Here is a 57671-nt window from a genome sequence, read left to right as displayed (position 1 = left end):
AACATCTTTTTCTATTAGCTGAAATCTCTCTTTTGGATAACAACCAAAATGAGCATTTATATTATTAAATCGACTTACATAGTAAAAATTCTGTTTAGCTGGAAAAACGAAGTACTCCTCTCCCTGCTGCAAAACAGGTGAATAATTCGCACCAATACATTTTGCTTTTATTGCGGCTACCATAATTTAAACCCCATCAGGAATATGCTTTTCTTGAAGCTTTTTTAATGCCGTTGATAAATCTTCGAACGCTGTTTCTTTGTTCTTTATCAATACTTCATGTAGATCATCTAAGAAGTGCCGCACTGTTTCATTTGTATAAGACATAATGATTAATTCCTTTAAAACAATCTTTAATTCCTCTAGTATTTCACTACTCGTAACATTGCTTTTGCTTTCTTTCATTGTCTTGCACTCCCCGCCGTAATTGGTATTTTGTAACACGCTTCTCTTAATCGATCTAAAATTCTTCCACCTTGCAAATGACCAAGACGTTCTTGTAATTCTTCATTACTGCAGTTACTTGTAATCACCATCCGTCTCCAAGTACTGTAACGATAATCGATGATTGTATATAAAAACTCGGCTGCGAACTCACTAGGCTTTTCTGCTCCTAGATCATCGAGTATTAATACATCGCATTTCATGAGCATAGCCATAATTTCTTGCTTACTCTCTTTATCGTTATTAAATGTTGAACGGATACGATCCAACAATTGAGTAACGTTATAAACAATCACTTTTATTCCCATGCTTTCTAATGTGTGTTTTAAGGAATAGCACAATCTTGTTTTTCCAGAACCGAATCCACCTTGAAGGAATAAACCTTTTTCTTTCTTGGTCGGAATCTTTTCAATGAAATATATTGCTCCTTTGATAGCCTTCTCTGTACCTTGCCGCATTTCAAAGTTTTCAAGTGCAGCATCGATATATCTCTCAGGTGTAGGCATTAAGTAACGATTTTTTTCACCGTCTTGCAAACGTTTCTGAGCAGCTGCAACAACATCTTGATACCTTATTTCATTTTCTTCAGCAGATGGCTTTCTGAAACATTTCGGACAAACAGGTTGTACTTTACCAGTAGAGCTTATACCAGGTACTTTTTTTAACGTTGTTAACATGTGTATTGGTAGCTGCATCATTGGTATATAGACCTTACACGTCTTACACCAAGCGCCTTCTCCTTCAAGAGACATGGCTTCTACTAATTCATTTACGTTAACCGAGTTTCTGACAGCACGATCACTATTAAATACTTTTTGAAATAACTCCTCTCTATTCATTCAAAGTACCTCTAGAAAGGTAAGTCATCTTGTTCAGCTGCTTCCTGTTCAAAATGTTTTAATCGTTCTTCTGCTGTCATTTCAGAACCTTGTTTCACTTTTGGTTTACTGTTCAAGTAACTTTCAAACTTTGTACCGAATAATGTTTCTGGTCTTAAATATTCATCCCACTTTGGATCTTTAAACCAATGAGATTTCTTTATATCTATTACTTTTTTAAAATCTGAAACTGTATAGTTTTCTGTTAACCGAGCCTTGATTAATGTTCGTGTTTTCTTGGTTGACGTACGATAATTTTTTTCACAGGTAGAATTGAGATAGTTTACTATCTCGACAATATATTTATTTATCTTTTCTATATCTTTATCTATTTCTTTTTCTTCTTCTAGAACGTCTTGTTCCGTCTTATAAGACATCTTAATTTCTTCGCCGCTTTGCTCAAGGAGTTTTTTCTTTTCGTAATATCGTTTATTCCTTGCGGCTCTTAGCTTTTTTGCATGTTCCATACCTTCTATATTCTGATGTTTATCCCAATTTTGAATGTGAATATAATGATCATCATCAATGCTAATCATTTTGTATTTAGCTAATGTATTCAACGCCAAACGCACAGTGTTAACTGGTTTATTAAAAACTGTTGCCAACATTTCATCTGTATAGGGAAATTCAGGTGTTAAATAAATCATTCCTGTATCATTAGTTTTTCCAGCCATAGCTAGTAAACGAATCCAAATAACTAAAATCCCATCTGCTTCAGGCATCGATTCAATAAGTTTTATCTTTTCATCTTCGAACATATTTACATTTAACTTAATCCATTTAATATCGCTCATCCTGTGCACCTCTTTTTGTGGATAAGGGGCTTGATAGCCCCTCTTTTCATGTGCTGGACATGTATGCTATAATTTTGATAACGTTTTTTTCAAATGACATTTTTGTACAGTAACTTGTTGGCGCAAGTTACTTTTTTCTTTCATTACGAATTGATGCATACAAACACGCAATTCGTATTTCTGCTAATAACCGAACTCGTCCACCTCTCTTTTGGGCGTTTAATAAATACAAGTAATCTGCAACTCTAGCATTCTTGTAATCGATATACATCACGTTCACCACCTTTCAATACGCACAAATTTAGTTTTATCTATTTAATGGGATACATCCGTAAAAGTGATTTGTGAATTTACCATATTAATTTCTTCACTTAGTACAATAGGTAGTGAGTATTCATGAATTATCTTTTTAGCTAATTCCAAATGACAACGTTTGATAGCTTTATGACTATTCACTCCAAATTGACGGTATAGTTGGTTATAAATATCTTTATATACCTTTGTTCTAACTCCACGATCTTGATAGGCATTAGAATTTTTACCGCCAAGCAAGATTACGCCACAACGTTTCACAGTATTAGAAATTTCATCACATTCAACTGCAAATAATGGTGCATTATCTCGTAAATCTTTTACCTCTGATTTAATATATTGAATTTCTTGCGCCTGTCCTTCTAACGATTTGAATGTAAGCTTTAAAATACTCATCGGATCCTTTGGAAGTTGTTGCTGATTTAGAATTGCAATTTCTTTCAACTTTTCCTCAACTTTGATGAAATAGTTTCTTGCTTCTTCTCCCTGCTGAGTATGAGATGTCATACAAATTTTTTTAGCGAATGTTGCTGTCAATTTATAATCCTCTCGTTGGATAATTCCACCTGTTGGCGTCTCGACATCAATGTCGACCCGCACATAATCTTCATTTTCTACGGCAAATTTATTCTCTGTAATATTTGTTTTTGCCCATCGAACAAACTGTCCATCTGCCAATCCTAAAAACTTATACACTTTTCTTGCGGATGTTTTACCATCCTCATCAACTGCTAAAAATACCTCGATTGGCGTTTTATCTGTTTGATTCATTAATTCATCCATTTTTCTCTCTCCCTTATTTCAAAGAATGCATAATTCTAATAACTTCATCGCCATTTCCTAAATACTTATCGAATGTTTGTTTCAACCAATTTACAGCTTGGTCTTTATCCATACGATTAACCTCTTTCTTAATACCTGCAGCTGACTTTCCATATCCTCTTGCAGCAAGAGTTCTATAGTATTTATTCATGAATTGAATAGCCTTTGGTAATTGTTCATCAACCATTGAGAGATATGAAAAAATCAAAACTCCTCGTGCACTCAATAAATACTCTCCATTTTGATTAATAAAGTCTGAGTTGTTATCACTTGATACAACTGTTTGTTTTTTCTTTAGACGCCTCATAGTGACATTTGGAGCATTCAATTGTGGTTCCCCTGTCATGAAACGTACTGCTGTTTTATAATCTTTTTTAATTCCTTCTTTTTCGAAGCTGTCTAATATCGTATGTATACCAACCCCTGCCTCTTCTATCGTTACAGCTTCACTAAATACATGAAACTTGTCCCCTGCATATACAACCACCGCGTATAGAGAATGCGGATTTTCTTCTTCAACAGGGAATGCGAAAATCTCTCCTCCAAGTTGTTTTTGATAAAGTCTCGCTTGTTCTTGTATTGCTGTTAATTGATCCATTTGTATTCCTCCTTAAATGTGATAAATACTTGTACGCTTCAACTAAACTATGAATTTGAAATTATACGTGTAGCGTTAGTGTAACGATGAACTAGATGTAGCTCTCCATCCACTTTCTTATAAATCAACCAATTGTCAGGATTTAAGTTATTTAATTTAATCAGCATCTTTTGTTTCTTAGTTGGCTTTTTACCATTCTTCATAATACTTACTCCTTCACTTATTCATATTCATTGCAAACAACTTACGCTTTGCTTCTAATTCCATAGCAAGAAGTAGGACAGGATTGCTGAGAGCTTCAGTACACTTTTGCCTTACTTCTGCAGCTGTCATTAACTTGCTTGCTGATAAAACTCCATTCATGCGGATTTACCTCCTTTCCTTTCAGACTCTTCTTCCTTACGAGCAGCCAACACACGAGGAACCAATGTTTTCATAAAAAATTCAACCATCTTTAACTTTGTTTCCTCGCTTGGTGGATTATCCAATACTGTACGTTTCACTTTCCATCACCGCATCCCCTTCCAAAACTTCATGTTTCATGAAGTTTGTTGGTAAAAAAATTTCTTCAATTCCTTTTCCGAACTTCTGAGCAATTAAGAACATTTCATTTGCCTTAAATTGAGTAACACCATACTCTTTGTTAACATATGTTCTTTTATCAACTCCTATTAAATCAGCCATATCCTGTTGTGTTAGCCTATTGTACATACGCAACGATACTAGTTTGTCTTGCAAAATGATTCACCTCACTTTCAACAACTTCATATTACATGAAGTTACGACATAATTCAACAATTATTTTCATGTTTTATGAAATTTATTATTTATTTTCTTGTTTCATGAAATTTTTAGTTTAAAACTTCATGAAATATGATATAATAGAAAGTGAAAGGAGGTGAAACTTCATGAAACAAGATATCTCTAAATATGTTGGTCAACAAATTAAAAACTTTAGGAAACTAAAGAAAATGACCCAAAAGGAATTAGGTTTACGAATAGGAAAAAAACATAATACAATTTCATCTTATGAAAATGGTACAAATGAACCTGAACAAGATGTGCTATTTGCAATAGCACAAGCATTGGACATATCAATTAATGATTTGTTTCCACCTACAGATGAGGTGTATAAAACTAATGTTCAAACTGCTTCTTTATTAAATGAATCTGAGTATACTTATGTTCCAACTTCAATTTCAGCTGGCTTACCTCTAGAGATTGACGGAATGACAGAAATGGATTTGGAAACTATACGTATTCCTGATTCATTAATGGGGAAATGGGCAGGTAGAGAAGACATTTTTATGACTCGTGTTAATGGTGATTCAATGAATAAAGTTATACCTCACTCTTCTTTGATTGCCGTAAAAGAAGTAACATTAGAAGAACTTTATGATAATGATATAGTTGTTTTTAGTAATGGTTGTGATTATTCTGTGAAGCGTTTCTTTAACGACAAGGAAAATAGACGGCTAATATTCCGACCAGATTCATATGATAATCGTTTCTTTGATTACACGATTTCTTATGAAGATGCTACGAACATAAAAATACACGGTAAAGTAGTAATGTACATAGTAGCATTAGACTAATACCCAGATAAATTAAATCTTTAGCGCTAAATATTTAATGGACAGCCTTGCTAGCTGTCCTCTTTTTAAAAGGAGAGAGAGCATATGACCGTTGGAATATATATTCGTGTTTCTACTGAAGAACAAGCACGAGATGGCTTTTCCATTTCAGCTCAAAAAGAAAAATTAAAAGCGTATTGTATAGCCCAAGATTGGGATAGTTTTAAATTTTATGTAGATGAAGGTATATCAGCAAAAGATACAAATCGTCCTCAATTAAATGCAATGCTGGATCATATTAAGCAAGGACTAATTACAACTGTCCTTGTATATCGATTGGATCGTTTAACACGTTCTGTCATGGATTTGTATCAGCTACTGGATACATTCGATGCATATAACTGTGCATTTAAGTCTGCAACAGAGGTTTATGACACATCAACTGCAATGGGCAGAATGTTTATTACAATTGTTGCTGCGCTTGCTCAGTGGGAGCGTGAGAACTTAGGTGAACGTGTTAGGATGGGACAAATAGAAAAGGCTAGACAAGGTGAATACTCTGCAAAGGCGCCGTTTGGATTTAATAAAGATGAAAATAGTAAATTAGTTATCAATGAACAGGAAAGTAAAGTCGTTTTAAATATGGTAAAGAAAGTAGAAGAAGGTTACTCTATTAGACAGCTTGCTGCACATTTAGATAGCTATGTGAGGCCTATTAGAGGTTACAAATGGCATATACGTACTATTTTAGATATATTGTCAAATCACGCTATTTACGGGGCAATTAGGTGGTCTGATGAGATAATTGAGGGGGCACATAAAGGAATCATTACAAAAGATAGATTCATGAAGATACAAAAACTACTGTCATCAAGGCAGAACTTAAAAAAGCGTAAAACAACATCCATTTTTATTTTTCAAATGAAGTTAATTTGCCCAAACTGTGGTAATCGTTTAACTTGTGAAAGAGTTATGTATCATCGGAAGAAAGATAACATGCATATTGAGCACAACCGTTACCGATGCCAAGTTTGTGCTTTAAATAAAAGAAAAGCCTTTTCTTCCAGTGAAAAGAAAATAGAAAAGGCATTTTTAGATTACATTCAAAATTTACGTTTCGAACAAATCCCACAACCAACAAAAGAAGATGACGAATCAGAAATTATAAAAAAGCAACTTGCAAAAGTGGAACGACAAAGAGAAAAATTCCAAAAAGCTTGGTCTAATGATTTAATGACAGATGAAGAATTTACAGAGCTTATGAAAGAAACAAAAAGTACACTTGAATCATTAAAAGAAAAACTTCACTCTTTAACACCAAACGAAAACAAAGAGATAGATCTGGACGTTATAAAAGATATTATAAATAACATCAAAAATAACTGGTCAGTTCTACCTCCTACTGATAAAAAACAATTTATGAATATGTTTATAGAGAGTATTGAAATTAGTAAAAATGAAAGAGCGACGGAGATATTAAATGTCGCATTTTATTAGTATTTATGTTATGTTTACACATACAAAATGTTCTTGTTGTAAAAAGCGCATCTCCTCCATCATATAACGTGCGCAATCTTCCGGATTACGAATGCTATATCTATTTTGATACTCTAAGCGTACCATTCTTCGTCCGAGTTCAAAAGCAGCAATAAGTTGGGATGCTTTTGCCACCCCAACGCCATGAATGCTTGTCATTTCTTCAATTGTTGCATCTTTTAACATTCGTAATCCGTCAAAATGATGCAAAATTTGATTTGCTAATGTTAAAACTGACTCCTCTTTTGAACCAGTTCGAAGTAATATAGCGAGAAGTTCTGTGTTTGATAAGCTGCTTGCTCCTTCTAGCAATAAACGTTCCCGTGGTTGATCTTCTTTCACAACATCACGAATGCAGCTCATATTCCAGCCTCCTTTACATATTAAATTGTTTCAACTCGCGCACAACACGAGCAATCGGTAAGCCAACAATCGCATAATAATCACCTTGTATATGCTGAACAAAAATAGCACCTTTTCCCTGTATCCCATAACTCCCAGCTTTATCAAGCGGTTCTTTCGTTTGTACATATGCATGAATTTCTTCTTCAGTTAATTCCCAAAACGTTACTTCTGCACGCTCATAGAATGTCACTGTTTTTTCTTTTGAAATAAGAGCAACCCCTGTATACACCTCATGTGTTTTCCCTGATAAGAGCTGCAACATTTCTTTCGCTTCACTCTCATCCTCTGGTTTTCCTAGAATACGCGACTCGTAAGTAACAATTGTATCAGCACCAAGCACAACATAGTCTTCATAATCCTTTGCTACAGCAGATGCTTTTTGCAATGCAAGTGACATCACGATATCATGCGGTGATGAATATGCTCCAATCGTTTCTTCTACATCGCTAACTACAACCTCAAATGGTATATCTACTAGCTCAAGTAATTCTTTACGCCTTGGTGAACCCGACGCTAAAATAAGTTTTTTCATACGTTCTCCTTTCATTTTTAAAATTAGCAGGAAGATACAGCATAACCATACTAAATGTATAGATTCTCCTCAAATTTTAAAAATATCGTTTTTCTTTTTAAAAAAATACAAAAGAAAGGAAAAAGCACAAACTCACTTTCCCTTTCTTCAGTGCTAATAAGCAATAGAAAAAAGCAACTACATAATGATTATGAGTTAAACATTATCTAATTATTATACGTTTTTGTTTTTTTGTGAAACTATTTTTTCATAAGAAAGAAAGCTATCTGCTAACACTTGCTGCAATTTCGTCATCGTTTCCATATCTTGTTTTCCCTCTTGTATTGTTTGCACAGCCACTGATGCATACGTAAACAACTTTTTCATATCATCCCGCTTTAGTGCTGCCTCTTCTTTTTTTACTGATTTCCATTCATTTTCAATCTGTTCTATATCTGTTTTACTTATTTTGTTTCCGGACTGCATCACAGCGGCTTGTTTCAATAATTTCCCATACAATGATTGTAACTTTTCCAAAAACGCTCCATACTCTTGATCCTGTTTTAAAAGCGCTTGATCTGTAATCTCCCATTTCTTTTTCACAACTGATATATCTTTTTGTTTATATTGCGTGATCATCTGCGTGACAGATTGTTCATCATGTGCCATTCCAAGAACAAGTAAATATTTATCTCCTGACTGCATAACTGCTCCAGGGACTCCGTTTTCTTGGAACTCTTTTAATGATGCCTGTCCCTTTTCTTTCGAAGAGAACACCCCGCCCTGTACAAAATAAATCGTCAGCGGTGATAAAGGGGCTGGGGCTGTTTTCTTTTCTTCTGTTTTCTCATTTGTCGGTTTTTTTGTTTCATTTTGCCCTGTAACATTTGCTGCTGGAGCTGTCTTTTCACGAACAGTTTCTTGTCCCGTTAGCAAGTGCAGCATTCCCATTCCAAACCCTGTCCCAATTACAATTGCTGTAGATACCGTGAGAATAAATCTATTACTCCAGCCTTTTTTTCCTTTACGTATTGATGCTGCATGTTTTTGAAACGACACAACATTATTTGTCACCGTATTCTCCGGGAGCACCCACTCAAACTCTTCTTTTTTTGCTTCCTCTTCTTTCTTCTCTATATAATTTGCTTCCGTTCCATTCACTTTAATTGAAATTGGTCGCGATTGTTTGTCCATACCCCCACTCCTTACTTCTTATCATTGCCAGCATCGTATCATACTCGTTTCAAAAAAAAACGAGATACTTGTCAAAGGGATTCGCCAAATTATCCTATATTGTTATCTTATATGTATGCCTGCGTCTTTATTTGTAGAACAAAAAAACTAGACAGCTTATTTCTGTCTAGTTTTTTGAACCACATATTTACGAGCTTCTGATATGAAGTAAAGAGAACCTGTTAGTAAGAAAATATCATCTTCTTGTAAAGAATCCATTGTCCTACTAATCGCTTCCTGCCAGTTTTCAAAAATATGTTTCGATTCTCGTTTTGAATGAGCAGCAAGAGCCTCGGCAGAGATAGCACGATCAAACGTGAACGTTGTAAAAATCATTTCATCTGCAATTGTTTCTAATTGTCCAACCATTTCATCGAGTTGCTTATCCCCAAGTGCTGTAAATAAAATAACAATTCGGTTTTCACTGTAGTGTGCACGAACAGTTTCTACAAGACTATTTATACCTTCTGGATTGTGTGCCCCATCAATAATGACATGAGGATGAGTAGAAAGTTGTTCAAAACGTCCAATCCAATATGCTTCAGCTAATCCTTTGCGGATATGCTCTTCATCAATTAAAAATGCTTGATACACGTTTAAGTATGACATCGCCATAAGCGCCAGCGCCGCATTCTGCACTTGATGCTGGCCTTTCATAGAAATAAAAAGATCTTCATACGTACGGAATGGAGACGAAAATGTAAACCGTTCTCCTTCTTTCTCTGAAGAATGATGTTCTACTTGAATTTGATTTCCTAGTTCATATAAGTTAGAACGTTTTTCAATGGCAGCTGTACGGATGACTTCTAACGCTTCGTTTTGCTGCACACCAGTTATAATAGGAACACCTGATTTTATTATTCCCGCCTTTTCAAATGCAATCGCTTCTAACGTATCTCCTAAAATATGCATATGATCATGGCCAATATTTGTAATAATTGTAAGCGCAGGGTGAATGACATTCGTTGAATCGAAACGTCCTCCAAGTCCTGTCTCAAGTAAAACGATGTCACACATATTCATCTTTGCAAAATAATAAAGCGCCATAACAGTAATAATTTCAAATTCTGTCGCTTCACCTAAATTTGTTTCATCTAACTTTTCCACAACAGGTTTGACCATATTTACAAGATCTGCAATTTCTTGATCTGCAATCGGTACACCATTCACACTAATCCGTTCATTAAATGTTTCAATGTACGGAGAAGTAAATGTCCCTACTTTGTACTCTGCCGCCTGTAACATATAACGCATATATGTGAGCGTAGAACCTTTTCCATTTGTTCCCGCAAGATGAACACATTTTATATGACGCTCCGGATTTCCAAGTTCCTCTAACATCCACTCCATGCGCTCTAACCCTGGTTTTATACCAAATTTTAAACGGCTATGAATCCAGCCGATTGCTTCTTCATATGTATGTATCACGTATACCATTCCCCTTTTCATCAAAAAAACGAACCAAAGCAAAAGATTGCTCTAGCCCTATTATACTCAAATAGAACAATCTTTGCCGTGGTTCGCTATTGAAAATATTTTATCCCGCTATTTGCGGGCGGTAATACTCCAACTGATTAAAGTTTCTCTTTATTTTTGTAGATCCGCTAGACGTTGGCGAACTGCTTCGCGTTTTTCTAGGTAATCTTTCTCTTTCGCGCGTTCTCCTTCAATAACTGCTTCCGGAGCTTTTGCTACGAATCCTTGATTGGAAAGTTTCTTCTGTACACGTTCTACTTCTTTATCGAACTTCTCAAGTTCTTTTTCAAGACGTGCTTTTTCTTCATCAAGGTTGATTAGATCAGCTAACGGTAAGAATAACTCTGCACCTGATACAATTGCTGTCATCGCTTTTTCCGGTGCTTGTAAATCCGTTTGAATTGTTAATTCACTTGGATTACAGAAGCGCTCAATGTAAGAGCTGTTTTTCGTAAGCTGTGCTAGTACTGCTTCGTCTTTCGCTTTAATTTGCAATTGAACTTTTTTGCTCATTGGCGTATTTACTTCCGCACGAATGTTACGAACAGAGCGAATGATGTCAACAAGAAGATGCATTTCTGCCGCTGCTTCTTTATCTTGTAAATCTTCGCGAACTGTTGGCCATGCTGCTACTGTAATAGATTCACCTTCATGAGGTAAATGCTGCCAAATTTTCTCTGTTACGAATGGCATGAACGGATGTAACAGGCGCATTGTTTGATCTAGTACGTATGCTAAAACAGAACGAGTTGTTTTCTTCGCTGCTTCATCTTCACCGTATAATGGAAGCTTCGCCATTTCAATGTACCAGTCACAGAAATCATCCCAAATGAAGTTGTATAATGCGCGACCAGCTTCACCAAATTCATATTTATCCATGTTACGCGTTACACTTTCAATTGTTTCATTTAAACGAGTTAAAATCCACTTATCTGCAACTGATTTTTCACCAGTTAAATCAATATCTTCGTATTGCATGTCTTCCATGTTCATTAATACGAAACGAGATGCATTCCAAATTTTATTGATGAAGTTCCAAGTAGATTCTACTTTCTCCATGCTAAAGCGTAAATCTTGACCTGGTGCACTTCCTGTTGATAAGAAGAAGCGCATTGCATCTGCACCGTACTTCTCAATAACTTCCATTGGATCAATACCGTTACCAAGAGATTTACTCATTTTACGTCCTTGCTCGTCACGAACAAGACCATGAATTAATACGTCTTTAAATGGACGCTCTCCTGTAAACTCTAGACCTTGGAAAATCATACGAGATACCCAGAAGAAGATGATGTCATAACCAGTTACAAGTGCATCTGTTGAATAGTAGCGTTTGAAGTCTTCATCATTTTCATTTGGCCAACCAAGTGTTGAGAATGGCCATAACGCTGAGCTAAACCATGTATCAAGTACGTCGTTATCTTGGTTCCAGTTTTCGATATCAGCTGGAGCTTCTGTACCTACGTATACTTCACCAGTTTCTTTATGATACCAAGCTGGGATGCGGTGTCCCCACCATAATTGACGAGAAATACACCAGTCATGAATGTTTTCCATCCAGCGTAAGTATGTGTTCTCAAAACGATCTGGTACGAACGTTACTTTTTCTTCTTCTTTTTGTTGCAGAGCAACAGCCTTTTCTGCAAGTGGTGCCATTTTTACGAACCATTGTGTTGATAAATACGGCTCAACAACTGCCCCGCTACGCTCACTATGACCTACCGCATGCATATGAGGCTCGATTTCTACCAATACGCCAGCTTCTTGCAAGTCTTTTACTAATTGCTTACGGCATTCAAAGCGATCCATACCGTTATACTTACCAGCTTTTTCGTTCATTGTTCCATCTTCGTTCATTACTAAAATGCGTGGTAAGTCATGACGGTTACCTACTTCAAAGTCATTCGGATCATGAGCTGGTGTGATTTTTACAACACCTGTTCCGAAATCTTTCTCTACATACTCATCAGCAATAATCGGTATTTCACGCTCTACGATTGGAAGTGTAACCGTTTTTCCGATTAAATGCTTGTAACGATCATCTTCTGGGTGAACTGCTACTGCTGTATCACCAAGCATTGTTTCTGGACGAGTTGTCGCAAGACGAATGTGACCAGAACCGTCTGTTAATGGGTAATTCATATGATAGAATGCACCTTGCACATCTTTATGAATTACTTCAATATCAGAAAGGGCAGTGCGTGTCGCAGGGTCCCAGTTAATGATATATTCACCGCGGTAAATTAAACCTTTTTCGTACAATTGAACGAATACTTTATTAACCGCATCAGATAAGCCTTTATCTAATGTGAAACGCTCACGAGTGTAATCTAATCCTAGACCAACTTTTCCCCATTGCTCGCGAATGTGAGAAGCATATTCTTCTTTCCATTCCCATGCTTTTTCAAGGAATTTCTCACGACCAAGATCGTAACGTGAAATACCTTCTTCACGAAGTTTCCCTTCTACTTTCGCTTGCGTTGCGATACCCGCATGGTCCATACCTGGAAGCCATAATACATCGTATCCTTGCATACGCTTTGTACGTGTTAAAATATCTTGAAGTGTTGTATCCCATGCATGACCTAAATGCAGTTTACCTGTTACGTTTGGAGGCGGGATTACAATTGTATACGGCTGTTTTTCCGCATCTCCTTTTGCTTCGAAATATTTGCCTTCAAGCCACCATTTATAACGGCCTTCTTCAACGGACATATGATCATATTTAGTTGGTAAATTTTTTTCCGTGTTTGACATATTTTTCCCTCCTTAAAAATAAAAAATGTCCCTCATCCAAAAAGGACGAGGGACATCGTGGTACCACCTTTATTTACAAACAAATTCAAAATTTGCTTATACTCTTGATTTGATAACGGACAGATCCGTCTTTTCCTAATGAGAATGACTCCGTTCAGAAAAGATGCTCCAGGGCTACCTTCTAACATGACTATCTAGAGAATCTCACAGCTAATAATTCTCCTCTCTGCAGACGTTTAATGTTATACTCTTCCCCTTCAACGCATTTATATAATTGTTATTTATTATATACAATAGTGTAAAAAACGAAACCATATTCGTCAAGATAAAAATATTTTTCGACTTACGTCTATAATTATTACATTCTATTTCCAATAAGCTTAACCAAGTTTTTTATAACATATGCAAAGAAAATGAAAAAAGTGCAGCACAAGCACATTAGGTGCTTATCCTGCATATTGTAGTATCACATTTCCACTTCTCTTATCGTTCCATACTAGAGAAGTTTCTAATACGGAGGACGATTATGCGACGCTATCGACGCACATACAACTTTTCAGCCCCTTCTTGGTTAAGAAATTTACAAACGCTGTTTTCTGATTTTGCAATTCCGCTCACGATTTTCCAAGGCATTCGTACTTTACTACTTCCTACGTTTTTAGATTTTGTCATCCTTGCTATTTTTATAGCAGCAACAATTCGCTTACATTATCAGCCGTAACTTCTTCTTGAAGCTACGGCTAATTTTGTTTTTCCTTTTACTGCGCTTGGTGCTCAGCGGCTTGAAGCTGCGCCACGAAATATTCAATATTACTTATAAGCCAATGTGCTTGTTGAAGCATTTTCACATCCTGTAACTCCTTTGTTTCATTACGGGCATTTCGAGCATTTGTATATGCATGCACTTGCTTAATAAATGTTTTGGGATACGCTAAATACGCAAGCATAAGCAGCTTCTCTTCTTTCGTAAACGTAAAATTCTTTTCGTATATTTGGTACCATTCATATCGATCATTTCTTGCAATTGGATATGTGTTGAAGGAACGCGAGTAAAATTGAACGATATCTTGAACGGGGGTAGCAAACTGCGCATCTTCTAAACTAATAAAATAACCGTTCCGCTGATAATCGAATAAAAAATGATTCATTGAAACATTTCCATGAATAAATGAAATACGTGTTTTTTCTTTTTCTTTCATTGCTTCATGCCATTCTGTAAATTGTTTCTTCGCAAATTCACAAGCACGCATCGCTTGATGAAAGTAAGTACAATATTGCAATTCAAACGGAGACATATACCATTTCGCTTCTGATTCAACTAAAAACTCCTCTAATAACACGCCATCTTGTTCCCATCGATTTGAAATATTATCAAAATGTCCTTGAATTGCTTCTTCTGTCACTTCTTCTTCTCTCACTGTTTTTTTGTGCATCATAGCAAGTGTTTGAAACATTTTATGATACTGATCGTTCTCTTCACCTTGACTTTCTGCGTTTCCGAGCCAAGGCATTAAATAATAACTATGCTCACCATCACTTAAAATGTGCCTTCCATCTTTCGCATGATAAATAGGAGCAAAATTCGTAAATCCTTTTTCTCGTAAAAACTGAACATAATACATAAGATTACTTCGTTCTAATTTTTGAGGTGGCAATTTTTTTAACGCATATGGACCTTGGTTCGTATAAATTTTTATTACATTCCCATATTCCTCAATATGCTCAGGAGCTAATTGATATAGCTGCAAAATAGAAGCATAACGCTCTCGTAATTCCATGTCCATACGAACAACGACCCTTTCTACAGGAGCGTGAAAAAGAAAAGAGGTGAGGAAGATTTCTCTTCACTCACTTTGCTTTCATCTTGGGCACTGGTATATATAAAATTTGTCCTGCTGTTAAATACAAATCATCGGTTTGATTTACACGATGTAAATGTTGTACGGAAGTGTCATAACGCTCTGCAACAGATTCAATCGTATCGCCTTCTTGCACAAAATAAAGTCGCAGCTTTGTAAATTCATCTTCTGGTTGCTTTGAAAACAATTTTGTTAAATATAGCGCATTTTCATCCCGCTGTGAGTATGACATTTCTTCTTTCTCTTTCTCATCGACATCCTGTCCTTTTGTTTCTTTGCGTCCGAAGAACAGCTGAGGTGCGACGACTTCTTCTTGTCTTTGCTCTTCCTCTTGTCTTTGTTCCTCTTCTTCGATTTCTTTCTCTTCTTCTAGTTCAAGCTCCGGTTCTTGACGAGCCTCTAGCTGAAATGGCTCAAAAGCATAATCTTCCCATTCATCAGTCTCTATCACTTCTTTATCTACTATCTCTTCTTCTACTATCTCTTCTTCCACCGTTTCTTCCACTTCACGCTCTTCATCACATAATCCATGAATTGAAACATCCGCTAAAAGCTGCAAACATCCATTTTCTAACAGCGCATAATCGAATTCTTCAATATCTACATATAAATCTTCAACTTGTTTCACGCGGCCGCGTGGAATCGAAATCTCCAGTGGAAACGAATGTACCAATTCATTTATCCCATCATCACGCGTCTCCACATAATCTATCGTACGTACTGGAGATAACTCTCGCAATGAGAACGCCTCTGTTTCTTCCTTTGGGATATACTCCCCTGTTAAATCAAGTTGCCCGCACACAACAATTTCATACTCACGTTCTTCTATAGCAACATCAGGATCTAATGAAATAGAAAGTAATTCATTGACTTCCTGTCCTTTTTGAAACCATACAGACTCTTTTAACGAAAACCGCAATGAAGTTTGTTGATCTGCTGCCACTTCGTATTCCCCCTCTCAAACTATATGTCATTACAGGTTTATGTGAGGAACGGAGACTTTATGAATAAAAAAATTGCTCTCCGATAAGAGCGATTTTTTTATTTTTCAACACATACATTACTGCGGCACAAAACCAAAAGTGATCCTCACTTACTTTCTCTCTTTGTTTTCACACCGAACATGACAGAAAAAGGACCTGACCGCTTCTATGCACGGCCAGGTCCTCTTACCTTCCCTAAAAAAAGGGGGAATGCTAGGATTTCAACTGGTATTTATATATAAATACATTTTGCTTTTCCAACTTACAAATCACTGCCATCCATAATAAAATGTAATCCCCGCTTGCTTCCTCTCTTTGTTTTCACAACGGACGTGGTAGAAAAAGGACCCGACCGCTTCTATGCACGGCCAGGTCCTCTCGCTCCCCCTAAAGAAAAGGATTTTTTACCCTTTTAGTTTAGACATAGCAATTTCTGCAGCAGCAATGGTCGCTTCAATGTCAGCATCACTATGCGCTGTTGATAAGAACAACCCTTCAAATTGAGAAGGCGGTAAGAATACACCTTGTTCTACCATTTCACGATAATACGCTGCAAAATATTCTAAATTGGACGTTTTTGCTGTTTCGTAGTTAATAACCTTTTCATCTGTAAAGAAAATACCAACCATAGAACCAGCGCGGTTAATACAATGCGGAATATCATATTTTACCGCTGCTTCATGTAAACCTTTTTCAAGCATTTCCGCTTTACGTTCAAATTCTTTATAGCTTTCTGGTGTTAACTGAACAAGCGTTTCATATCCTGCTGTCATCGCTAATGGATTACCAGATAGTGTACCAGCCTGATAAATTGGGCCACTTGGTGCTACTTGCTTCATAATTTCAGCTTTACCACCATATGCCCCAACAGGAAGCCCGCCTCCAATTACTTTTCCTAAACATGTTAAATCAGGTGTTACTCCAAAATATCCTTGTCCGCAATTGTAAGCTACGCGGAAGCCCGTCATCACTTCATCAAAAATAAGAAGCGCACCATATTCTGTTGTAACATCACGAAGGCCTTGTAAAAATCCCGGAAGCGGTGGTACAACCCCCATATTTCCAGCTACTGGCTCTACAATGACACACGCAATATCATCACCGAACTGTTCAAACGCATATTTCACGCTTTCTAAATCGTTATACGCAACCGTAATCGTATTTTTCGCAACGCCTTCTGGTACACCAGGGCTATCTGGTAAACCAAGCGTAGCAACACCAGAACCAGCTTTAATTAAAAGAGAATCGCCATGCCCGTGATAGCAGCCCTCAAACTTCAAAATTTTATTACGCCCTGTGTAACCGCGCGCTAAGCGAAGTGCACTCATTGTCGCCTCTGTTCCAGAGTTAACCATACGGACAATTTCAATAGACGGTACACGATCGATTACAAGCTGTGCTAGTTTATTTTCAATTTCTGTCGGCGCACCAAAGCTCGTTCCTTTTTCTACTACCGCTTTTAATGCTTCCACAACCTGGTCGTTGGAATGACCATGAATAAGCGGTCCCCATGACAATACATAATCAATGTATTCATTTCCATCAATATCATAAACTTTAGAGCCTTTTCCTCGCTCCATAAATAGCGGATTCATACCGACAGATTTAAAAGCACGCACTGGACTATTTACACCGCCTGGCATTAAATCTTTTGCTGTTTCAAACGCTTCAATAGATTTATCAAAACTTTTCATTATCGTGCGCTCCCTTCTTGTAACCATCTCGCTGCATCTTTCGCATGATATGTAAGTATTAAATCTGCTCCAGCACGCTTCATGCTTAATAATTTTTCAAGAACAATATCTTTTTCATTAATCCAGCCATTTTGTGCCGCCGCTTTAATCATCGAGTATTCACCACTCACATTATACGCAACAACCGGAAGATTAAAGTTATTTTTCACATCACGAATAATATCTAAATAAGAAAGTGCTGGCTTCACAATCAAGAAGTCCGCTCCTTCCATCACATCTGACTCAGCTTCACGGAATGCTTCTAAACGATTCGCTGGATCCATTTGATATGTTTTACGATCACCAAATTGAGGTGCACCATGTGCAGCATCACGAAACGGTCCATAAAAGGCCGACGCATATTTCACTGCATATGACATAACTGGGACATGCGCAAAGCCATTTTCATCTAACGCATGACGAATAAATGTTACAAATCCATCCATCATATTAGATGGTGCAATAATATCCGCACCTGCTTTTGCTTGACTTACTGCTGTTTTTGCAAGAACCTCTAACGATTCATCATTTAAAATAATTCCGTCTTCAATTACACCACAATGGCCATGACTCGTATACTGACATAAACATGTATCTGCGATTACTACTAATTCTGGAAATCTCTCTTTAATTTGTGTAATTGCTCGCTGTACAATACCGTGCTCACAATATGCAGAAGAACCAACTGCATCTTTTTCAGCAGGTAAACCAAATACGATAACAGAACGAATACCTAAATCGACAACTTCTTGCATTTCTACTTGCAGATGATCTAAAGAAATTTGATATACACCTGGCATAGAAGGAACTTCATTACGCTTATTTTCTCCTTCTAAAACAAAAATTGGATAAATGAAATCTTCTGTATGTAGATGTGTTTCACGTACAAGAGCACGCATATTTGCACTTTGTCGTAAACGACGATGACGGTTAAATTGTAAAGGATTCATAACTTTTCCATCTCCAATTCTTAAAGTTTCACTTTATTATATATAAATACAAGTTGAAAAACAGACATAAAAACCCTTTTCTTTTTAGGGGTGGGCGGCGAGAGGGTCTGGCCATGCATAGAAGCGGTCAGAGCCTTTTCCTGCCACGTGCGTTGATAAAAAAAGAGAGAAAACAAGTGCATGTCACTTTTTGTTTTATATAACAGCAACTTATATGTTGAAAAATCAAAATGGATTTATATATATTCTGAAATGCATTGTAACATAGATTCAATTGTATATTCTTTCGGAACAAGAAGGTTTTGAAAATGTTGACGGGCTTCTCGTTCTGTAATAGGACCTATACAAGCAATTGTACATCCTTTTACCCATTCTCTCCAGTTTTCACTTTCAAGCAATGTAATAAAACTCCGGACAGTAGACGGACTTGTAAAGGTAATCACATCAATTGCTCTTGATCGCAGTGCCTCGATAAGTTGTTCACGCATTTGTAGATGGACGGCCGTTTCATATACAACAAGTTCGCGTACAATCGCACCATGATTTCGCAGCGCTTCTCGTATTACATCTCTTGCTAGATTTCCTTTTGGCAGTAATATACGAGTCCCGCTTCCAATATGATTCACAAATTCTTTCGCAAATGCTTCAGCTACAAATGTAGTTGGTACAAAATGAACATTGTAGCCGCGGTGCTCTAATTCTCGCTTTGTCTTCACGCCGACTGCGGCAATTTTCATAGTATGCGGCAACGGTTGCCCCGCACCATCCAAAAAGAAATTCACACCATTTTTACTTGTGAAAATAATCCAATCATATGTGCTTAATTCCTCACGCACTTGTTGAAATTGCTCACGTGCAGCTGCTGTTATATGTAAAAGCGGAATTTCCATTGGAATTCCGCCCTGTTTTTGCACTGCTGTACTCAGTTGCTTCGCTTGTTGCTGGGCTCTTGTAATTAGCACTGTTTTTCCGCAAAGAGAAGTCATATTGCTAGTTTTGCTCCTGATTTGCTGCGGCAATAAGTTCCTTTGCTCCTTGCCCGATTAACAAGTCTGCTGCTCGCTCTCCAACTTCTTTTGCATGTTCACCAGCAACAACTTCTTTCAATAAGACAGTGCCATCTGTCGATCCAACAAGAGCTGTTAATTCAATTTGGCCATCTTCTTTGAGCGTTGCATGTCCAGCAATCGGAACTTGGCAGCCTCCTTCTAATTTATTTAGAAATACACGCTCTGCTTCTACTGTTCTCGCTGTTACATTATCATTTAAATGACTTAATAATTGTAATAAATCCGCATCATCCTCGCGGCATTCAATCGATAGCGCCCCTTGGCCGACAGCTGGTACACATACCGTTTCTTCTAAATACCCTGTAATCACATCATCTGCCCAGCCCATTCGCTTTAGTCCTGCAGCTGCTAAAATAATCGCATCGTAATCTTCTTCTTTTAACTTACGTAGCCTCGTATCAATATTTCCGCGAATCCATTTCACTTGTAAATCCGGACGCGCAGCTAACAACTGTGCACTGCGGCGTAAACTGCTTGTACCAATCACCGCTCCTTCTGGTAACTCATCAAACGATTCTCCATTTTTAGAAATAAATGCATCACGCGGATCTACACGTTTTGGAATACATCCAATTGTTAGTCCTTCAGGAAGTACTGCTGGCATATCTTTCATACTATGGACAGCCATATCAATTTCTTTTGTAAACAGTGCATGTTCGATCTCTTTTACGAACAACCCTTTTCCGCCTACTTTCGAAAGTGTCACATCTAAAATAACGTCACCTTTCGTTACAATTTCTTTCACTTCAAATTCATATGGCAATCCTAGCGCCTTTAATTGATCGATAAACCAATTTGTTTGCGTTAATGCCAATTTACTTTTTCTTGATCCTACAATAATTTTGCGCATATTTTTCTCTCCTCTTATAAGTACCAAAAATGGAAGTTCGATAAACTACTAAATAAGAAAATATTAATTAACATAATAAGAAATGCTCCAATATTCCAGCTCGCAATTCTCTTTCCCTGTAACGTATCTGATCCGCGTAAATAAATACCTGCACAGTATACAAATAAGACGATGAAAGATCCGATTACCTTCGCGTCATACCAATGAAAATTATCTAACTTTGTATATCCCCATAGACACCCAAGCAAAATGGCTAATAAAAAGAAAGGTACAGAAAATAAATTTAAACCATATGACATAGAGTCCAGCTTCGGTAAATTTCCTAACCGCCTTAACCTTGCATTCCACTTTTTTTGCTTTAATAAACGATATTGAATTAAATACATAATGGAAAAAATAAAAGAAACTGTAAATGTTGCATAGGAAATAATCGCCATACCAATATGTACATAAACAAGCTCCGATACTAATTGATTTGCTAATACCGGCGACATTTTTCCAAGCGGCGTAAAAATAGAAAAAGCGCTTACACCAAACGCAATCATATTTGTGAAAAAGACTAAAAAGTCAATGCGCATGAATCGGTTAATCATTAATGATAATGTAATTAATAGCCATACATAAAAATAAATACCTGATAATAACGTTAAAATTGGATTAATTTCCGCTTCTGTTGCCCGAAGTAACATAAAGATTGAATATAGTACCCATACAACAGAAAGTAACCAAAAGGCAATCCGATTTGCCCTTCGGTTACTTTGAAAATAATCTATGAAATATAAACTAACGCTACAGGCATATAAAATAATGGCAATATGATAAATAATGCTATTGTTTAAAACACCCATCCGTTTATCCTTTCCATTACAAAGATGGAGCGGATACTGTCCACTTCTCTGCCCGTTTCCATTCTACTTCGCTCTCTTCCACTACTTCTTTCGCATTTAAATCGAAAATTTTCGCAAATAGAGCAAGTTTTTCTTTCGCATCTTCTTCAGCCGCTAACTCTTTCGCGATTAAAATTGGATCTTTTAACAATTGATTAATAATACTTTTCGTATGCTTACTAATCACTTTTCGTTCCCGCTCTGTTAACGTTGGAATTTTCCGTTCAATACTTTGCATTGTTTCACTTTGAATCGCTAATGCTTTATCGCGAAGTTCCGAAATTAACGGTACAACACCAAGCGTATTCAGCCATGACTTAAATAGAATCATTTCTTCTTCAATCATAATTTGAATTTTCTCAGCTTCTTTTAATCGCTCAGCACGATTCGCTTCCACAACACCTTGTAAATCATCAATATCATATAAGAAAACACTTTCTAACGCATCAATTGCTGGATCAATGTCACGCGGCACTGCAATATCTACCATAAAGAGCGGACGACCACAACGCATCCTTTCTACTTTGGACATCATTTCTTTCGTAATCACATATTCAGAAGCCCCTGTTGAGCTAATTACAATATCAGCTTCTAACAGTGCACATTGCAACTGATTCAACGGCTTTGCAAGCCCCATATATTTTTCTGCCATCGTTTCTGCTTTCGCAAACGTACGATTCATAACAGTCACTTTATGCGCACCGCTCCCGTACAAGTTCTGCAGTGCTAATTCGCCCATTTTGCCTGCACCAAGAATAAGAACATGGCAATCTTTTAAATCACCAAAAATTTTCTTTCCAAGTTCAACAGCGGCATAACTTACCGACATCGCATTACCGCCAATCGTTGTTTCTGAATGCGCACGTTTTGCTAATGTAACGACTTGTTTAAACAATTCATTAAATATCGTTCCTGTCGTTTTTACCTCTTGTGCAAGTAAGAAGCTACTACGAATTTGACCTAAAATTTGCGTTTCTCCAACTACCATTGAATCTAATCCACATGTTACGCGGAATAAATGATCTGTAGCACCATCTTGTTCATAAAGAGACAAGTATGGTGCAATTTCTTCTATTTCAAACTGAAACCAATCAGCCATAAATTTCTTAATATAATAGCGTCCTGTGTGTAACTGGTCTACTACAGCATAGATTTCCGTTCGATTGCACGTTGATACAATGACATTTTCTAATACACTTTTTTGTTTTTGTAATGTTGTCATTGCTTTCTCTAATTCTGTTGCCTGAAACGTTAGTTTCTCACGAATTTCTACAGGGGCTGTTCGATAGTTAACACCAACAACAAGAATATGCACGCAGCATGTCCCCCTTCAACCGATTTTTCATCTTATCTACTATCATAATACAACTTTCCTCTTATAAATCTGACAATCGTGTGAACATCTTCTCTCCCTTACTTAACTGACAATAAGACATCCACAGTGATAAGTAAAGAATGAAAGAAGAAAGGTGAGGATAACTTTTCATAAAGGACGATTATTTTACCTTCCCTCTCTCAAAGGGACAGTAAAAACCACGCTTCAATTTATAATAATTATAAAATAATAACTCTATCTGTACGTTACCAAAAAAAAATGTCGGAATCAAGTAATGGAAACTATTCCATACATACAGAAAGGCTAACTTTCCTTAGCTTCTTTCAATTGAATGAAAATATGTATGATTATGCCAAACGATAGATTTTCTTTTTGTTTGACATCTCGTTTTTTTTATTTTATATTGATTTTACAAAATTAAATTGTGCACAATTTAAAAAGGAGAGATACTCATGCATGAGAATCCTTTACATCTAGATAATCAACTTTGTTTTTCTATTTATGCTTGTTCTAGAGAAGTTACACGCTTTTACCGTCCTTATTTAGAGGAAATGGGCATTACATATCCGCAGTACATTACTTTGTTAGTATTGTGGGAACAAGACAGAATTACAGTAAAAGAAATTGGTGAGCGATTATTTTTAGATTCCGGAACATTAACACCCATGTTAAAAAGAATGGAAAGTTTACAGCTTGTTAAGCGTGTTCGCTCAAAGAAAGATGAACGAAAAGTATGTATTGAACTAACAGAACAAGGAGCTGCTTTAAAAGAAAAAGCATGTTCATTGCCAGAAACAATGGCATCACATTTAGGAATTACAGCAGAAGATTATACAACTTTATTAATTCAATTAAATAAATTAATTGAAACAATGAAAACAATGAATGATAGAAAAGGGGAATAACAATGGAAACATTATATACTGCTACTGTAACAGCAACAGGTGGACGAAACGGAAAAGTAATCTCCGAGGATGGTGTATTAAACCTTGATGTAAAAATGCCAAAAGCATTAGGCGGTATGGGCGGCGCAGCAACAAATCCTGAACAATTATTTGCAGCAGGTTATGCAGCTTGTTTTGATAGTGCATTGCAGCTTGTCATTCGTACGAAACGCGTAAAAGTAGAAAGTACAGAGGTAACCGCTCACGTATCGATTGGCAAAGATACAGATGGTGGATTTGGATTAGCTGCCACATTAAATGTACGTGTAGCGGGCGCGTATCTCGCGAAGAAGCAAAACAATTAGTCGAAGCTGCACACGGAGTATGCCCATACTCTAAGGCAACAAGAGGAAATATAGAAGTTACATTAAACGTACTATAAAGTGAAACTTCCATCCGAGGGGGTTTTCTTCCTCCCCTCGGATGGAAAGCCCGCCCAATCGGGCTTTTACGGGCAGTTATCCCCCACTTATCTTCTTTAGAAAAGCGGAAGCGGCTCGCTCAGAAACGACCGGAGATTCTAGCCACTGGAACTGGACAATACTCTCTCTGAACCTTGAGTTGGGGGTCTTACTGCCCACGAATAGCGGGATAAAACAAAAAACGTGTGACGGATGTCACACGTTTTTTGTTTTTGTAAACTTATGAATCGCTTTCCACGCTTCTTCTTTCCCAAGACCTGTTTCTGAAGAGAATAATACGACTTCATCTTCTGGATCTACATCAAGCGTTTCTTTGACAACTTTTAAATGCTTTTGCCATTTTCCTTTTGGAATTTTATCAGCTTTTGTTGCAATAATGATTGTAGGAATTTCATAATGTTTTAAGAAATCATACATCATCACATCGTCGTTCGTCGGCTTATGACGTAAATCAATCACAAGAACAGCTGCATCTAACTGCTGTCTTTTTGTGAAATACGTTTCAATCATCTTGCCCCATGCTGCTCGTTCTGTTTTAGATACTTTCGCATAACCATAACCTGGTACATCCACAAAATGCATCATATCATTAATGATGAAAAAGTTTAATGTTTGCGTTTTTCCTGGTTTAGAAGAAATGCGCACTAATTTTTTTCGATTTAAAATTTTATTAATAAAGGATGATTTTCCTACATTTGAACGACCCGCTAATGCAATTTCCGGTAAATCTCCCTCAGGATATTGTTCTGGTTTGACTGCGCTTATAACAATCTCAGCTTTTGTTACTTTCATTTTTTCACTCCTACTAATGCGTGCTCTAATACCTCATCTAAATGAGAGACTGGCACAAACGTAAGGTTTTCCTTTACGCTTTCTGGAATATGTTCTAAATCTCTTTCATTTTCTGCCGGTAAAATAATTTTCTTTAAACCTGCACGATGTGCGCTCAATGTTTTCTCTTTCAATCCACCAATCGGTAACACGCGACCACGAAGTGTAATTTCACCTGTCATTCCCACTTCTTTACTAACAGGAATACCTGTTAATGCTGAAATAAGAGCCGTTGCCATTGTAATCCCCGCTGATGGCCCGTCTTTTGGTACCGCACCTTCAGGAACATGAATATGAATATCATGTTTTTCGTGGAAATCAGGGGCGATATGCAGTTCTTCTGCACGAGAACGAATATAACTAAATGCTGCTTGTGCAGATTCTTTCATCACATCCCCAAGTTTTCCTGTTAAAATCAATTTCCCTTTACCCGGAGATACAGATACCTCAATTGCAAGTGTATCTCCTCCAGCTGCTGTATACGCTAAACCTGTTGCCATACCTACTTGATCTTTCGTTTCTGCTTGACCATAACGGTATATGCGTTTTCCAAGTAATTCTGTAATATTCTTCTCCGTTACAACGACGCGCTTACGTTCTTCTGTTACAATAATCTTCGCTGCTTTCCGGCAAAGCTTCGCAAGCTGACGTTCTAACGTACGAACTCCCGCTTCACGCGTATAGTAACGAATGATTTCAAGAAGCGCTTCATCGCGCACTTGTAAATTTCCTTTTTTCAATCCATGTTCTTTCAATTGTTTCGGCAATAAATGTTCACGGGCAATATGTACTTTTTCAAGTTCTGTATAACCAGCAATAGAAATGATCTCCATACGGTCAAGAAGCGGACCTGGAATGCTTGCAAGCGTATTAGCAGTTGCAATAAACATCACTTTTGATAAATCGTACGGCTCTTCAATATAATGATCACTAAAATTATGATTTTGTTCTGGATCTAATACCTCTAATAATGCCGCTGAAGGATCACCGCGGAAATCATTGGACATTTTATCAATCTCATCTAATAAAAAGACAGGATTGATTGTTTTTGCTTTTTTCATCCCCTGAATAATGCGGCCCGGCATCGCACCGACATAAGTACGACGATGACCACGAATTTCCGATTCATCACGTACACCGCCAAGTGATACACGAACAAAATTACGATTCACTGATGTCGCAATTGAACGAGCTAACGATGTTTTTCCAACCCCAGGAGGACCAACTAAACAAAGAATAGGACCTTTTAACGAATTGGTGAGCTTTTGCACCGCTAAATATTCAAGCACACGTTCTTTTACTTTTTCAAGTCCGTAATGCTCTTCATTTAAAATATTTTCAGCACGTACAATATCTATACGATCTTCTGTTGCCTCCATCCAAGGAAGAGATAATAACCAATCAATATAATTGCGAATGACACCGCTCTCCGCTGAACTTGTCGGCAATTTCTCATAACGATCTAGCTCTTTTAATGCTGCCTTTTTCGTTTCTTCTGGCATTCCTGATTCTTCAATCTTTTCGCGAAGTTCTTCTACTTCGCCGCCTTTTCCTTCTTTATCACCAAGCTCTTTTTGAATAGCTTTCATTTGTTCACGTAAGAAGTACTCCTTTTGTGTACGCTCCATAGAACGTTTCACTTGCTGACCAATTTTCTTTTCTAAGTTTAATAACTCTTTTTCATCTTGAATAAAAGAAATAAGCGTATGTAATCGTTCTTTCACTACAGTAATTTCTAAAATTTGTTGCTTTTGCTTCATTTTGAGCGGCAAATGTGATGATACAAGATCAGCTAATCGACCTGGTTCATCAACATCAACAACTGTCGCAAACGTTTCACCTGAAATTTTCTTGGACAGCTTAATATATTGCTCAAAATACTCAGTTAATGTACGCATAAGCGCCTTTTCTTCTAAATCGCCTTCTTCTTCTTCAATTAACGTATGGACGTTAGCTGTAATTACATCATCTTCTTCAATGAACTCTGTCATTTCTACTCTATGTAAACCTTCAACAAGGATACGCATTGTCCCATTTGGCAATTTGAGCATTTGCTTCACTTTTGCTAACGTACCTACTTTATAAACATCATCTTCTTTCGGATCATCGATATTCACGTCTTTTTGCATCGCTAAAAAAATCACATTTTCATCCATAGCCGCCTGCTCAAGCGCTTTGATCGATTTATCACGTCCTACATCAAGATGCAGAACCATCGTCGGATATACGAGAACGCCTCTTAATGGTAGGAGGGGCACGATTCTTTCGTTCGCATTCATATTAGACATAGCACCTCCATAAATATCTTTGTTTCCCTATTTTATATTACAATAAAGCCTTATGCAATCGCAGAGACTCAATACTCTGTTTCTTGTTCAAGAAAAAGGACTTCCCTTAAGCATATGACGACTTAAGCGAAGCCTAGAATATATCTCAATGATTTAACTTTCTTCTTAGCGAAAACTGTCGCTAAAAGTCCGATTGATCGGCTAACACTTTCTTTCAAATCGATTGTGCATCATCTTCCTCAAAAGAGAGCAACGTATCGCCTGTTCGCTCCATTTTTTCTTGTACACATGCTAATGCAAATACTTCTTTTAATTTTCGGACAGGAACAATTTCAATACCTTTAATTGTATAAAGAAGGGGCTGCATATTTTCTGCGGGGATGAGCACTTTCTTTACCCCGGCCTTTTTCGCTGCTTTTACTTTTGCATAAACACCGCCGACTGGTTTTATTTCCCCGTGAATACTAATCTCTCCGGTCATCGCTACTTCATTATTGACATACATGCGATGAACTGCAGAATATACACCTGTTGCAATTGCAATGCCGGCAGATGGACCATCAATAGGAACACCGCCTGGAAAGTTAATATGTATATCATATCCTTCTGGCAATAAATCCAGTGAACGAAGGACAGTGACAACATTATCAACAGAACCTTTCGCCATACTTTTACGGCGAATCGATTTTGCTTGATTACCGATACTCTCCTCTTCAACAATTCCCGTTACTACAACAGACCCATTTTCTTTTGCCGCAATTGCTGTTACTTCTATTTCAAGTAGTGCCCCTGTATTAGGTCCATACACAGCTAAGCCATTTACAAGGCCGATTCTTGGAATTGGATATATACGTTTTTCGTATTTAGGTGTCAATTGACTGGAATGAATCACCCATTCAATATCTTCATCCCTTATAAAAGATCGTCCTTCGTTAATTGCCATTCCAGCAGAGATTTGCACAAGGTTAATGGCTTCTCTTCCATTTCGCGCGTACATTCCAATCATTTCTACGCCTTGTTTACCCATCTCCATACTTACCTTTTCAGCAGCATTTTCGGCTACCTCTTCAATCTCTTCTGTATCTAATTCACGAAAAAAGACTTCTAAACAACGCGAGCGAATCGCTGGAGGAATTTCCTCTGGGGAACGTGTTGTCGCACCAACAAGACGAAAATCAGCTGGTAATCCCTTTTGGAAAATATCGTGTATATGCGTTGGAATGAGAGAATTTTCCTCACTATAATATGCACTTTCCAAAAACACTTTGCGATCCTCAAGCACTTTTAACATCTTATTCATTTGAATTGGATGAAGCTCTCCAATCTCATCAATAAATAAAATACCTCCATGCGCATCTGTGACCGCTCCTTTTTTCGGTTGCGGAATACCCGCTTGTCCCATCGCACCGGCCCCTTGATAAATCGGGTCATGAACAGAACCGATTAACGGATCAGCAATCCCTCGTTCATCAAACCGCGCTGTTGTGGCATCAAGTTCAATAAATGTTGCATTCATTCGAAATGGAGACTTCATATTTTTCTTCGCTTCTTCTAATACGAGCCGCGCCGCCGCTGTTTTCCCGACCCCTGGTGGTCCGTATATAATGACATGCTGCGGATTTGGTCCGCATAGAGCTGCCTTTAATGATTTAATACCATCTTCTTGCCCCACAATATCGGCAAACGAAGCCGGACGAACCTTTTCAGCAAGTGGTTCTGTTAACGAAATTTCCCGCATTTTCCGAAGCTGCTCTAGCTCTTTCTTTGATTCTCTATCGATTGAAACTTTTTGCGTTCGCTGGTTTCGGAGTAAGTGCCAAAAATATAATCCGACAATTACACCAAAGACAAGTTGAACGATTAAAAAAATATTTGTCCAGCTCATATTCATTTCCTCCCGCTATGTTTTACTCATTAGTATCCCCTGGGAGGAAACACGCTAAACATAAGAAGAAACAGCAATTATATAATTGCTGTTTCTATCGTTTATATTCCATTGCATAAATAATGGGGGCCAAAGCCCCCACTATTTATGCAGATGTTTTTGTATCTTGCTCAAGTACAGTACCATCTTGAAGCACTAATTTTGGCGCAGCATTTTCTGTTACTGTTTCTTTTGAAATTACACATTTTTCAATGTCCTTACGAGATGGAAGTTCAAACATCACATCTAACATAAGACCTTCAATAATAGAACGAAGTCCACGTGCACCTGTTTTACGTTCAATTGCTTTTTTGGCAATTTCAACAAGAGCTTCTTCTTCAAACTCTAATGCAACATCATCAAGCTCCAATAACTTTTGGAACTGCTTCACAAGCGCATTTTTCGGCTTTGTTAAGATGTCAACAAGAGCATCTTCATCAAGTGGCTCTAAATTCGCAATAACCGGAAGACGACCAATAAATTCTGGAATTAATCCAAATTTTAATAAATCTTCTGGCAATACATGCGATAAAACATGCTTTTCTGTTACATCAGCATTTTTCTTCTCAGAACCGAAGCCAATCACTTTTTCACCAAGACGGCGTTTAATGATTGGTTCAATACCATCAAATGCACCGCCACAAATGAATAAAATGTTTGTCGTATCGATTTGAATAAACTCTTGATGTGGATGCTTACGACCACCTTGAGGCGGAACGCTCGCTACAGTTCCTTCTAAAATTTTAAGAAGTGCCTGTTGCACACCCTCACCAGATACGTCACGCGTAATTGACGGATTTTCTGACTTACGAGCCACTTTATCAATTTCGTCAATATAAATGATTCCTTTTTCCGCTTTCTCTACATCATAATCAGCTGCTTGAATAAGTTTTAATAAGATGTTTTCTACATCTTCCCCTACGTATCCAGCTTCCGTTAAAGATGTTGCATCAGCAATTGCAAATGGAACATTTAAAATACGCGCTAATGTTTGAGCTAATAACGTTTTACCGCTACCTGTTGGCCCAATTAAAGAAATATTACTTTTCGCTAATTCTACATCATCAATTTTGCTGCTAGAATTAATGCGCTTGTAATGGTTATATACCGCTACCGCTAATGCTTTCTTCGCTTGATCTTGTCCGATTACATATTCATCCAAAATTTCACGAATTTCTACCGGCTTCGGTACATCTTTGAATTCTACTTCTTCATCTTTTGCAAGCTCCTCTTGCACGATTTCTGTGCAAAGCTCTATACATTCATCACAAATGTAAACCCCAGGACCTGCCACAAGTTTTCGAACTTGCGTTTGTGTTTTACCACAGAAAGAACATTTTAATTGTCCTTTCTCATCATTAAATTTAAACATATTTTCACACCCCTTACAAAGTGCTAAAACCTTGCCTTCGTATGTACACGATAAATGTATCGTATGTAAATACATATTATGTCACTACGTGGCGAGAAATACAAATAATATAGTTAGTTATGTACAAATAAAAATTTTTAAAACTTTTGAAATATGTATATTCGACTTTTGAAGAATCATTTCCTTCTTCATAACAAAATGTTTTACAAATATATTTATATTTATAAAACAAGGCACGAGCAATGTCGCGCCTTGTTATTTTATTATGCAGTCTTGCTGTTATCTACTAAGAAATCTACTGCTTTACGAACTTGAAGATCTTCTTTTACACCTTCAACGTTACCAAGAGCTTGTTTCACAGCGTCTACTGGCATGTTGTACATTTCAGCCATTTTTTCAATTTCTGCATTTACTTCTTCATCTGTTGCTTCAATGTTTTCAGCTTTGATGATTGCTTCAAGAACAAGGTTAGTTGTTACGCGTTTTGCAGCGTCTTCTTTCATTTGTCCTTTTAATTTCTCTTCATCAGTACCTGTGAATTGGTAGTAAAGTTCTAAGTTCATGCCTTGGTAGCTTAAGCGTTGTTCGAATTCGCGAACCATACGATCTAACTCAGTTTCGATCATAGCTTCTGGAATATCGATTTCTGCATTTGCAGAAGCTTTTTCTACTACTTCATCACGAACTTTGTGTTCAGCTTCTTGCTTTTTGCTTACTTCTAAGTTTTCACGAATTTTTGCTTTTAACTCATCAAGAGTTGCAACTTCTTCGTTTGCATCTTTCGCGAACTCATCATCTAAAGCAGGAAGTTCTTTCACTTTAATTTCATGAATTGTTACTTTAAATGTAGCTGGTTTACCAGCTAGTTCAGCTGCATGGTATTCTTCTGGGAATGATACTTCCACGTCTTTTTGTTCGCCAGCTTTTAGACCAACTAATTGCTCTTCAAAGCCTGGAATGAATGTGCCAGAACCGATTGCTAAAGAGTAGTTTTCGCCTTTTCCGCCTTCAAATGCTTCGCCATCAACGAAACCTTCGAAGTCGATTACAGCTGTATCACCGTTTGCTACAGTACCTTCTTCTTTCACTACAAGCTCAGCTTGACGCTCTTGTAAAGATGTTAATTCATTCTCTACATCTTCGTCAGTTACAGTAGCATCCATTTTCTCTACTGTTAAGCCTTTGTATTCGCCTAATTTCACTTCAGGTTTTACAGTAACTTTTGCAGTGAAAATTAAGTTTTGACCTTTTTCGAATTTCTCGATGTCGATTTCAGGATGAGCAACTGGGAAGATACCCGTTTCATCGATTGCTTCTCCGTATGCTTTTGGTAAGATGATATCTAAAGCATCTTGGTATAAAGATTCTACACCGAAGCGTTGTTCGAATAGCGGACGAGGCATTTTCCCTTTACGGAAGCCCGGTACATTAATTGTTTTTACTACTTTTTTGAACGCAGCGTCTAAAGAGTTGTTTACTTCTTTCGCATCAACTTCAATTGTTAAAACGCCAACGTTTCCTTCTAATTTTTCCCATTTTGCAGCCATTTATTCTTTCCCTCCAACTATAATAATGTATGCACATACCTTTAGAGATCGAGGCCTTTATCGTTTCTCAAAAAGAAACAACAAACGCAAACTGATAAATTCAGCCTTCTATCCACTATAAAAAACTTGGGACATATACTTCTCAATCTACTATTTGCCCAAAAGACAAATACGGTATATTTTGTTCGAGAATAATATGAAACATATAAGTAAGAGAATATTTGTTTCTATTCTCTTATAAAAAGGCAGATTTAAGCCTTTTGCAACCCTTACATTATAACATAGAATACTCTCGTTTCAATAACTGAAACATTCTTTTTCATTATACTGGCATAAACCCTTCTTTCTCAATACGTAAAAACCACTGATATGCAATATGGTATTCTTCCAGTGTAATATCATATTCACGAAGAAGCTTCTCTTCATCGATTGGCATTCCAAAGCGCTTCCTTCCAACTCTCTCTAAAACAGCTGCCCATAACTCGTCTTTGTCCGTTAATAGAGGAAACGGGAAGAGACTTGTCTGCATTTCTTTCCAATATGTAATCATTGCCCCATACATCGATGGATTATCATGCTCTAATCGTTCAGATAATATATGTAACACTTCTCCTGTATCATATTGATTATAAGCCAAATTAGCCGGTATAACTGTTATTATCTCACCAAATTTTTCTACATCTATCTTTTCTTGCATTCCAAATTCCATCAATGCGTATAAGATAGAAGTTTTAATATACGGGTGTTTCGTTTCATCTAATAAAAATGTACGCAACGTCGGCAACGCCTTCTCGACATGTTTAGTCGCAAGACGATTCACCGCGCGCAGTTGCTCCCCGTAGTCACCAGTCAGCAAGGCATCCACAAACGCAGGTTCATCAAAAGATAAACCGTCATCTATCTCTACTACTTCTTCACTCTCTAGCATACTCTTTGCAAACAAAGCAAGTTGTGCTAACTTTTCCTTTTGCTCTACTGTTATTTCTTTCGTTTGCAAAACAGACTGAACCGTTTCAATAATACCTTCATAATCATTTATTTGCACTAAAATCGTAATATACGTTTCGAGAATATCTTGAAATAAGAACTCACCTGTTTCAAGCAATTTCTCGCATCGCTCTTTTGCTTCTTTCATTTCCTTTAATTCTAGCAAACAAATAACTGAAGCTAATTCTGATTGCTCTGTCTGCGCACCGTATTGGCGCAACATTTCGAAGTTTTTTAACGCATCTTCAAACCGACGCTCGCGCAATGCAATAAATCCTTCATCGGTAAATCGCGCTGACAATTGCGGAAACAATACGACCGTACTTTCTTTTTTATCCATACGCTCGCCTCTTTTTTTAGATTTTCAATACACTTTAAAGTTAATATAACAAATGACAGTTCGGAACACAATAATTGACATCTGTTCGTTTTTATTGAGAAAATGCCGATTTCTGTTATACAAAAGATTGAACATATCAGCGGGAAATATGAAAGCAGAAATTTCATAAATAAAACAAAAAACTCTCTGCTGCCGATGCGGAGAGTCTAATGGAAAGCTTTTATAATAGTAGGGTATATAAAGAGGGTTATCATTTGAAGAACAATAAACGTCATCACGATGATGCTAAAAAAGACAATAAGCTTACTACGCTTCATTAACAACATAATAATTATGATTGTACCGATGATTAAACAGATGAAAAATATACTTACACTTGAGCTTAATAATCCACTTGGAAACATGAATAATAAGATTACACTACAAACTCCAATCATTCCTAATAGCCATTCCATTCTCTGTCCCCTTAAGTCTGTATTTATGCTATTAACTGTTTTACAACCTCAATCATGTGAGTCAGTTTATCATACGCAATAACTCCAAAAGCAATCGTTAAAGCTGCTACAGCTAATCCTTTCATCATTTTTTCCTCCTCGATTCGTCTTTGTTACCTTTATTATAAAATGTTTAAAAATAGTTACCATCGAACTACCTTACATATACCTTACAGAATTGTAAGATTTCTCAAAAAATACCACCTCAGTTAACATACACTGGGGGAGTTTTATGGTATTTCCCTATATTCATCTGCAAAATTTATATTCTTTTCTTGATAATTTTTAGGAGCTTTAACTCTTAAATTAATTGATTTCCGAAAGACTTTAGGATTGAAATAATAACATAAATCGGTTTGAGGACAATATACACTATAAAGTTTCATTTCACCGTTCGTTTCTTCCTTCTTATATTTAACATTTCTTTCTGCATAAATGATATAATACTATTGCGATTATTCTGAAATTAATAACGAAAGGATGATTCACTATGTTCAAAAAAGTAGCAGCTGATATGCTTGGCTTAAGTGATATTGGAACCGTCATTACCCCTGCTGATTACGATAAAGTAGATGCTGATGATTATGTCATGCATGAAGAAAATGAAAAAATTTATTTTTTAATCAAATCAAAAACAGACGAATATTGCTTTACAAATACAGCTCTTATTCACGTTGACGGAACGAGTGCCGTAAGTAAGAAACGTACACTTCGCCGTTATAAATACAACACTCATAAAATTTCTAACGTCCTGCTCGAAACGGCTGGTACTGTCGATTTAGATATTGAACTTAAATTTACTATGGGCGGGGAGCATTACTCCATTGATATACATAAAAAACATATTGAAGAAGTAAAAGATTTATATAAAGCACTTCTAAAAATCGCTGAAATTACTCACGAAAATGACATCGCAACGCAATACGCACATAAAAGCCTGGAAATGGCATCTTCTACATTAAGTAATGTAAGAAATGCTGAATTAGATCTTGCAGCACAGTTTAAAGAAATTAATCAGATTGCATTCAACTGGCTTGTTGATACGAAGAAACAATACAATGTAAAAGATTTCGGATTTGTATTTGAGAAGTTTATTAACAATTAATGTACATCACGAAAAAGGAAAGCAGTCTTTGCGGCCGCTTTCCTCTTTTTTCTATATTAATCTGTCAGTTCTATAAGACGTATTAAGTATTGTTTTCTTCAAGCACTTCCAAAAGGCCCTCTAGTCTCCTACTGTAGCCAAAAAGCTCTTGCCAACTATCTCTGTTTTTGAATGTACTTTTTTAAATAAATTCCACTTAATCTTTCTTCCATCCAAGAAACTCGATACTAACCCTGCTACAAAATCATCATATTCCACTAACTCGGCATAAATATCACTAAACGTATCATCTTGACAACAACAATTGGAATAATTCAAAAAAGACTATTCACTATGTAGTTTAAATTTTTCTTGAAATTCTGCTTTCAAGGAAGTTTCTTTTGTGTCTTTTTCATTTCAGAAAAATCAATTTAAAACACCAGTCTCTCCTCACAATCTAAATTAAATCGTATACTTCAACTTTTCTATTGTCTTAAGAATCTCATTTCTATTCTTTGAAAGTTTCATCCATTTTGGTAGCCTACTCTCGACGCTTAAATAATATGGTCTAAATGGTCTTAAACGTTTCTGAACATAATCTTCTACACGATGAAGATGTTCGAGATTAAAGAACCAAAGCTTACGACCACAACATTCCCTTTGCAAATATAAAGGTAAACCAAAGTACCAATCAACACCATGTTTTTCATTGAATAATTCATGGTTAAATGCCCACAAATTATCCCATCTTCTTTTAGGATGAATGTCTTTTGTTAATCCACATTTACTACATAATAACCGTTTAGATTCATGACCTATATATCTAGGCTCATCTTTTCCTTTTGCGTTATCTGGAGTAAAAACCCTCGCACAACTATTACATCTAGGACAATGAACTAAGAATAAATCCGTATGCTCTATTAACATTCCACCGTAGTTACCTAGCATATTTTTATTCCACCGCCTCCTTTGACTATTTAGATATAATAACAAAAGTGATTACCTTATAAGCAATCACCACCATGCTCTAAAAATCCCTATTATCATAACCGTTGTTACAACTAAAGATTTTTTCACTTATTTATCTCTTTACAAACTACAAAATCTTCTCATTTAAATATTCTATTCCTTATTCAAATAACCTGCTCTAACTTTTAACATAGTCAAAAGTTAAAGCAGGTTACAGATTATATATTCCTTTATTTCTTTTGAGCAAGACAAAACCCCCTACACCATTTAACTAAACGATGTAAGGGGTATAAAAAAAAGAAGTGCACTCATGCACTTCTCTGTAGCGTCCCAGGAGAGATTCGAACTCCCGAGCCAATCTATAAACTTTGCGTCATAATAGCCGATACAATTCAGATGTTGAAACATTCCAGTTTTCGGTCAAGTGACCTTTTGAGAAAATCTTATCCTATTATATAGATTTCCGTCAAGGAAAAACTTTCTTGTTTCTTCCTGTTATTTCAGTTACCCTCAAAAGTTTTTAGTAGTGAAGAGCCACCTTGAGATGTAACTCTGGTGAACTCTTGACCGTCTTCGTTTATGAAGATTATCTCACGGCTTCCATATCTTCCAAGTACACAGCTTTTAAATTCTCTCTTTTTAAAGAAGTGTAGCAAACCCCGTATGAATTTCATCACGAATGTTTCACCCAAACCTTTTCGAGAGCATCCTTATCAGCTAAATACTCAGCACAGGCGAATAAGATTCCAACAATCTGCAAGTTCGTCATAAAAGTGTTACCTCCTAGTGCCAGCACACGAGGTCGCACCCTCTAGAGCTAGCTTATTTAGTTTTCAAAGCGCTTTTTTACCATAAAAGGGTGATACTCCGTTGCTGTACATCTCGTGATAAGACTTGTATGCATATTTACGGCGAATACCATTCACATCTTTATCTGTCAATTTAGCCCCACATTCAAGAGGTTCAAAACGTTCAGCGATTTGCTTATCCGTTAAATTCATCTCAATATATTTAAGAACTGTATAGAATCCTATGTAGTTGAGCTTTGCATTATCTCTTACAGCCTTAACTCTATTATCTTCTGAAGACATCCAGCTTAAATTGCTATGACGGTTATTCCATCGATTGTTATCAAAGTGATCGCAATCAAGGTTATCGCTGTAATGGTGTGGCTTGAATGTTTCAGCGATAAGCCTTGATACCCTACGTTGAGTACCTTCAATGGTTACTACTAGATACTTATTTTCAAGTTCAGTCAATTTAGCAACCTTTCCTTTAAGCTCCCTACCGTCAGTGCCTTTATATTCTAAGCGGTAGATTCTCCCTAGGTTACTACATAAGATATTATATTTAGGATGCTTAACCCAAAACTCTCCAGCTTTTTCTTCCTCCGTGATGTGTTCAAAGTATTGAGCTTGATTTTCTCTCCAAGGAGTTTCTTCGCTTAGAAGCTCAACCACCTCGTTTAAAACTGATACTGGACTTTCGTCCGCTACAACTAACTCATCATAATTTGATTTCATGTTTCATATTCCCCTTTATATTTAATTTATTTTAGATAACGCCATCTCATTGTTACTACTGTAAGTAACATACTATCCCTCATAGTGAGCTTATGCTCAGTTACGAAGGAGTATTGATATTATCATCTTCATAGTATGCTCACAAATTCACTCAGGTGGGCAGTCAATCGAGCAAACATCTTGCGCCCCCCCTAGAGGTGATCACTTTCTCCGTAGTGGGAATCTTATAGAGCACATCCACAAATAGTTTCCCAAACAAAAAGCCTCCTATCACTTGAGAAGCTGTCTAGCTAATTTCATAGTCATTTGACCTTTTAAGATATCCCTGTCGATGTCCTTAATATGTGCTAGTCCTTCAAGGTTAACACTATTTACGACTGTCTCTTTAAAGTGTTCAGCTCTACACATCCATAGGAAGCGATCATTTTGATCAAGCACCTGAAGAGACTTGTATCCTTTCTTCACGTATTTAGCTAATTCGATTCGGCTAATAAGAACAACGTCTCCGTATCCGCATAAGGATTCGAGAGAATACTTTGTATGTTGAATGCGGTTAAGAATTCGTTTTGCTTCATAGTTAGATACAATAAAGTTGTATCCTGCTGTTGACTTGATATTATGAATTTTATCTTCTTGATTAAAAGTATCTGTCATTTTGGGGAACAGCTCCTTCGAGGTTTATTTTTTTGAGGTAAAATAGAGAAAGCCGCCATCTCAGAAGATGACGACTCGTGAGGAATTAATTACTATTTGATTGCTTCACTAGTTGATAAGCTTGAGCACTCATTAAAGAGTATCTCCTTCCATAGTAGATGCTTCAGAAGGTAATGGGATAATCTCTTGAGCCGCAATAGAGTCAGAAATGTTGCGCTCCAGCTCTAGGATCTGATTGTTGATATCTTGTACATTTTTAGGATTACGAAAAGCATCCATGTATTTCGCTTCTTTAGAGATTGGAACAATTGCGTTTCTATCTTCAGAGTTTTCAAATTGAGTCCAGTCTTCAACGTCTGTATTGCAAATTAGTTCAAATGTCTCGAAAGCTGGTTTAAACTCATCAGCCATAGCAATCATATTGAAGAACTTTTCACTTTCTTGTACTCCTACATTTGAGCCGTACTTCAACTTATTATAGATGATCGCATCAACTTGCTTAATAGCTTGTTGCTCCATGGCACTCATTTGCTTGAATTCAGCTTGAGTAAGCGGCTCAATAGATTTGATATGACTTGTCATATCCGTTTCAACCTTGCAGAGATTTCCTTCAACTTTTAAGTAGCTTGTTGTATTCTGACGTGTACCGAACTGAGCAATTCGCATGTTATCTTTTAAGTTTTGTAACTGTTCTCGCTTTAAAGTGATCTCATTATTGAATGCAGTCTGTTCAGCTTCAGCGATTTTCATTAATCGTCTCCCTACTGAAGTATTTAAAAAGTCATTTAAGTTTGTCATATAAAATCATCCTTTTCTAATTTTTATAGTTGAGTGCTGCCGAAAATTGGCAACTTTTAAATATCAATATAGTCATCATTTGAAGGCGTTATATCTTTACGGGCTAAGCTATTTTCTACAAGTTCCTTGTCAGAATCTGAAATGTCGACAATGATCGTAGTGTTTCCCACTGGATTGTTCTCGTCTTTACCGTTGAACAGAATCTTATGAGTTTTAAGCATGAATTCTAGAGCTTTCAAGCGATCTTTATTGCTTACTCTTAATTGCGATACTTGTCCACTTTTCATATTTAGAACATCTTCAGTAATTGGAGTCCCGTCAGTCTTCATCCCTCTAGCAATCTCTGACGCAAGTGCGAGCGATTCATGTAAGCTAACAACATTGGAGAAGCTCTCTCGCTGCATGATAGCCGTGTAGTAGGCTCTTATGTTTGGATCATTCTTGAGCTTATGTCCGTATTGTTCTGTAATGCCAGCCTCTTTTGAAGCTGCTCTTATATTCATATTGTTCTTTACTAGGGAGTGCACGAACTTTTGTTGCTTGAGGTTTACTTTGGAGACAATCTCAAAGGGTACATCATGGAAGTTTTGTATTGCTCTGTCGATATCTGAGGGGGATAATGCGGAATAGCTTTTTTCATCATCGTAATGGGTGATATCATTCATTCAGCTTCACCGCCAATGATAAATAACCTCTTCTGAAGTTCCTCCACCTTGAGCATGACATCATTGGTTACGCTCATTAGCTCATAATCAATAGAGAACGGAATCACTTCTAAGACCCTATCAATAACGTTTGCGGCTTTGTCGTGGGATGCTTCACCGTTTAGCACTCTGTAAAGTGACCCACGTCTGACTCCAGCTTGCTCGCATATCTTTGTAAGGTTTTGGTGTCCGAATGTGATGCTAAAGATTAAAAAACGTACTTGTGGACGAATCTCAGGAGATAACTTGCTTAATTTAACGGGGATTCTCATTTGTAGAATCATCCTTTCTATGTGGGATTGTGCGTAGTATTCTTGACGATTGTCAAAGATATGTCCTAATAAAACTCCTGAGTTATTCGCTAAGGAGGATGCTACGAGCTTAGGAGTTTTATTAGAAAGGGGAGTTTTCCGTTCTCCCCAATCTTCAAAGGAGAAAATTCTATGACAGTAGAAACCTTATTGAGTAGTTAACTCTGTGTTTGTACTTTTCGGAATACAAACGATAGGAGATAAACAAATTATCTGAGACTTAATACTCTTAAGTATTTTCCGCTACTTAGATATCACCGAAAATAATAATTTGCTTAAAAGTGGTTTTGCCGTAAGGCTAAAAGGAGAAGGAGTTCAATTGAATAATGAGATCACGCAATTGATAACATTACTATTGAGTAGCTCCATTGATGATACGAGGGTCTCTTTTCAAAAAAGGATGAATCTCTTTATAGGGTCATATCACCAATGGAACAACCCCAAGAGAGGAAGCTCCATACGTTTACGGAAGGTTTTGATTGCATGATAGAGAAAGGAGTGTGTGATGAGTGTCTTTCAAAGGGTAAATTACTTTGGAGATAAGAAAACGATGAGTCATACACTTGCTCCAAACTTTTATTGAATGGAGCTAACTGAATACATGCACTTTGTGTTCTCCCAGTAGGTAAACATACACAAAGTTTTATTTGAGGGTATTTCCCCCATATATATATACTTTAGCATGTTAGCGGACAAATGTCAAGTATAACCCTCAATTTTATCACTATTTATACGTATTCGTCAATACTTTTTACGTAGAGATCACCTCTTTAGACGGATATCAGTCAATTCTTTAAAGCGCCTAAACACGTTAGGGGAAATCTATACTTGGAAGCCGAAACACACGATAGGGTATCATACACGTTGACTCCTAGCTGTATATTGCTTGTTTCTTAAAGCCCCCCCCCGTGGACTCAAAGGTCTCGTGAAGCCTTTCGTGAATTCCCTTTGTGCCGAACCTTCAATGAAACGTATCTCTCATTGGTTCTCTTCTTCGCTTCTCTCTTCTTCTTATCCGCCAACCACTCATCAGCAACCCATCAGCGACTCACTCATCAACGTTTGTATCATTCCCTCTGTAGGGTCTCACAGTCCTCTGTGTGGTGTCTGTGTCTTCACAGTCCTCACCATATTCGATGTTATCTCTCATCCGTCTCTGTAGGCGCTGTGACTTATATGGTGTATGATGCGCTGTCTCCTTCTTCGGTGGTGAAGGCTCTTTGCGATTCCCTTATAAGCAGAAGTATAGTAGTAGGTAGTATATCCATACAGTATATATGTACCTGTATGGACTAGCTCTTTAGCCTAGCATATTAGCCTTATACTCTAGGGTATTACTTCAGAGACTAGGCTTCCGGTCTAGCTACAGAGGTGCACACTAGGCGGGCATATGCAAGGTGTTACTCTGATGAGATAAGGTCATGCTTGCACAGTCATAACTTAATAGTATTGACTGTGTTTAGGGATTGTGATAATATCAGTATATGAAGTTCGGTCATAAATTACCGTCATAAGTAAAATACAATTTGCCTATGGCTATAGGGGGAGATATTATGAAGTATGGATATGCCCGTGTAAGTACATTACAACAATGTTTAGAGATACAGATTCAACAATTAAAGGAAGCAGGCTGTGAAGATATTCGAACGGATAAATGTACAGGCACTAGAATGAGTAGACCTTCCTTTACAGTATTGCTTGATGAGTTGCAAGCGGGTGACACTCTCGTAGTTACAAAACTTGATAGGTTTGCACGCTCTACAAAGGAAGCCATAGAGACTATACAAACGCTTTTCTCTAGAGGTGTAGCCGTACATGTATTGAACATTGGAGTAATTGAGGATACTCCCGCAGGGAGGCTTCTCTTCAATGTATTCTCAGCATTCGCAGAGTTTGAACGTGACATGATAGTCGAACGTACTCAAGAGGGTAAAGCTATTGCAAAGCAGAGTCCGGACTATAAAGAAGGTCGTCCTAAAAAGTTTAACAAAGCTCAAATAGATCACGCTCTGACGTTACTGGAGAGCAATTCACTTAAGCAAGTATCTAATATGACTGGCATCTCCGAAAGTACGCTCACGAGAGCTAAACGAAAGCGTAGGAGTGAAGTATGAACGGAAGAGAAGCCGTAAATGTAATTCATGAAATGAAACAGGTATTGACTCAATAGTCGGAGACGTACTCCGTACTAGAGGTCGTGCCTTTTTTGTTTTCTTTACCACATGATTACCCTTCACGAGCGGTGGATATTGTCTAAATAAGAGAGTATCTTTGCTTCGCACAGCGGTAGAGCTTAGGAGTAGGTCTCAGATTAGATTTTCATCCGTCAAGGTAATTTACTTTACAGATTAAACTATCGAAATTAACGATTCCAATATATGTATTATCTATATAGATTCAATTAGCTTTGTAGCCGCAGATTCATTCAATCAATTAAGGACATCTAATAAGATGTATCTATTAAGCTTATACTTGCATGTCATCATGCAGGGATCGTGTATTGCATACACGTAGTCGCTGGCGCTCCCACCGTCAATGTATCTATCTCTATAAGAGTGTATATAAAGAACGGATAAGCTTACCCATAAATAGATAAGAGGTTGACGGTGATGGTGTAGCGTAGCGGAACTGTCACAAGTGTTTACCTTAGATGATTACATTGAGATTTGTATCATTATTAGTGAACGGCTATTCCCTTTAAAGTAAAAACCTATATAGATAATAGAGCATTCCTGAAGAGAAAACAGCTTTCACGCTTACTCTCCGTAAGGCTCAACCCACTTTTACTTTTGGACAAAAACGACACTTGACAGGCTAAAAAGTGGACAAAAACGACACTTGCATTCCTCACCTTTTCTAATTTATAATATTAGTAGATACAAAAAAGCCCCGCCCAATCTGTAGGAGGAGTAAGGCGAGACTTTTCGGTTATATATTTAAAGATATGAATTACTTGTGAGGTTGTCTGCTATAGAGTGGGCAACCTCTTCTATTTGCTCTAAGGTCACCTTTTCAACTTGACGGCTCACAATATATGGACTCAAACAGATAACATCTATTTGTGCTGATATCTCTATTAAGATACGATTCTTTTTAAACTTATTAATTGTGTCATACACAAACTTTCGATTATATCCGAGCTTCTCAATAATATCTTTTCTACGCCAAACTTTAATATCTTGCGTGCTGATTCCTGTTGGATTCTCACATAAGATATGTGTCTTCCAGTGGAAATGAGCAAGCAAATCAGCTAGTAAGCCAAGCTCCTTTAATGTTAACTTTTCGGATACTTCTCTCACTCGTTGCTGATATACTTTAACGTGATTCTTTCTGTCTTCACCTTCTAATGTTCCGCACTTGTAAAGCATATCCGTGAATGTAATGACAATCTCTTTTCCTTCTTTGTGTGTAGTCAATGCTCCAACGTTTGCACATTCCTCTATAATGCGTTTAGCTTGCCGTACTGACTTTCCTGTGAGATCAGCGAGCTTGTTAACTGTAAGTTTACCACCGTTTGAATCTGAAAGGGAGCCGTCACTATTTCTCTTTAGGAAAGTACTCATAAGTAGGAGCGAACCCTTTTGAACGTCATTCAGTGTATACTTCATCGCTAAATGATTGACGGTATCCTGCCATGAAAACCAACGCTTTTCGTCCTTCCCTTCCTCTTGCCGTTTCTTTTTAATGTAGAACTCTCTTTGTTCTCTAGTAGTTACGGAATGTCCTGTTTTACGTAGAAGCTTTCGAGCATTAACTATTTTGATTTTCATATCCGTAGTTGTTTGCATGGTTTAACTCCTTTCAATTTAAAGATTGGTTGTCTTCTAATGTAATAACGTTGTAGCACTATCTCTTCTATAAGGAATTGCGTGTACTCCATATCGCTCTCATCATACTGTCCTCTTAGTTTCACACCTCTCTCAGCTCCCTTTAAATAAGTATCCCAAATTTTAAGCTTGGATACTACATAAGGAACTCTTGTCATTCATATACACTCCTTTTCTATTTAATATATTTCTACCTATAGGAGTATATCGAAAGAATCAGTAATTTCACATTTTATTTATAAAAAGTTTTCTACTTTATTAAGCAATTCCTACTTGCCGTCGGACATGTGTTTTTGATATCATCCGTGGAGGAATTCTAGGAAAACTTTGCATAGAAAACCCCTTGTCTCTAGAGATAAAAAATAATCTAAAGAGATAAGGGGTTAAGCTACATATGGGTACATCCTTAGTTCTCATCTGAGGTTTCCAAAGCACCCTTCCTAGCTTAAGTCATTTCTGACTGCTTAAATGATAGCGTATAGAGTCTCCCATACGTTTAGATGTATTACATCTCATTCAAGCTCCCGTCCTCCGTAGAGGACAGACTCACCACTCCATGCCTTTCGCTTTTGCTGGCAGCATTCACCTAGCCTGTACATGCTCGGAAGGGTTAAGCATTTGAGTGTACAGCGCCTTTCTTTCCGACATCGGCAAGGCTCACCTGTTCAAGTTTTTAGCGTGGCGTTAGGTCATTCCCACGTTTAGAAATCCCGTAACTCAACACCTAAAAAAGGCAATACTTAAGAAGCCTTGCATTCCTCGAATTTTTTCGATAGAATGAAGGTACTGAATATACGGGATTATCCCTTATTTAGTTTTTAACGTTGAATTTTTAGGGTCACGGACTGCGCCAACAGTCTACCCTACAAGGAGCATCCGCCAAGATGCTCTTTTTTTATTTACAAAAAACTTCGTAAACTTTCAGCAACCTCTTCCTTATCTAAATGTAAATAACGTGTAGTAACGGCTAGATCGCTATGTCCTAAAGCTTTAGATATCAGAGCTATATTAGCCCCCTTCTTAAGTAAATTCTTCGCAAATCCCCTTCTCAGTGCATGAGGATTTATATTCTTCAGACCGTAATCCCTAGAATGTTTACTCAGTCTCTTAGTTATATTGTTATTTGTCGGACTCGTAGCAATCCGCCCTCCATTTTTCGTAACGAATAAATAATCGTTCTTTACATTACACTCTTTCCTGATAATATCGTTTTGCTTCATAAGAGCACCTAAGACCCTAGCAAGAATATCATCAAAGGGTAAATGTATAGATTCGTGATTCTTAATAATTCCACCGTCAATACGTAGCACTTTATTTTCTAAGTTCACATGTTTATGCTCCAATTGAGACAACGTTCCAACTCGAATACCCGTCTGATAAATAAGTAATACGGATGCAGCATCCCTCAATTCTATAAAGCGAGTTAGATTTAGCATAGAAAGTAGAAGATTAATTTCTCTATCCGTTGCACCTTCTTTAACAGGGCTATCAACCTTTATTTTGATACTCTTCCAAAAGTTAAACTCAATCCAACCATTATCGAAGCATCTTCCTAGAAACGCTTTGAGACACTTCAAACGTGTTAACTTGGTTTGATTACTAACATTCATGGATGAAAGCCACAAATAGATGTGATCAACGGTTAACTCTTGGAGAAACTCAGCACCAGTCACACTCACAAAATGACCAATATGTAACTCATAGTCGCTAATAGTACGGTCACGTAAGCCTGTCGCTCTCATTTGACGTACAACTGTAGAGAGCGCCTTCTCAATAGTTAAATACACAGTATTACCTGCGGCTAAACCCTTCAGAGTTCTCCTTTCCAGCTTCCTGTCAAAAACATTCGATAAGTCTTCACTAACCGTTAAAGAATCACGTCTTTTAGACATAAAAAAATAAGCCTCCTAACTCGATAGTGACCGCACACTGTACGTTTCAACTTTCGAGTTAAAAGGCTTATTATACGGGGATTCAATGCTTCCCCAACAAGGTTTTTTTAGCGTCCCAGGAGAGATTCGAACTCCCGACCGACGGCTTAGAAGGCCGTTGCTCTATCCTGCTGAGCTACTGGGACATGGAGCGGGTGAAGAGAATCGAACTCTCGACCAGAGCTTGGAAGGCTCTTGTTTTACCACTAAACTACACCCGCATGATATGAAATTTTTTCTAATGCCTCATCGACAATATTCATTATATTATCGATGATAATTAAAGTCAACATTTTTTTCAAATAGAGTGAAAAAATTCTTTTCACCCTATTTGAAACGTTTTTTGTGCTACAGTTACACCTTCTAAAGTAAGGAAACGTATGTCTATTTGACCTTCTTGTATTTCGAGTACAGCAAATGTTTTTTCTCTTCGCGAACGCGGCAAAAGAATACTTCCTGGATTGATAAACAAAATATCGTCTATGATTTCTGCTCCTAATATATGCGAATGACCGAAGCAAACGACATTTACCTCAGCTTCTTTCGCGCGATATAAAAGTGTTTGCAGTGTCATTTTAATATTGTATAAATGTCCATGTGTGACGAGAAAACGTGTATGTTGTACTTCTGTGATGATGTCATTTGGAAAGTCAAAGGCAAAATCACAGTTTCCTTTCACTACATGAAACCCTTCTAGTTCAACGTGCTGCGATGTTAATTCCGAATCACCGCAATGAATCATCACATCTACGTTTCCCTCGTACTGCTCTTTTAATTGCTTTAGCTCTTTCACAGAACCGTGACTGTCGCTCACAATTAACGCCTTCATCAGTTTCGCTCCCTTATTATCCCGCTATTCGTGGGCAATAAGACCCCCACCTCAATATTCAGAGAGAATCAAAAAAGATGGGCGGGGGACAACTGCCCGTAAAATCCCGATTGGTCGGGCTTTCCATCAACGGGGGATGAAGCCCCCACTGATGGAAGTTTCACTTTATTCTTCGCCTAAAAACCAAACTGGAATTTTTTCTTCTAATTTACGAAGCGCGCGTCCGCGATGACTAATTTTATTTTTCTCATCCGACGACAATTCTGCCATTGCGCTTTTGTATTCTTCTACATAGAAAATGGGATCATACCCAAATCCATTTTCCCCGCGCTGCTGTTCTAAAATCTTTCCTTCACACGTTCCATTTACAATCAATGGTTTTTTATCTTCTTGCGGAAATGCAACAGCTAATGCGCAATAAAAACGCGCTGTACGCTTCTCCATTGGAACATCCTTTAATCCGTCTAACACTTTTTGAATGTTAGCTTGATCATTCTTTTCCTCACCTGCATAACGAGCAGAGTGAACACCTGGTTTCCCCTGCAAAGCATCTACAATTAAACCAGAATCATCTGCAATGACAATTTCACCTAGCTGTTTACACAGATGTTCCGCCTTTAAAATCGCGTTTTCTTCAAACGTTTCACCCGTTTCCTCTACTTCTTCAATATGAGGAAAATCATAAAGTGATTTTACTTCTAAATCAAACTTTTCAAATAGCTCGGCAAATTCACGTACTTTCCCGGCATTCTTTGTCGCTACGACAACTTGCTTCATACTTTCCACCTCTATTCCATATGAGTTACAATATCACCTAATGCTTCTTTTTGCATTTCAACAAGCTGTAAAATCCCTTGTTCTGCTACATCAAGCAACTCGTTCAATTCACCGCGGCTAAATGTCGCTTCTTCTCCTGTACCTTGCACTTCAACAAAGTGTCCTTTTCCTGTCATAATGACATTCATATCAACATTCGCCTTAGAATCTTCTGCATAATTTAAATCTAATACAATGCCATGCTCATCAACGATTCCAACAGACGTTGCCGCCAAGAAATCTTTCACTGGAAGTTTCGATACTTTCCCTGCTGCCACAAGCTTCTCAAACGCTAATACCATCGCTACATACGCACCAGTAATAGAAGCTGTTCGCGTTCCGCCGTCAGCTTGAATTACATCACAGTCAATCCAAATTGTTTTTTCACCAAGTGCTTCTAAATCAACAACAGCACGCAATGCTCGTCCAATTAAACGTTGAATTTCCATTGTACGTCCCGTTACTTTCCCCTTACTTGATTCACGAATGGTACGCTGTTCTGTTGCACGAGGAATCATGGAATACTCTGCTGTAACCCACCCTTTTCCTTCACCTCTCATAAACGGAGGAACTCGATCTTCAATTGTTGCTGTACAAATAACCTTTGTATCACCAACTTCAATTAATACCGATCCTTCTGGATGTTTTAAATAATTCGTATGAATATGTATACGGCGCAGCTCTGATGCTTGTCTACCATCTACTCGCATAAAAAATAACCCCCTTGTAACTACTACTTGTTAGTATAGCCCATTAAAAATTTATGTTATGTATCACAATAAAAGAAGGAGAATTAGATGTATTCCCCTTCTCTTCCTACATTAAGTATATCAAATTATTTCTGTTTAAAAACCACCTGTATTCACGTTTTGTGGACGAGCAACCGGTTTTATTAATTTATCGCCTTTTTCTGTAACAAGATTCGCCTTTCCATCCACTTGAATGGACACATTTTCCACACCTTGTTTTTCTGTTACAGATAATACAAGCGACTGTAGTACATAGTTAGAAATCCTACTTTTATCTTTATTCGCATAAATATTTTCATTAAAGTTCAATGTCAATGTCCCTTTTTCAAGTTTTGGTTCATTGATTAACTTCACACCCGGATTAAAATCATATGTTAATGCCGACTTATGTGACGGTCCTTTCACAAGTTCTTTTACAATTGTTGCTACTTCGTTTTCCTTCCCTTCTGCAACGCGGCGTGTTACTGGCACGTAATAAGTTTGCTTATTACTTTGCGCCAAGAAATAGAGCGTAATTGGTTTTGTATTTGCAAGATCAGCAACTTGCTCATCATCAAAGTTAATGCCGTTTGCTCGGCTTAACCCATTACCAATCGGCGTACCAGCAACAGGCATTTTCGCTAAATCTTGCCCATTCATGCTGAACTTCACATTCTTTACTTCTTTAAACTGCGTTAATGTCCAAGTAACTGCTTCTACAATGCGGCGTTCTTCTTCTTTTTTATAGCTTTTTAGTTCTTTTGAAAAATCAACAACTGCAGTCCCGTCTTTTTTCACATCAACTGTCATTTCTGTGCCTGCTGGGAGCACAGCTTGAAATCCATTTGGCAATACATTTGTTACCGGTCCGTCTTTCACTAAATATTGTAATGACTGCTTAATCACCGCGTTATCTTTCGGAGCAGGTAACTGTACCGTTTGCGGCACAACATAACCATTTTTATCTACAAGATATAAATCTAATTTTTTCGTTTGCCCTTGTTTCGCAGTTTCTTTCTTCTCACCATCCGTATATGTTACTTTCTTAGGCGGATCAATTTGCTCTGTCCCTTTTTCCTTACTAAACAAGCCACACCCTGCTAATAAAACTGTACTTAATGTAGCACAAACAAGCCATTTGAAAGTCGATTTAGGCATACGCTTTCCTCCTAAAAAATCTAAGTTTGTACTATATGTATACGAGCCTGGTCCCCACTTTAGAACAAGCAATGACAACTTATCTTTTAAAAAAGACCTATACAAAATTGTATGTTACATACAATTTTAAAAACGGACACACCCCCCTTTCTTTTTAGAGAAGAGAGTATCTGGTCATGCATAGAAGCGGCCAGGGTCTTTTCCTGCTACGTACGACGGTAAAACAAAGAGAGAAAACGAGTGCAGGTCACTTTTTGTTTTACATAACCGCAACTTATAAAGAAAAGCGGAGCCGACTGTTTAAGCCCTCATGTCTAAGAACCTTCTCGTGTGGAAGGTTCTTAGACATGAGGGCTTAGGAGGCAGAGCTAGACAAAGATGTTGAAAAATCAAAATGGATTTATATTTCTTCAAAATCTTGCTTCTATTAATCAAAGCATCCTCTTAAAGCAGAGAAGACTATGAAGATCAAATACTGTACAAATTTGAACAATTTATGAATCCCCCAAAATTGTGATAAATATCACATCTCCTTATTTCCCAAAACTTTTATAATACAAGCATAAAAGTTTGTTAAACATTTCACAAAAAAGAAGGGAAATGAATATGAAAACACGTTTAGTCATGATCGGGAATGGTATGGCTGGAATACGCTGCATCGAAGAAATTTTAAAACAAAACGATACCTTATACGACATTACCATTTTTGGAGACGAACCACATCCAAACTACAATCGCATTATGCTCTCCCACGTCCTACAAGGAAAAACAAATATACAAGATATCATTATGAACGAATACAGTTGGTACGAAGAAAATGATATTACGTTGTATACAAATGAAAAAGTAATGCAAATCGATCGGAAAGAACAAGTCATTGTTACAGAAAAGAATCGTCTTGTTATGTACGACAAACTCATTATCGCAACAGGATCCAGTGCTTTTATTTTACCTGTAGAGGGTGCAAATCTTCCTGGTGTAACAGGTTTTCGCACAATTGAAGATACACAATTTATGATGGATACCGCTAAGCAATATAAAAAAGCTGTTGTTATTGGCGGCGGATTACTTGGTTTAGAAGCCGCACGAGGGCTTATTGACTTAGGAATGGACGTGCATGTTGTTCATTTAATGCCGCACTTAATGGAACAACAACTCGATGCTAAGGCATCTTCACTACTACGTGAAGATTTAGAATCACAAGGTATGAAGTTCCTTATGGAAAAGAAAACAGTAAAAATTCTTGGTACAAACCACGTTGAGGGCATTCAATTTGCAGATGGCGATATTGTAACATGCGATTTAATTGTGATGGCTGTTGGAATACGTCCGAATACACAATTAGCAAAAGATGCTGGTTTAATTGTAAACCGTGGTGTTGTAGTCAATGACTATATGCAAACAAATGATGAAGCAATATATGCAGTTGGAGAATGCGCAGAACATGACGGGATTGCATATGGACTTGTTGCACCACTTTATGAACAAGGTGCTATATTAGCAAAACACATTACAAGTACACAAACAGATGGATATACTGGCAGCATCGTCGGTACACAACTGAAAGTTGCAGGATGCGATTTATTCTCCGCTGGTCAAATTTATGAAGATGATGTCACAAAAGCAATCTCCATTTTCGACGAATGTACGCGTTCCTATAAAAAGGTACTCATCCGGGACAATAAAGTTGTTGGTGTTGTTTTATATGGTGATACAACTGATGGCACACGCCTCTTCAGCATGTTAAAAAAGGAAGAAGATATACAAGAATACACACCTGCTTCTCTTCTTCATAAAGCTGGTGAAGATAACGGACTTGACGTTGCAAGTATGAGTGCTGATGAAACTGTTTGCGGATGTAATGGCGTCACAAAAGGAACGATTGTTCACGCTATTTTAGAACAACACTTAACGACATTTGAAGAAGTAAAAGGGTGTACAAAAGCAGCAGGATCCTGCGGTAAATGTCGCCCAGTTGTTGAACAAATTTTATCTCATACACTTGGAGATAACTTTGATGCTTCTGTCCAAATTACAGGTATGTGCGGGTGCACAACATTATCTCGCGATGAAGTTGTAGCAGCAATTCACGAAAAAGGCTTAAAGTCACCGAAAGAAGTACGAAACGTCCTTAACTTCTCGCACGAAGAAGGTTGTTCAAAATGCCGTCCTGCATTAAATTACTATTTACGTATGATTTGTCCAGAAGAATACGCCGATGATAAAGCATCTCGCTTCGTTAACGAAAGAATGAATGGCAATATTCAACATGATGGAACATTTTCTGTTATTCCACGTATGTACGGCGGCGTTACAACAGCAGATGATTTAATGAAAATCGCAGAAGTTGCGAAGAAATACGACGTCCCGCTCGTAAAAATAACAGGTGCAAGTCGCATCGGTTTATATGGTGTTAAAAAAGAAGATTTACCAAAAGTGTGGGCTGATCTTGATATGAATTCTGGCTACGCCTATTCGAAGTCTCTTCGCAATGTAAAATCATGCGTCGGATCCCGCTTCTGCCGCTTCGGTACAAAAGATTCATTAGGACTTGGTATGTTGCTTGAGCAGTCATTAGAAATGGTAGATACACCACATAAAATGAAAATGGGTGTAACAGGTTGTCCGCGCAACTGCGCAGAAGCATTAACGAAAGACTTTGGCGTCGTTTGTGTTGAAAATGGCTTCCAGCTTTATATCGGAGGTAACGGCGGTACAGAAGTACGTGAAGCTGATTTTGTAATGATTGTCCCTTCGGAAGAAGATGTAATTCGCATCGCCACAGCGTACGTACAATACTATCGTGAAACTGGTATTTACGGCGAACGCACAGCTCCTTGGGTAGAACGAATAGGTTTACATCAAATAAAAGAAGTGCTGCATGATGAAAGTATGATCGCTAAATTAAATGAACGCTTCCAAACAGCACGAAATACCTATGAAGAAGCTTGGGGACAAGCACTAGAAACACAATCACTAAAAACGATGTATGAAGTAGAGATTGTAAAATAAGGAGCGATTCATATGTTACAAACGAAAGAAAAAATAAAAATTATGCCTGCCGCAGATCTTCCTGTACAAATCGGTAAGGAAGTACACATAAAGGACATGTCTATTGCCTTATTTCGCCTTGCAAACGGCGACATCCGCGCTGTAGAAAATCGGTGTCCTCATAAAAATGGCCCATTAGCAGAAGGGATTGTTTCTGGCGAATTTGTCTTTTGTCCGTTGCACGATTGGAAAATTTCATTACTAACAGGTGAAGTACAAAAACCTGATGACGGCTGTATTCAAACATATGAAGTACAAATTATTGATGGCGATATTTATATATACATGTAACTTATATAAGGGAGCCTCTTCTCGGCTTCCTTTCCAGTAAAAACAGATGAGGTGTAGAGATGAACGGATACGTATATTTAGTTGGTGCAGGACCTGGTGATGAAGGGCTTATTACAAAAAAAGCAATAGAGTGCTTACAAAAAGCAGATATTGTTTTATATGACCGCTTATTGAATCAAAATTTACTTCGCTATACAAAGTCAACATGCGAACTTGTCTATTGCGGAAAAATGCCAACAAATCATATTATGCGCCAAGAAATGATTAACGCTCATTTACTTCAATCTGCCAAAGAAGGTAAGACTGTTGTCCGCTTAAAAGGCGGAGATCCCTCTATCTTTGGCCGAGTTGGCGAAGAAGCAGCTGCTTTAGCAGCAGAAAACATTCCATATGAGATTGTACCAGGTATTACATCTAGCATCGCCGCTAGCGCGTATGCCGGCATCCCTCTCACCCATCGCGACTACAGTAATAGCGTGACATTATTAACTGGTCATACAAAGGGACCGATTCAGGATCATGTCAACTACAACTCACTCTTAAATAGTGATACTGTTGCCTTTTACATGGGCATTAAAAACTTACCAACCATTTGCGAAAACTTACTGCAAACCGGAAAGAAAAAAGATACACCAGTAGCAGTCATCGAATGGGGTACAACCGGAAGACAGCGAGTCGTTACAGGTACACTGTCCACAATTGTTGATATCGTCAACAAGGAACACATTTCAAATCCTTCCATGACAATTGTTGGGGATGTCGTATCCTTACGAAAACAAATCGCTTGGAAAGAACGTAAACCATTACACGGAAAAAAAGTTTTACTTGCCTCTTCATCAAATAAAACAAGTAAAGCAGAGAAAAAATTACAAGAAGCTGGAGCAGAAACATATCAAATTCCAACTTTCCAAAAACAAGATTACACTTTAACACAGGAACAACTCCGTGAAATATTTGATGCCAAGCGTCTCGTTTTCTGTTCAGCCGAAAGCGTAGCAATCTTGTTACAATCATGCGCACAGCATCGGAAAGATATCCGTTCCTTACAAGGAGTTCTCCAGCATATGAATCATGCTGCCAAGGAAGCACTTATGCAATATGGACTCTTCAGTGAACAAGCAAGGTTTTCTACAAAACCAACTGTGTATCTAGGACGAAATATTAACCGAATTGCTGTCATTCAAGAAAAAATCGGCCCTGGCTCTTATATAATGACACATGAATATAAAATAGATCATCGTTTTGACGAAATTCATACACGTATGCTCTCTGAATTCACATGGGATGGCATTGTATTTGAAGGGCGCGCCGCAATTGATACATTTATAGCAGAGGTTAAACGCCTTGGTTTCATGCATATTTTCAATTTACCGTTCTCGTATACAGATGAACTAACTTTACAGTACGCAAATAAAATCGGATTCCAGAACATCGATTATGAGTTACAAGCTATTTTTAATGAGAAAGAAGTGGCAGCACAATGAAAGGGATTGTTTATATCGGGCACGGCAGTCGATTACAAGCAGGCAATGAGCAATTCATCCACTTTGTCCAGTCCGTTATAAAGGAGCGGAGTGAAAATATCCAAAAAATCGGCTTTCTTGAACTTACAATACCAACTGTCCAAGATGCGATTATAGAAGCAATTCTAGACGGAGCAACTGAGATTTTACTTGTCCCAGTTTTATTATTTGCAGCAGCTCATTATAAACGTGACGTCCCTTTCGAAATTGAGCAAATGAAAAAGCGCTATCCACATATTACATTTTCAATTGTACCACCCTTTAGTACACACCCGCTCATGGTTGAACTTGTAATCAAAAGAATACGTGAAGCCAGACCTATACAAGATAGTGAAATCCTAATCGTAGGCCGAGGCAGTAGTGATCCTCAGCCTATATATGAATTACAGCAAATCGGATCAGCAATTGAACAAAAACTTTGCATGCCCGTTTCCTGCTCTTTTTTAACAAAGGGAACACCTTCTTTTACTGAAAGACTCGACGGTTTAGCCTCATCAGCTCAACATGTATACGTCATGCCATACCTTCTCTTTACCGGATTATTACTTCGGAAAATTGAGCGCCATGCACACACATACACGAACGTCACAACATGCAACTGCCTTCAATTTGATCCCTACATGAAGTCCGCATTATTAGAACGAATGGAGGAATATGTACATGTGTAACTTATATCCCCTTGTATGTAATCTGCAAGGCAAGCGTGTTGTCATTATCGGAGGCGGCAAAATTGCCTACCGAAAAGCGTGTGGATTACAAGATACAGGAGCTATTGTTACTGTAGTGAGTCCAGATATTTGTGAGGAAATGAGGAAACTCTCCTATATTACATGGAAACAAAAAACATTTACAGATGAAGATATAAAAGATGCTCATCTCATTTATGCCGCAACAAATCATCATGATGTAAATATGATGGTCAAACAAGCAGCGCATGACTTTCAGTGGGTTAATATCGTAAGCGATGGCACACAATCATCTTTTCACACACCTGCCGTTATTCGAAATAATGAGTATATTGTAAGTATATCTACTTCAGGTAAACATCCAGCATTTGCAAAACGAATCAAACAAGAACTAACAGATGTTCTTCCACAACTTATAAAGTAAAACTTCCATCAGAAGTTACAGCTCTTATGAACAGTAAAGCGTTTATCTTGCATGGGCTCATTCACTTTACACTATGATTTTCAGTCAAAAAAGACCATCCTTATGCAAATACCCATTGAATAAGGATGGTCTTTCTATGTATAAATCCACTTTGATTTTTAACACATAAATTGCTGCTATGCAGAATACAACATGCCCGCTACCGGCCTGCTGCTTTTGTTTAAAACCTGGCATGTGGCAAGAAAAGGCCCTGACCGCTACTACGCGCGGCCAGACGCTCTTGTCCTCCCCTAAAAAAGAGGTTTTATGTTAGTTTTTCAATTTGGATATATATTCTTCTTCACTTAATGGCTACTTTATAAAACGATATGCTTCACGTTCTCAATTGGTTGTCCGAACCACTTCGAAGCAATTTCTTTAAACACATCAATTTCTCCTGTTGTTAAGAACAGATGATCACTTTGCTCTTCTATATCATGCAGCATCTTACTATGATACAAAATCGTACTTACTTCACGAGCTGTTTCATCACCTGAACTAATCAATTGTACAGAATCACCCATAACCCGCCCAATAACTGGTCCTAAAATCGGATAATGCGTACACCCTAAAATTAATGTATCAATTTCTGTTTTCTTCAATGGTTGCAATGTTTCGCTTACCACTTCGTATGCCATTTCACTCTCAAAAATTCCGCTTTCTACAAGCTCAACAAACGGCGGGCAAGCTAAACTCTCTACTAATACGCGGTTGTTAATCGATTTTAACGCGTATTCATACGCACCGCTTTTCACTGTTCCAATCGTTCCAATTACACCCACATGGTATGTTTTTGTCACTTTCAGTGCAGTACGTGCACCCGGGTGAATGACACCCACAACCGGAATAGATAATTTCTTTTGCATTTCTTCAAGCACAACTGCCGCTGCAGTATTACAAGCAATTACGAGCATCTTAATATCCTGCGCTAGTAAATGTTCTGTCATTTCCCATGTAAATTGTCTTACTTCTTCACGAGATCGCGGACCATACGGGCAACGTGCTGTATCTCCTAAATATATAATTCGCTCTTTCGGTAATTGCCGAATTAATTCTTTCGCTACTGTTAAACCACCAACACCTGAATCAATTACACCAATCGCTCTATTCAAAACAATCGCCCCGTTTTCTCTTTCATAATCTAACTGTACATTTCAAAACAGCGCACTCATTCATAGAATAATAGAAGGTTCACCTTATGTACATGAATAGACCTTTTTATTTTCCTCCTTTTCCTAGTAATTTGCAAGATACAAAAATAACCGGCTTTTCTTTACATGAAAGCCGGCTTCATTCTTTATAGTTCAAGTTCTCCCATACGAAGGAGCTCGACAACTGCTTGTGAGCGTCCCTTAACTCCTAGCTTTTGCATTGCATTTGAAATGTGGTTACGTACGGTTTTTTCACTAATAAAAAGTTCACTTGCAATTTCTTTTGTTGTTTTATCTTGAACGAGTAACTCAAACACTTCTCTTTCTCTTTTTGTGAGCAACGGTTTAGATTGATATTCTTTTTCCTTCAATTGGTATAACCCTCCTTGCTTAAGCCAGAGCTGTATGTGTGTAAGTTGGGTGTTTATTTAGTCAAGATATTGTATGAATAGAAGCAAGTCGTGGTGAATAAAAATAGGCAGAAATTTAATGTATTTATTTACAAAAAATCGCTTTTATTGATAGTTATCTCCCAGCTATCTTCTTTGACTTCTCAGAACCTTGAGATAGGGGGCTTACTGCCCGCGAATAGCGCGATAAAACTGTAATCTTCTCCCCCAACAGGTAATATAATTCGGTAGTTTCTGTATTTGCTGAAAACATAATGTATTCACTACTACATAAAGAAATGGTGAATCACGAAAAGGAGAGGTGTTCATGACAGAAAAAAGATTGTGTAAATCTTCAACAGATAAAGTGTTTCTCGGCGTATGCGGTGGTTTAGGAGAATATTTCGGTGTAAGCACAAGTATGATTCGCATCCTTTGGCTAATCGCTATCTTATGTTTCGGAACAGGTTTTTTAGCTTATTTCATTCTTATATTGCTCATGCCAAGTTCTTATGAATAAAGGCACTGCTTTCTTGAAGTGAACCCAAAAAGTTAGACACATATTTTAAGCAGCTAATGAGGAATGCGTTCTGTATTGTACAGGGCTCATTCCTTTTAGTTTTGTTTT

The 57671-nt window shown here is 37.5% G+C and carries 57 protein-coding genes, 2 tRNA genes, 2 pseudogenes and 1 other annotated feature (1 of these 62 running past the window's edge); of the genes and pseudogenes, 13 read left to right on the top strand and 48 right to left on the bottom strand.

Annotation, left to right across the window (positions count from 1 at the left end; translation table 11 throughout):
- From ACIGHG_RS22975 to ACIGHG_RS22925, 11 genes are all read right to left on the bottom strand, one after another.
- Positions 1-183: the 5' portion of a hypothetical protein gene (locus ACIGHG_RS22975; RefSeq protein ID WP_396550702.1), read on the bottom strand. Its footprint begins 303 nt before the window's first position; 183 of the gene's 486 nt are visible here — the first part of the coding sequence; the start codon lies at positions 181-183; the stop codon falls past the left edge of the window.
- A 3-nt stretch (positions 184-186) separates the two neighbouring features.
- Positions 187-405 carry a hypothetical protein gene (locus tag ACIGHG_RS22970; protein ID WP_396550700.1) on the bottom strand — a complete coding sequence of 73 codons (219 nt, stop codon included), beginning with the start codon at positions 403-405 and terminating at the stop codon, positions 187-189.
- A complete protein-coding gene (locus tag ACIGHG_RS22965; protein WP_396550698.1) occupies positions 402-1283 on the bottom strand; it encodes an ATP-binding protein in 882 nt (293 codons plus the stop codon). Before ACIGHG_RS22965 ends, ACIGHG_RS22970 begins: the two co-directional genes overlap by 4 nt.
- A gap of 11 nt (positions 1284-1294) precedes the next feature.
- Positions 1295-2116: a phage replisome organizer N-terminal domain-containing protein gene (locus ACIGHG_RS22960; RefSeq protein ID WP_396550696.1), complete on the bottom strand. Its 822-nt coding sequence runs from the start codon at positions 2114-2116 to the stop codon at positions 1295-1297.
- Positions 2117-2243: 127 nt separating this feature from the next.
- Complete coding sequence (locus ACIGHG_RS22955) at positions 2244-2387, bottom strand: hypothetical protein (protein ID WP_396550694.1); 144 nt, start codon at positions 2385-2387, stop codon at positions 2244-2246.
- 44 nt (positions 2388-2431) lie between these two features.
- Positions 2432-3211 (bottom strand): ORF6C domain-containing protein, encoded by a 780-nt coding sequence (locus ACIGHG_RS22950; protein WP_396550692.1) that lies wholly within the window; start codon positions 3209-3211, stop codon positions 2432-2434.
- 13 nt (positions 3212-3224) lie between these two features.
- On the bottom strand, positions 3225-3848 hold the full coding sequence (locus tag ACIGHG_RS22945; RefSeq protein ID WP_396550690.1) for a hypothetical protein: 624 nt from the start codon (positions 3846-3848) through the stop codon (positions 3225-3227).
- A 47-nt stretch (positions 3849-3895) separates the two neighbouring features.
- Entirely contained in the window at positions 3896-4051 is a 156-nt protein-coding gene (locus tag ACIGHG_RS22940) for a DUF6906 family protein (protein ID WP_396550688.1), read from the bottom strand.
- 13 nt (positions 4052-4064) lie between these two features.
- Entirely contained in the window at positions 4065-4211 is a 147-nt protein-coding gene (locus ACIGHG_RS22935) for a hypothetical protein (RefSeq protein ID WP_396550686.1), read from the bottom strand.
- On the bottom strand, positions 4208-4351 hold the full coding sequence (locus ACIGHG_RS22930; RefSeq protein ID WP_396550684.1) for a hypothetical protein: 144 nt from the start codon (positions 4349-4351) through the stop codon (positions 4208-4210). Before ACIGHG_RS22930 ends, ACIGHG_RS22935 begins: the two co-directional genes overlap by 4 nt.
- Positions 4329-4586: a helix-turn-helix transcriptional regulator gene (locus tag ACIGHG_RS22925; protein WP_396550682.1), complete on the bottom strand. Its 258-nt coding sequence runs from the start codon at positions 4584-4586 to the stop codon at positions 4329-4331. Before ACIGHG_RS22925 ends, ACIGHG_RS22930 begins: the two co-directional genes overlap by 23 nt.
- 170 nt (positions 4587-4756) lie before the next feature.
- Between ACIGHG_RS22925 and ACIGHG_RS22920 the strand changes: the two genes are divergently transcribed.
- Positions 4757-5443: a helix-turn-helix domain-containing protein gene (locus ACIGHG_RS22920; protein ID WP_396550680.1), complete on the top strand. Its 687-nt coding sequence runs from the start codon at positions 4757-4759 to the stop codon at positions 5441-5443.
- Positions 5444-5527: 84 nt separating this feature from the next.
- Positions 5528-6919: a recombinase family protein gene (locus ACIGHG_RS22915; RefSeq protein ID WP_396550678.1), complete on the top strand. Its 1392-nt coding sequence runs from the start codon at positions 5528-5530 to the stop codon at positions 6917-6919.
- Between the two features lie 15 nt (positions 6920-6934).
- Here the strand turns inward: ACIGHG_RS22915 and ACIGHG_RS22910 are convergent.
- From ACIGHG_RS22910 to ACIGHG_RS22890, 5 genes and pseudogenes are all read right to left on the bottom strand, one after another.
- Positions 6935-7321 (bottom strand): annotated as a pseudogene (locus ACIGHG_RS22910) (UPF0758 domain-containing protein); the annotation flags it as partial.
- Between the two features lie 13 nt (positions 7322-7334).
- Positions 7335-7895, bottom strand: a complete 561-nt coding sequence (locus ACIGHG_RS22905; protein ID WP_336471114.1) for a Maf family protein — start codon at positions 7893-7895, stop codon at positions 7335-7337.
- A gap of 213 nt (positions 7896-8108) precedes the next feature.
- Positions 8109-9068 carry a stage II sporulation protein B gene (locus ACIGHG_RS22900; RefSeq protein WP_336471113.1) on the bottom strand — a complete coding sequence of 320 codons (960 nt, stop codon included), beginning with the start codon at positions 9066-9068 and terminating at the stop codon, positions 8109-8111.
- A 156-nt stretch (positions 9069-9224) separates the two neighbouring features.
- A complete protein-coding gene (locus ACIGHG_RS22895) occupies positions 9225-10535 on the bottom strand; it encodes a bifunctional folylpolyglutamate synthase/dihydrofolate synthase (protein ID WP_336471112.1) in 1311 nt (436 codons plus the stop codon).
- Positions 10536-10694: 159 nt separating this feature from the next.
- Positions 10695-13340: a valine--tRNA ligase gene (locus ACIGHG_RS22890; RefSeq protein WP_336471111.1), complete on the bottom strand. Its 2646-nt coding sequence runs from the start codon at positions 13338-13340 to the stop codon at positions 10695-10697.
- Positions 13341-13378: 38 nt separating this feature from the next.
- Positions 13379-13610: a binding site (T-box leader), on the bottom strand.
- 256 nt (positions 13611-13866) lie between these two features.
- On the opposite strand from ACIGHG_RS22890, the gene ACIGHG_RS22885 reads away from it, so the two are divergent.
- The gene (locus ACIGHG_RS22885; RefSeq protein WP_336471110.1) at positions 13867-14061 is read left to right on the top strand and encodes a hypothetical protein; all 195 of its coding nucleotides are present in this window, start codon (positions 13867-13869) and stop codon (positions 14059-14061) included.
- A gap of 37 nt (positions 14062-14098) precedes the next feature.
- On the opposite strand, the gene ysxE is transcribed toward ACIGHG_RS22885, so the two are convergent.
- From ysxE to hemA, 8 genes are all read right to left on the bottom strand, one after another.
- Positions 14099-15124 (bottom strand): spore coat protein YsxE, encoded by a 1026-nt coding sequence (ysxE, locus tag ACIGHG_RS22880; protein ID WP_336471109.1) that lies wholly within the window; start codon positions 15122-15124, stop codon positions 14099-14101.
- A gap of 64 nt (positions 15125-15188) precedes the next feature.
- Positions 15189-16142 (bottom strand): stage VI sporulation protein D, encoded by a 954-nt coding sequence (gene spoVID / locus ACIGHG_RS22875; protein ID WP_396550674.1) that lies wholly within the window; start codon positions 16140-16142, stop codon positions 15189-15191.
- 444 nt (positions 16143-16586) lie between these two features.
- Positions 16587-17876 carry a glutamate-1-semialdehyde 2,1-aminomutase gene (gene hemL / locus ACIGHG_RS22870; protein WP_336471107.1) on the bottom strand — a complete coding sequence of 430 codons (1290 nt, stop codon included), beginning with the start codon at positions 17874-17876 and terminating at the stop codon, positions 16587-16589.
- Positions 17876-18865 (bottom strand): porphobilinogen synthase, encoded by a 990-nt coding sequence (gene hemB, locus ACIGHG_RS22865; protein WP_336471106.1) that lies wholly within the window; start codon positions 18863-18865, stop codon positions 17876-17878. Before hemB ends, hemL begins: the two co-directional genes overlap by 1 nt.
- A 236-nt stretch (positions 18866-19101) precedes the next feature.
- On the bottom strand, positions 19102-19851 hold the full coding sequence (locus ACIGHG_RS22860; RefSeq protein ID WP_336471105.1) for a uroporphyrinogen-III synthase: 750 nt from the start codon (positions 19849-19851) through the stop codon (positions 19102-19104).
- 4 nt (positions 19852-19855) lie between these two features.
- On the bottom strand, positions 19856-20785 hold the full coding sequence (gene hemC / locus ACIGHG_RS22855) for a hydroxymethylbilane synthase (protein WP_336471104.1): 930 nt from the start codon (positions 20783-20785) through the stop codon (positions 19856-19858).
- Between the two features lie 14 nt (positions 20786-20799).
- A complete protein-coding gene (locus ACIGHG_RS22850) occupies positions 20800-21633 on the bottom strand; it encodes a cytochrome c biogenesis protein (RefSeq protein ID WP_090918687.1) in 834 nt (277 codons plus the stop codon).
- A gap of 16 nt (positions 21634-21649) precedes the next feature.
- The gene (gene hemA / locus ACIGHG_RS22845; protein WP_336471103.1) at positions 21650-22987 is read right to left on the bottom strand and encodes a glutamyl-tRNA reductase; all 1338 of its coding nucleotides are present in this window, start codon (positions 22985-22987) and stop codon (positions 21650-21652) included.
- Between the two features lie 473 nt (positions 22988-23460).
- Between hemA and ACIGHG_RS22840 the strand changes: the two genes are divergently transcribed.
- Both ACIGHG_RS22840 and ACIGHG_RS22835 read left to right on the top strand, forming a co-directional pair.
- Positions 23461-23913, top strand: a complete 453-nt coding sequence (locus tag ACIGHG_RS22840; protein ID WP_336471102.1) for a MarR family winged helix-turn-helix transcriptional regulator — start codon at positions 23461-23463, stop codon at positions 23911-23913.
- Between the two features lie 2 nt (positions 23914-23915).
- A pseudogene (locus tag ACIGHG_RS22835) lies at positions 23916-24334 on the top strand (organic hydroperoxide resistance protein).
- Between the two features lie 235 nt (positions 24335-24569).
- Here ACIGHG_RS22835 and yihA read toward each other — a convergent pair.
- The 8 genes from yihA to ACIGHG_RS22795 all read right to left on the bottom strand — a co-directional run bounded on the left by yihA (position 24570) and on the right by ACIGHG_RS22795 (position 34597).
- Complete coding sequence (gene yihA, locus ACIGHG_RS22830; protein WP_336471101.1) at positions 24570-25166, bottom strand: ribosome biogenesis GTP-binding protein YihA/YsxC; 597 nt, start codon at positions 25164-25166, stop codon at positions 24570-24572.
- The gene (gene lon, locus ACIGHG_RS22825) at positions 25163-27493 is read right to left on the bottom strand and encodes an endopeptidase La (protein ID WP_396550669.1); all 2331 of its coding nucleotides are present in this window, start codon (positions 27491-27493) and stop codon (positions 25163-25165) included. Before lon ends, yihA begins: the two co-directional genes overlap by 4 nt.
- A 214-nt stretch (positions 27494-27707) precedes the next feature.
- On the bottom strand, positions 27708-29378 hold the full coding sequence (gene lonB / locus ACIGHG_RS22820) for an ATP-dependent protease LonB (protein ID WP_336471099.1): 1671 nt from the start codon (positions 29376-29378) through the stop codon (positions 27708-27710).
- 145 nt (positions 29379-29523) lie between these two features.
- Positions 29524-30789, bottom strand: a complete 1266-nt coding sequence (gene clpX / locus ACIGHG_RS22815; protein ID WP_090920322.1) for an ATP-dependent protease ATP-binding subunit ClpX — start codon at positions 30787-30789, stop codon at positions 29524-29526.
- A gap of 263 nt (positions 30790-31052) precedes the next feature.
- Positions 31053-32336 (bottom strand): trigger factor, encoded by a 1284-nt coding sequence (tig, locus tag ACIGHG_RS22810; protein ID WP_336471098.1) that lies wholly within the window; start codon positions 32334-32336, stop codon positions 31053-31055.
- A gap of 322 nt (positions 32337-32658) precedes the next feature.
- On the bottom strand, positions 32659-33663 hold the full coding sequence (locus tag ACIGHG_RS22805; protein ID WP_336471097.1) for a hypothetical protein: 1005 nt from the start codon (positions 33661-33663) through the stop codon (positions 32659-32661).
- A 206-nt stretch (positions 33664-33869) separates the two neighbouring features.
- The gene (locus ACIGHG_RS22800) at positions 33870-34118 is read right to left on the bottom strand and encodes a hypothetical protein (protein WP_090920311.1); all 249 of its coding nucleotides are present in this window, start codon (positions 34116-34118) and stop codon (positions 33870-33872) included.
- Positions 34119-34387: 269 nt separating this feature from the next.
- On the bottom strand, positions 34388-34597 hold the full coding sequence (locus tag ACIGHG_RS22795) for a group I intron-associated PD-(D/E)XK endonuclease (protein WP_336471411.1): 210 nt from the start codon (positions 34595-34597) through the stop codon (positions 34388-34390).
- 50 nt (positions 34598-34647) lie between these two features.
- Between ACIGHG_RS22795 and ACIGHG_RS22790 the strand changes: the two genes are divergently transcribed.
- Entirely contained in the window at positions 34648-35262 is a 615-nt protein-coding gene (locus tag ACIGHG_RS22790) for a PH domain-containing protein (protein WP_396550666.1), read from the top strand.
- A 441-nt stretch (positions 35263-35703) separates the two neighbouring features.
- Here ACIGHG_RS22790 and ACIGHG_RS22785 read toward each other — a convergent pair whose 3' ends face one another.
- From ACIGHG_RS22785 to ACIGHG_RS22760, 6 genes are all read right to left on the bottom strand, one after another.
- Positions 35704-36189: a hypothetical protein gene (locus ACIGHG_RS22785; RefSeq protein ID WP_336471095.1), complete on the bottom strand. Its 486-nt coding sequence runs from the start codon at positions 36187-36189 to the stop codon at positions 35704-35706.
- 854 nt (positions 36190-37043) lie between these two features.
- Entirely contained in the window at positions 37044-37733 is a 690-nt protein-coding gene (locus tag ACIGHG_RS22780) for an HNH endonuclease (protein ID WP_396550663.1), read from the bottom strand.
- Positions 37734-38003: 270 nt separating this feature from the next.
- Positions 38004-38387, bottom strand: coding sequence for a hypothetical protein (locus tag ACIGHG_RS22775; protein ID WP_396550661.1), 384 nt, complete (start codon positions 38385-38387; stop codon positions 38004-38006).
- Between the two features lie 132 nt (positions 38388-38519).
- Complete coding sequence (locus tag ACIGHG_RS22770; RefSeq protein WP_396550659.1) at positions 38520-39185, bottom strand: hypothetical protein; 666 nt, start codon at positions 39183-39185, stop codon at positions 38520-38522.
- A 56-nt stretch (positions 39186-39241) separates the two neighbouring features.
- On the bottom strand, positions 39242-39850 hold the full coding sequence (locus ACIGHG_RS22765) for a terminase small subunit (protein WP_396550657.1): 609 nt from the start codon (positions 39848-39850) through the stop codon (positions 39242-39244).
- The gene (locus ACIGHG_RS22760; protein WP_396550655.1) at positions 39847-40161 is read right to left on the bottom strand and encodes a hypothetical protein; all 315 of its coding nucleotides are present in this window, start codon (positions 40159-40161) and stop codon (positions 39847-39849) included. Before ACIGHG_RS22760 ends, ACIGHG_RS22765 begins: the two co-directional genes overlap by 4 nt.
- A gap of 1592 nt (positions 40162-41753) precedes the next feature.
- On the opposite strand from ACIGHG_RS22760, the gene ACIGHG_RS22755 reads away from it, so the two are divergent.
- Positions 41754-42314, top strand: a complete 561-nt coding sequence (locus ACIGHG_RS22755; protein WP_396550653.1) for a recombinase family protein — start codon at positions 41754-41756, stop codon at positions 42312-42314.
- 822 nt (positions 42315-43136) lie between these two features.
- Here ACIGHG_RS22755 and ACIGHG_RS22750 read toward each other — a convergent pair.
- From ACIGHG_RS22750 to ACIGHG_RS22715, 8 genes are all read right to left on the bottom strand, one after another.
- Positions 43137-43988 (bottom strand): hypothetical protein, encoded by an 852-nt coding sequence (locus ACIGHG_RS22750; protein ID WP_396550651.1) that lies wholly within the window; start codon positions 43986-43988, stop codon positions 43137-43139.
- A 938-nt stretch (positions 43989-44926) separates the two neighbouring features.
- Positions 44927-45919 (bottom strand): tyrosine-type recombinase/integrase, encoded by a 993-nt coding sequence (locus ACIGHG_RS22745; RefSeq protein ID WP_396550649.1) that lies wholly within the window; start codon positions 45917-45919, stop codon positions 44927-44929.
- A 111-nt stretch (positions 45920-46030) separates the two neighbouring features.
- A tRNA-Arg gene (locus ACIGHG_RS22740) sits at positions 46031-46104 on the bottom strand.
- A 1-nt stretch (position 46105) separates the two neighbouring features.
- A tRNA-Gly gene (locus tag ACIGHG_RS22735) sits at positions 46106-46179 on the bottom strand.
- Positions 46180-46280: 101 nt separating this feature from the next.
- On the bottom strand, positions 46281-46787 hold the full coding sequence (locus ACIGHG_RS22730) for a metallophosphoesterase (protein WP_336471094.1): 507 nt from the start codon (positions 46785-46787) through the stop codon (positions 46281-46283).
- Between the two features lie 165 nt (positions 46788-46952).
- Complete coding sequence (locus ACIGHG_RS22725; protein ID WP_336471093.1) at positions 46953-47564, bottom strand: XTP/dITP diphosphatase; 612 nt, start codon at positions 47562-47564, stop codon at positions 46953-46955.
- Positions 47565-47575: 11 nt separating this feature from the next.
- Positions 47576-48313, bottom strand: a complete 738-nt coding sequence (rph, locus tag ACIGHG_RS22720) for a ribonuclease PH (protein ID WP_336471092.1) — start codon at positions 48311-48313, stop codon at positions 47576-47578.
- Between the two features lie 135 nt (positions 48314-48448).
- A complete protein-coding gene (locus ACIGHG_RS22715) occupies positions 48449-49489 on the bottom strand; it encodes a GerMN domain-containing protein (protein ID WP_336471091.1) in 1041 nt (346 codons plus the stop codon).
- Positions 49490-50095: 606 nt separating this feature from the next.
- On the opposite strand from ACIGHG_RS22715, the gene nirB reads away from it, so the two are divergent.
- From nirB to ACIGHG_RS22690, 5 genes are read left to right on the top strand one after another with little or no spacing between them, the layout of a single operon-like run.
- On the top strand, positions 50096-52501 hold the full coding sequence (gene nirB / locus ACIGHG_RS22710; protein WP_336471090.1) for a nitrite reductase large subunit NirB: 2406 nt from the start codon (positions 50096-50098) through the stop codon (positions 52499-52501).
- A 12-nt stretch (positions 52502-52513) separates the two neighbouring features.
- Positions 52514-52831: a nitrite reductase small subunit NirD gene (gene nirD, locus ACIGHG_RS22705; RefSeq protein ID WP_336471089.1), complete on the top strand. Its 318-nt coding sequence runs from the start codon at positions 52514-52516 to the stop codon at positions 52829-52831.
- 59 nt (positions 52832-52890) lie between these two features.
- Positions 52891-54315 carry a uroporphyrin-III C-methyltransferase gene (locus ACIGHG_RS22700; RefSeq protein ID WP_336471088.1) on the top strand — a complete coding sequence of 475 codons (1425 nt, stop codon included), beginning with the start codon at positions 52891-52893 and terminating at the stop codon, positions 54313-54315.
- Positions 54312-55022, top strand: coding sequence for a sirohydrochlorin chelatase (locus ACIGHG_RS22695; RefSeq protein WP_396550645.1), 711 nt, complete (start codon positions 54312-54314; stop codon positions 55020-55022). Before ACIGHG_RS22700 ends, ACIGHG_RS22695 begins: the two co-directional genes overlap by 4 nt.
- Positions 55015-55464 carry a precorrin-2 dehydrogenase gene (locus tag ACIGHG_RS22690; protein ID WP_336471086.1) on the top strand — a complete coding sequence of 150 codons (450 nt, stop codon included), beginning with the start codon at positions 55015-55017 and terminating at the stop codon, positions 55462-55464. The genes ACIGHG_RS22695 and ACIGHG_RS22690 overlap by 8 nt, the downstream gene beginning before the upstream one ends.
- 356 nt (positions 55465-55820) lie before the next feature.
- On the opposite strand, the gene racE is transcribed toward ACIGHG_RS22690, so the two are convergent.
- Entirely contained in the window at positions 55821-56621 is an 801-nt protein-coding gene (gene racE, locus ACIGHG_RS22685; protein ID WP_170857659.1) for a glutamate racemase, read from the bottom strand.
- 179 nt (positions 56622-56800) lie between these two features.
- On the bottom strand, positions 56801-57025 hold the full coding sequence (gene gerE / locus ACIGHG_RS22680) for a spore germination transcription factor GerE (protein WP_020060005.1): 225 nt from the start codon (positions 57023-57025) through the stop codon (positions 56801-56803).
- Between the two features lie 346 nt (positions 57026-57371).
- On the opposite strand from gerE, the gene ACIGHG_RS22675 reads away from it, so the two are divergent.
- Positions 57372-57563 carry a PspC domain-containing protein gene (locus ACIGHG_RS22675; RefSeq protein ID WP_090919609.1) on the top strand — a complete coding sequence of 64 codons (192 nt, stop codon included), beginning with the start codon at positions 57372-57374 and terminating at the stop codon, positions 57561-57563.
- Positions 57564-57671: the final 108 nt, after the last annotated feature.

Source organism: Bacillus sp. NPDC077411 (assembly GCF_044543425.1).
In the GTDB taxonomy this organism is placed as follows: domain Bacteria; phylum Bacillota; class Bacilli; order Bacillales; family Bacillaceae_G; genus Bacillus_A; species Bacillus_A bruguierae.
The sequence above is the reverse complement of the archived record's forward strand: the minus strand, read 5'-3'. Positions and strand labels throughout refer to the sequence as shown.

Coding starts and splice junctions, on each gene's coding strand:
- ACIGHG_RS22890 (WP_336471111.1), bottom strand. CDS start 13,340: ATGTCAAACACGGAAAAAAATTTACCAACTAAATATGATCATATGTCC.
- ACIGHG_RS22940 (WP_396550688.1), bottom strand. CDS start 4,051: ATGAAGAATGGTAAAAAGCCAACTAAGAAACAAAAGATGCTGATTAAA.
- ACIGHG_RS22905 (WP_336471114.1), bottom strand. CDS start 7,895: ATGAAAAAACTTATTTTAGCGTCGGGTTCACCAAGGCGTAAAGAATTA.
- ACIGHG_RS22805 (WP_336471097.1), bottom strand. CDS start 33,663: ATGGATAAAAAAGAAAGTACGGTCGTATTGTTTCCGCAATTGTCAGCG.
- ACIGHG_RS22860 (WP_336471105.1), bottom strand. CDS start 19,851: ATGACTTCTCTTTGCGGAAAAACAGTGCTAATTACAAGAGCCCAGCAA.
- ACIGHG_RS22745 (WP_396550649.1), bottom strand. CDS start 45,919: ATGTCTAAAAGACGTGATTCTTTAACGGTTAGTGAAGACTTATCGAAT.
- ACIGHG_RS22915 (WP_396550678.1), top strand. CDS start 5,528: ATGACCGTTGGAATATATATTCGTGTTTCTACTGAAGAACAAGCACGA.
- ACIGHG_RS22675 (WP_090919609.1), top strand. CDS start 57,372: ATGACAGAAAAAAGATTGTGTAAATCTTCAACAGATAAAGTGTTTCTC.
- lonB (WP_336471099.1), bottom strand. CDS start 29,378: ATGAGCTGGACAAATATTTTTTTAATCGTTCAACTTGTCTTTGGTGTA.
- ACIGHG_RS22950 (WP_396550692.1), bottom strand. CDS start 3,211: ATGGATGAATTAATGAATCAAACAGATAAAACGCCAATCGAGGTATTT.
- ACIGHG_RS22765 (WP_396550657.1), bottom strand. CDS start 39,850: ATGAATGATATCACCCATTACGATGATGAAAAAAGCTATTCCGCATTA.
- ACIGHG_RS22700 (WP_336471088.1), top strand. CDS start 52,891: ATGAACGGATACGTATATTTAGTTGGTGCAGGACCTGGTGATGAAGGG.
- ysxE (WP_336471109.1), bottom strand. CDS start 15,124: ATGGACATGGAATTACGAGAGCGTTATGCTTCTATTTTGCAGCTATAT.
- lon (WP_396550669.1), bottom strand. CDS start 27,493: ATGTCTAATATGAATGCGAACGAAAGAATCGTGCCCCTCCTACCATTA.
- ACIGHG_RS22770 (WP_396550659.1), bottom strand. CDS start 39,185: ATGACAAACTTAAATGACTTTTTAAATACTTCAGTAGGGAGACGATTA.
- ACIGHG_RS22965 (WP_396550698.1), bottom strand. CDS start 1,283: ATGAATAGAGAGGAGTTATTTCAAAAAGTATTTAATAGTGATCGTGCT.
- ACIGHG_RS22840 (WP_336471102.1), top strand. CDS start 23,461: ATGCATGAGAATCCTTTACATCTAGATAATCAACTTTGTTTTTCTATT.
- ACIGHG_RS22935 (WP_396550686.1), bottom strand. CDS start 4,211: ATGAATGGAGTTTTATCAGCAAGCAAGTTAATGACAGCTGCAGAAGTA.
- ACIGHG_RS22775 (WP_396550661.1), bottom strand. CDS start 38,387: ATGACAGATACTTTTAATCAAGAAGATAAAATTCATAATATCAAGTCA.
- ACIGHG_RS22715 (WP_336471091.1), bottom strand. CDS start 49,489: ATGCCTAAATCGACTTTCAAATGGCTTGTTTGTGCTACATTAAGTACA.
- ACIGHG_RS22730 (WP_336471094.1), bottom strand. CDS start 46,787: ATGAAGGCGTTAATTGTGAGCGACAGTCACGGTTCTGTGAAAGAGCTA.
- ACIGHG_RS22970 (WP_396550700.1), bottom strand. CDS start 405: ATGAAAGAAAGCAAAAGCAATGTTACGAGTAGTGAAATACTAGAGGAA.
- ACIGHG_RS22755 (WP_396550653.1), top strand. CDS start 41,754: ATGAAGTATGGATATGCCCGTGTAAGTACATTACAACAATGTTTAGAG.
- ACIGHG_RS22960 (WP_396550696.1), bottom strand. CDS start 2,116: ATGAGCGATATTAAATGGATTAAGTTAAATGTAAATATGTTCGAAGAT.
- ACIGHG_RS22945 (WP_396550690.1), bottom strand. CDS start 3,848: ATGGATCAATTAACAGCAATACAAGAACAAGCGAGACTTTATCAAAAA.
- ACIGHG_RS22850 (WP_090918687.1), bottom strand. CDS start 21,633: ATGGGTGTTTTAAACAATAGCATTATTTATCATATTGCCATTATTTTA.
- tig (WP_336471098.1), bottom strand. CDS start 32,336: ATGGCTGCAAAATGGGAAAAATTAGAAGGAAACGTTGGCGTTTTAACA.
- ACIGHG_RS22955 (WP_396550694.1), bottom strand. CDS start 2,387: ATGTATATCGATTACAAGAATGCTAGAGTTGCAGATTACTTGTATTTA.
- yihA (WP_336471101.1), bottom strand. CDS start 25,166: ATGAAAGTAACAAAAGCTGAGATTGTTATAAGCGCAGTCAAACCAGAA.
- hemL (WP_336471107.1), bottom strand. CDS start 17,876: ATGAAAAGTTTTGATAAATCTATTGAAGCGTTTGAAACAGCAAAAGAT.
- ACIGHG_RS22900 (WP_336471113.1), bottom strand. CDS start 9,068: ATGGACAAACAATCGCGACCAATTTCAATTAAAGTGAATGGAACGGAA.
- rph (WP_336471092.1), bottom strand. CDS start 48,313: ATGCGAGTAGATGGTAGACAAGCATCAGAGCTGCGCCGTATACATATT.
- ACIGHG_RS22695 (WP_396550645.1), top strand. CDS start 54,312: ATGAAAGGGATTGTTTATATCGGGCACGGCAGTCGATTACAAGCAGGC.
- ACIGHG_RS22920 (WP_396550680.1), top strand. CDS start 4,757: ATGAAACAAGATATCTCTAAATATGTTGGTCAACAAATTAAAAACTTT.
- ACIGHG_RS22760 (WP_396550655.1), bottom strand. CDS start 40,161: ATGAGAATCCCCGTTAAATTAAGCAAGTTATCTCCTGAGATTCGTCCA.
- ACIGHG_RS22750 (WP_396550651.1), bottom strand. CDS start 43,988: ATGCAAACAACTACGGATATGAAAATCAAAATAGTTAATGCTCGAAAG.
- clpX (WP_090920322.1), bottom strand. CDS start 30,789: ATGTTTAAATTTAATGATGAGAAAGGACAATTAAAATGTTCTTTCTGT.
- nirD (WP_336471089.1), top strand. CDS start 52,514: ATGTTACAAACGAAAGAAAAAATAAAAATTATGCCTGCCGCAGATCTT.
- hemB (WP_336471106.1), bottom strand. CDS start 18,865: ATGAATCCTTTACAATTTAACCGTCATCGTCGTTTACGACAAAGTGCA.
- ACIGHG_RS22725 (WP_336471093.1), bottom strand. CDS start 47,564: ATGAAGCAAGTTGTCGTAGCGACAAAGAATGCCGGGAAAGTACGTGAA.
- hemC (WP_336471104.1), bottom strand. CDS start 20,785: ATGCGCAAAATTATTGTAGGATCAAGAAAAAGTAAATTGGCATTAACG.
- ACIGHG_RS22800 (WP_090920311.1), bottom strand. CDS start 34,118: ATGGAATGGCTATTAGGAATGATTGGAGTTTGTAGTGTAATCTTATTA.
- nirB (WP_336471090.1), top strand. CDS start 50,096: ATGAAAACACGTTTAGTCATGATCGGGAATGGTATGGCTGGAATACGC.
- ACIGHG_RS22690 (WP_336471086.1), top strand. CDS start 55,015: ATGTGTAACTTATATCCCCTTGTATGTAATCTGCAAGGCAAGCGTGTT.
- ACIGHG_RS22885 (WP_336471110.1), top strand. CDS start 13,867: ATGCGACGCTATCGACGCACATACAACTTTTCAGCCCCTTCTTGGTTA.
- ACIGHG_RS22790 (WP_396550666.1), top strand. CDS start 34,648: ATGTTCAAAAAAGTAGCAGCTGATATGCTTGGCTTAAGTGATATTGGA.
- ACIGHG_RS22780 (WP_396550663.1), bottom strand. CDS start 37,733: ATGAAATCAAATTATGATGAGTTAGTTGTAGCGGACGAAAGTCCAGTA.
- ACIGHG_RS22785 (WP_336471095.1), bottom strand. CDS start 36,189: ATGCTAGGTAACTACGGTGGAATGTTAATAGAGCATACGGATTTATTC.